This window comes from Simiaoa sp. (assembly GCF_051972595.1).
Taxonomy (GTDB): domain Bacteria; phylum Bacillota; class Clostridia; order Lachnospirales; family Lachnospiraceae; genus Acetatifactor; species Acetatifactor hominis.
In genome coordinates, this window is the sequence record NZ_JBOKRY010000001.1 from 115,343 (window position 1) to 166,821 (window position 51,479).

Below are 51,479 nucleotides of genomic sequence, written 5' to 3' on the forward strand. Positions count from 1 at the left end.
ACTCTATAAAAATACCTTCACCGCGAACATCATATCCGGGATACCAATTCGTACTATCCTCTTTTATCAAAACCTTCTTAATTTTTCCGCCATTATTCGAATTATCATCGTCCAATGGTTCCAGTCTCGAAAAACCTACTAAAGCTTGAACTTCTCTTACCTTGTGAATCAAAGATATATTTTTTACACACGGCAAACCAAATTGTTCCACATATGTAGCTTCACGTATGAATTCTCCGTTTTTATCCTCTTGTACCACTTCTCCGCTTAAAGCTTCATACTCTTCTGCTCTGTATTTAACACCTGTGGTAGTGTAGTTATCATCAGCTGTGTTACTCCATCTTCTCATCAGTATAGGTTTTATAGCATCTTCTGTTTGTCCTATATCTCGCCCTATTTTTGAGGCATATTCACTGATCTTCTGTGAAATGACTTTTTCTTTCATTTCCTGTGAAGTTTCAATCCTCATATCGGATAATGTTTTTATCGATTCGGTTATTGCCTTTTTTAAGTCGGAGAAAAAAACACTTTTCTGTATTTTCGCTGTCAATTGACTCGAGTAAGGCGGAATCACCAGCGAACTGACAATCATCGGAAAATATACCGAAGATCCACCACGCTGCAAAACATGCGGATATTCTTCACAAAATTCTTTTGTATTCTTCCAGGGATGCCGTCCTGTACACGCAAACCCATATTCATATCCTGTAGCCTTATCAAGATTCGCTAACGCATTTTTATCAAATGCTCCCTTAAGTGTTGCTCTTGCATGACAATTTTCACATGTAATTGTTAGGCCTTCCAATCCCTCTGTCGATGAAGCACTTGTTGTAAACCTAAGTCTTGGATTTTCACAGATTTTTTTTGCTCCGAAAAGATTTTTGGCATGAACCCACTTTATCCAAGGGAAATCATCAATGTGTCCGTGTCCGCAGGCAACTATGATACGTGCTACCACCAACTCTTGAAAACACGATGGACATTTTAAATTTTTAACCATATAGGGATCATTTGCATTCAACTTTTTACATTTGGGGCTGGCATTATATTCCTGTATCCAATCTTTCAGGGGTTTAAAAGATCTACAACGAGGACAAAAATACCACTCCGGAAATCTTGCATATGCAATACCGCTCTGATATCTTCCGTCATCCTTGCTTCCCGGCATCCCAAAGAAATCAACATGAAGCACTTTTTCCAATCGTTCATCATGTATCTCAACCACATTTCCTTCCCATGTTTCAGGTGCGGCAGTCATTAACGTCTGCTCCGGGAAGTCAACCATTGCGCCGACTCCGTATTGAAGAACCGCTTGGGACGCTCTTACCGAATGTGTGATTTTATTTAATTGAATTTTTTCATATTCAGAGTCCATATTCTTAATCCTTCCATATTAATACGCTGCTTCCAACCGAAATATCGACATTTCTCATGGATGTCATGGTATCAAATGCATTATCATTTTTACTGGTGTTATATGCTTTCATCAGCCTAGCATCACCGTCTTCAGGATAGTTAATCATATACTTTTCACCATAAAAGAAATGATCATCTTCGTATCCTTCTTCTAGATTCTCCCAGCCATCTAAAAATACAGCTATTTCCTCTCGAATTTCATTTTCCTCGGTATCAGTTCCGGGATTTATCTTGCTGATAATATCATTATTTCTGGTAACAATATATTCAACAATCGAATCGATCTCCTTCTTATATTTTTCACGAGTAAATTTTCCCGCAGCATTCTCTGGAGTTAATTCCGGAACCAACTGTCTCAGTAAAGCAATTATAATAGCATGTAGTGCTCTGTCTCTTGCTGGTTTTGAAAAAGGTGTAACCCCCGTCGGCTCCACATGTTTGTAAAAAGATTCATGGTATCCCACAAACTGTTCATAGTGTGATCTATCCCTACTCTTAGAGCCATCATACATAGTAAAAGCTACCCCCGGATATGATCTTCCGACACGACTCGATGCTTGAATATATTCACTTGTCAGCTTAGGTTGCCCGACAAGTAGCATTACATTCAATCGTGCCACATCTATACCAACGGAAATCATGTTTGTAGCCAACAAAATATTTGATGGCCATCTTTTGTTTTCAATGTTTTCTTTACTGTATGTAAGTTTTTCGAGTTTATCTAAAGTTTCATTTAAACGAGTAGTAGATACACGACTTGTCAATTCGTCCGCATTAGTAATAGTTCGAGCATCTTTATTTGTTCCCAAACGATACGCCATTCGTTTAATAAAATCTTTAACATCATCATCAACAAGCGTTGAACACTTTCCTAAATCTTTCAAACTATTAAAATATACAGTAAGTGTCCAATATTTATCTTTAATTTCATCCGGTAAATTCATTGTATGAATTTTCTGAAGTAATGCTGCTATAGACCTAATCTCCATCATTGCCTTTGTCTTACCTGACGGCATTAATCCAACATACTTTCTTCCATATACCCCTTTTTCGTAATCAATTACTGATTCTCTTGCAAAAAAAGAGTCTTCTGCGTCAATTCCCGGATGTGGAAATTGACAAACTTCTCTGTCATACAGCGATGAACATTGCTCTGCAGCACGTCTGATAGTAGCTGTTGACGCTATAATTTTGGTTTTGTTCCCTTTGCTGCTGCAAATAGCATCAATAGCCGCCTCATATAGCCCAACCATTGTACCTAACGGACCTGATATTAAATGCAATTCATCTTGAATAATAAGTTCGGGAGCTCTATTTTTTCTGCCAATTCCAAAAAACACACCTATTCTGGGATTCCAAGGTAGCATGGCAAACTTATCTACTGTTCCAAACAATAATGTCGGCGGATTTTGATACAATTCTTCATCAACAATCTGTATTGGCAACTTTCCTTGTATATTAAAAAAACATGCTTCCTGAGGACAGAATAATTCAAAATGAGTATTATTTTTCATTCTGTATCCCCATTCTCCTATCTTCTTATGTCCTCTCTTATCTTGAACCATCTTTGTTCCACACCATGGACATTTAAGAACTTGAAACTTATTATGTCGGTCCTTTTGATAATCCAATTCCTCTACAGTTGCTTTATACAACTGTGTTAGTTCAAACTTGGCCTTAACATTTTTGTTGGGAGTATGATCACCGCCAATCCACAAGCCAATAGTTATTGGTTCAGCCCCCAAATCATATTTTCCGTAGATCGGCTTTTTATCCGTTGCATCAACTCGGATATATTCACATGCGCAAATAAGAGTAGACGCACGTGTAAACTGTTGAGCCGCTAAAAGTCTTAACGTATACCGCATAATAACTGTAGTTCCGTCTGAGTCTTCCTTATGGGCAAGTCGTCTGTAAAAAATAGAAAAGGCAGTCAGTCCAAGATAAGCCTCCGTTTTTCCACCACCTGTCGGGAACCATATCAGATCGACCAGCTCCCTGTCATTCGAGCTATCCTCAACTATGGATTTTATACTCATCAATAGAAATGCTATCTGAAAAGGTCTCCATGAATATGGATCTTCCAGAATTTCTTCAACGTTATAATAATTTATTCTATCCAACAAATCCGTCAGTTGTTCATCATAAGGATATCTGCTTACATCAGCGGTTTTTTCTTGGAGTTTTAAATGAGCTCGTTGCATAAACATAGCTCTGTTCGCCAATTGAAATGCATTCCACGATAGTTCATCGGCTTCCAGTATTTCAATTCCTTCGTGCATTCTCTCGGAAGCAGCTTCACAACCGGAAATATTCTTTTCAGCAATATGCTGATACTTTGCATCTAAAGACTCTGTCCTTTGCTTAATGTCCTCTATCCACTTATCATAAGCTTCTACAATTAATAAAAGTTTGTCACATTTAACTTTTTTTTCATCTTTTACCAAATCCGACATGTACTTCATGGACAATACTTCTTTAGTTACTTTCGAATCTGACGGAAGATTAAAATCCATAGACGGAACTTCACTCACGGGAAAATAATTACTATATACCTCTCCCCTTCCCACTTCATCTACATTCCACGAAATCGAAGTCCCGAGACCTGTTCCGTATACTTTTTTATTTCGATATTGAAGTGCAAGTGACTGTTCTTCATCATTTAAATCAAAGATATCAACATTTTCTCCATACTCAACAAAAGTAAATTCATTATTTTCGCTGTTAATCCTTATTTCAGGCTGAAAAAGGCAAAGTTTTGCGCTCGATTTCCCAGTATCATCATTAACAAACATAATCGTTAATGACCATATATCATTACCCATATTTCTCCGTAGTGCGGTAATCTTTGCTCCCGTTTCATCCAACTTTTTATTTTGATCAATATAATCGGAATTAGTAAAATCCAATTCAACATCGCAATAATGCGGTTCTCTGACATATCCCTTTCCAAGCTGATCGGAAAGTTTGTACATCATAGTAATTATGCCGTATTCATCCCCTCCGAGCAAATCTCTTTCTTTTATCGCAATTATAGATTTTCTTTTCAATCCTCCGGATGTTAACCGTAAAGTTTTTTCTTTTCTGTCTAAATAAACACAATAATCGAGTTCCTCTGGGAGTTCATAATCTTCCGGTATATTGTCATATGGGATGCGGCAATCAATAGCCAATGCTTTTCTATATGTTGCAAAGCTTACGCTGCAATTAACCCTATTACAGTCTCCTTTAATAAAGAAAGTAATTCCCATGGAAGATGGCATATTTTGTGTGGCCAATCCAATCTCCTCATCAAGGTTTTCTTCATCAGCGTTCTCCTCTGCATGATGGTGTTTCACAAATCCTTCTTCATTATCGATTTTTATCGTTTCCTCTTCAGGCTGCACATCACTGTCTAATTCCTCTACACGCGACGCATCATTGTTATCAGCATTCATTTTGGTATTCTGAGTAAAAAGAACACCTACAGAATATCTCGTATTGGGAGCATCTGAAATAAGCTCATGTTCCTCATCGGGAATAGAAATTTCCGATCCCGGTCCCATAAGTTCTTTTTTTACTAAATCGATATATTCATCTCTGGTTTTTATCATCTTCTGTTTGTCTGTCATATATCCCCCTTAAATAGAAATCGGTCTGTTGGCCATTCCCGCGGGAACAACCATTTCGACTTGTGCAATGCGTTCTACTCTCTTTATTTCCGCTAGAGTATCTATTTTTTCAAAAATAAAATTCATACCGGATCCCTCTTTGGTAATCCTCCCGCTCAATTTATTAACGACTGCAGTTCCTACTTGGTCCAAAATTTTTCTTCTGATTGACCTTATCTCTCGACAAGCTTCGAATATCTCTTCCGGATTATCTTTAAGTTCGTCAACACCGGTAATATTTCCTATATGTCGTATTGAATCTACATTTCTCGGCCCCACTGTGTGCGAGTCCTCATCAAGCCAATTTAAAATTGTTTGCTCATGAACGGTTGCACCATCTTTCAGCAATAACTCCGCAACTTTCCTTGCTGTAAATCTTTGTGCATGCATAAAGTCAACTAATGAATTTTTCCATAAATTAGCCTTTATGTAATTTTTCTTTGAACTATCATCCAACCAGCCGTCTTGAAAGAGCTTTGTTAAAATCGAAGTAACAATATCTTTGGTATCATCATTATTTTTTGTAAAAACTATAGAATCTCCTTCGCAAATCTCTTGTACTTCTACCTCCTTTACAACACCTATTGTTTCATCCAGTACATATGCCTTATAATGCTTACTTAGGTACGCTTTTGTATCGTCATCAAAAGCAGCTACCACAGCAATGGCGGTGTTTACCATACCCTCACATCCCGTATTACTTCTATATTCCGAATTAACAGAAGTTATATCAGCATTGAAAATATACTCCTCCATTTCCTTTTCAAAATCTTCAGTCTCTTTTTCCTCAGATGTTATTGCTTCGCCTTGCTCCTGCATGGTAACAATAAGCGTCGATTTTTTCTGCAATTGATTAATTCTATTGTGCGATGACTTATTCTTAAAATAGTATCCTGCTTTTTCACTTTCATACAAAACTGAAATGATCGTTGATGCAGCATTACACGTGAATGTATTGAATGCTTTTCCCTCATAATCTCCAAGCACAATAACACATTCATACATTTGTGAATTATCAAATCTATTTGGAGTAGTAAAATATTTTTTTCTGAAAAAATAATCGGAAAACATTCCTGAGCCCTTCAACATAGTTATATAATATGCCTTTGGAACAACAATTGCTGTTTTTTCACCAACATGTGAATATAAATACCGCCGTAACCATTCGTATTTACCTGTAATCTTCTCCTCTTGCTCTAATATCTTTTCCAGTAAATGAATCGTTATCTCGGCTTTTTCTTGTAAGACTTTTGGAAATTCGGATAATAGTATTTCCATTTCTTTAATCTTTTCGTTTGGAGTGTTTACATCAATAATTCCCTTTTCTCTGGCTACGGAGAACCTATCCATTGGAAAAGGTGCTGTAACAAACAGTTTCATTAACGAATACGCCAGCAGAATAAAACGTTCTTTTTCATCAGTAGTATATTCATTACGCTTTATGGCAATAATGTGCTTTTTAAATTCGTAAACAATTTCTTTTTCAAGACCATTTTCTTCAAGTACGATTAATTTATTATCCTTTTCAATTATTGTATTGACTTGTTTCGAAAGTTTAAGAGTATAATCATTAATTTCCGCAATATCAGTAGTACTGTTTTCCAACAAGAAATCTTTTGTACATGCAAAAACCTCTGTTTCCTCAATATCCAAAGTTAATTCAAAAGCCAATTCACTGTCTATTGAAGAAGAAATATAAACATATTGAAGTGATTTACGATTTATTAACTCGTGTAATTCCGAGTACCCTCTGGAAATAGAATCTTCTCCCAATACTATTAACCCTAAATGTCTGTTTCCTCGCCTTGACAAGAGTAATTGTCTTGCAGCCGAAACTTTTGCTGTAAATTTAAGTGTGGGTTCGTTCTTTCCCGTATTCCCACCGTACCGATACTCATCTTCTTCCGTAAAATATGATGCCGTTACTAATTCCAATAAACTAATTTTCTTTTTACCAAAAGCCAAGCTAATATTTTTGACTAAATAATCAACCCTGTCACGAGGTGCAACAATAACACATGACGTATCTAAAACACTGGGAATGTTTTCTTTTGTAAAGCCCAATACTTCCACAAAAAAATCATCTCTTAGTGAAGACTTTTTTCTTATACCTCTCCCATCCATCCGAACCGAGTCGCCATTATAAGGTTCAATATTTCTCCAACTTTTTTCCGGTATATAATTTACAGAAGTACCACCTTGTGTAAGTTTAATATATTTCTTACCACTTTCAGCTCTTATCTCACTACCATCTACAAATCCGCCAAAAAAATAGCGACTCTTCTTGTTCTGGCCATATAAAACTATATCCCCCTCTGAAAATGAATTAACGACATCTCCCGTTTCCACCTTATTGGAAATAAGGTTAAAAATCATAGCATACGTCACAAGCATTGCGTCAAAACAAAACGACCCTGTATGCATGATAAGACCGATATTATGATCTCGTTTTGAAAATGTCTGTGTTAAATACTGTCCGAAAGATTTTAACAGTTTTTCTTTTGATATCGTTTGCCCTTGAATTCGTATTTCGATTTTTTTTAAAACTTCGTAAATTTTATTTTCCTCCAATTGCACTTTCCCCTTCGCAAAGTATATTTGTCGTGTTGTCCTATCGATTATGTTATATATTTCCTAAGTCCCTCAAATACAATACTTGGCGTTTTTACAAATGACGATGTTTTGATTCTAAATAACTCTCTTCCCGAATTATATATTCGAATATAAAGTTCATCGTTATAAACCGATACCGTGTCATTAATTTTTACAAACAATTCTCTTGCATTATCCTGAACTCTCAAATTATCTCGAATTCTACGGAGTTCATAAACTAATCTATAATCCGCCTCTGTCCTAATATTAAACAACTCAAAGGTAGATTTGCTGTTATGTAGCAAAAAGAAATTACTGTATCTTGGTCGATACACCCAATCTTTTTCAAATTCTATCTTTGAATTAAGCCTTACCCATTTCTTTATAGTGAACTTATAGCACATAGCGCTCGGATTAGTTCGTCCGCCAAGATCATTAATCTCTTTTCGAGGAACAACGGCAGTTTCTATCACCTCACCATAGTAACTAACTCCTGCATCTTCTCCGAATAATTTTTTTGAATGATAAATTGCAATATAATCGATCTGATGATAATTTTCGTCCATACTTCCAACCGGAACATAGTAGTGTTTTTTATTAAAACATTCCTTCCATTGTTCTCTTGATCCCAGTGATCCAACAAGAACATCTTCCCTTGTCCAATCAACTTTTTCTAATTTTTCTTCAATTCCCCTTGGCAAAATTGCTTTGTCATATGCACTGGCATCTGATTCCCCAACAAGCTTTGTCAATAATTCTTCCGCTATTTTAGTTTTTCCGGGCATAAACGGTAATCCGCCAATGTTAACCGTATCTATACTTTTACAAAACTGATGGGATCGATACTCTTCTTCGTCATTTGGGTACGGAAAAAGTACATATGCTCCAAACATCAATTTTTCACTAATATTTCCATCTTTTACAACAATTGCATCCCTATATCGATGCATAGTATTGATATCTTCCACTTTCGGTCCCGGTTTCTTTTCATTGTCCGGATAATGTTCATCCGGGTTCATTTCAACTTTATATTTTGCATCAAATACATATTGAAATTCAGCTTTTTTTCCTTCAACACCTACTCTTTTTGTAAGTTTAAGTACAGTATCGGGAATTTGTTTTACTGTATCCGACGGGTACTCACCGGGATTATAGATTAGTTCAAAAACATCCCCTGTATTTGTATCAAGAAAGCGCACCCGCGATTTGCTGTCTTTCGATATCGTAACTGTAATCCCTTTTCTACTCGTTTTTATAATATTACCGCCATCATCCAAAAGTGTATATTTTCTCTTCATAATATCAACGAGCTTAATGAAACACCAATATTCATATAATGTAGAGGTTTCTTTTACCGAAAAGCTAAATATCTCGCCACTAAAGGATATTCCCCTCTGAATTAATTCAAAATATCTGTACAATTCTCTGTATCCCGGTGCCATTTGAAATACCAATGACATAGTATTGACGTCTTTAAGTCTTGAAATATCTGAAAAAATCGGATTTTTCAATTGTACGCTAATCTTAGATACCATATCATCAATTCTTTCCACCACCATAGAATCCGCCATTTTATCAGGTTCTTTAAAACTTGCCAAATACATGCGTTTAAACTTAAGTAATTGCTTAACAGTGTTTATAAACATAAATTTAACCAGCTGATTTTCAGTTGTGTCATATGTAATAGTCTTCTGAACCCCAAGAGCTCTGTTAAACATCTTTTTCCCGTTATTACAACTTATCTGCTCCGGGTGCTTTTCTAACCACAATATGGTTTTGCTATCCGTCTGCTTTAGTTTATGACTCGGAACCACTGTGTGTTTTTTTAACAATTTATGAGTCGGAGATTGCATTATTACCTTAGTTGCTCTATAGTACTTATCAAAAAGCTGATTAATAAGCGTAAAGAAAATTGCCGGCACATTAGTTCTTGATTCACATGTTGTTCCTAATGAATAGGTGGAATTAATGAAATCAATAACCGCCCCTTCAACCATTTCATTTATATCGTTTCGAATCAATTCGTAATCATCTTTATATGAAAGTTTAGACGGAAATACCTCTATTTCAATTAACAAACGATTCCCCAAAGAATCATAAAAGATAAGATTTGAGTACCCTACGTCATTACCGAAATTAATTACTCCGGTTAAGCGATTCGGTTCATCATCATCTACCGTTGTAATCGCTTCTCTTATATGCTTATTTGCATGTTCAAAATACAATGGTTTGTTTTTCAATGACTTAGCGCTTACGATATAATCCGATTGCTCAAAAAATAAAGGTTCTGTTTCCTCAAGAGCATAATTTTCTCCGGATACACCACACTCATTTCCCGCAATATTAAGTTTTTCAATTTTACCCCATATTTCAATCTTGGACTGCTGTTGTGAAAGAGCATCAGAAGAAAGAGAAGGTTCCTTTCTTCTCTTAACAGTGACGCGTATATCCGAGGCAACCACATCAATTATTTGATTAGACCCAGAAAGAGGTAAAATCATCGTCTTCATATCTCCTAAGCATCTTACATATTTTCTCAGCACTTTTGGGGAAATCAACCGTGTTGTTCTCCATTAAATAATTTTCCATCTTTTGAGCGTCTGTCTGTCCGTTTTTCTGTGCATACGGTCCAGCACAAAGTTTGAATAATTCCCTTAAAATATTTGCTAATTTTTCCGAACTTCCTTGAATACGCGGAAGTACTTTCTGCATTATCTGGTTATCAAACGCCTCTCTGTCAGATAGCAGCCCAAACTTTTTGTTATACAGCATGTAGAAGACTATCTCATCCCGCACTCTATATCCAAAATGTGCATCTCCCTTCTGTAAAACAGAATTTATGTTAGATATCCTATCATTTATTGTTATGACATCTTCCCATTGATCGACGCAATCTATTCTTAATCTCAAATAATTTGCTCTTAAAAATTCATTGTCTACAACTACGGCTTCAGGTTTTTTCACTAAAATCTCATCAGACAAATCAAAATCAACATATGAAAATTCTATGGTATTTGCTCTGTCTAACACCTTTTTGCTAAACGGAAATGTGGTTTCATCCATATTAACGGTTCCCACTATGTACAAATTTTCAGGTATCATTAAATTCGAATATAGGTCTTCTGCGTTCTTGTCCCCGCAATAACAACTCCTTGGAATCAACTTGTCTGTAATTATCTCATGTTCATCCCAATCCCTTGTTTCCATAACAGAAAGAAAGTCACTGAAATAATATTCAACACGAGCCAAATTCATTTCATCAAGGCACAAAATATAAGGCAGTTTACGTTGATCATCTGCAGCCTTTTTTATAAATTCAATAATTGCTCCCGGGATAAAATGATTATCCAAATTTACATGTCCAAAAAGATCCGTAGAATCAGACCAATCAGGTTTCACCGCCACTTGTTTATAACGACCATCACCATATGCACCTATTGCCTCAGCAAATAATCGAACCAGTCTGGTTTTGCCGGTTCCGCTGGTTCCGGCCAAAAGGACAAACGGTTTTGCCTTCAAGCTAAGATAGAAATTGGCTAATAAATTCTCATCATATTTGAATCCTTTTGCATTAATATATTCAGATATTTTATTGATCTGATCTCTCGGCGACAACTTTTCACCTTCTTTCGTATTCTTATTTTTCCCCAATTTTACATAAACTTTGTCATAATACGTCTCGTATGCTTCAATGAATTTTAACAAGTCAGCATATAATTCATCATCTTCAGGCAATGTCTCCAAAGTATACTTTATGTAATATATGCATCCTGCATCATACGGTTTAGATCCTGTATCAATCGGGTCAAATTGTAAGCCACTCAATTGACCTATTTTACTTCGTATATTACTTGCCCGTAACCGAAGGCTTTCTGTTGTTTTGCTATTGTTTGCAGTAGCAATTCCCGTAAAGGCAAGCTTTCCGGAACCGTCTCCTCCCTGTGCTATATCCGTTGCTCCCTGGTTTAGAGTTAAAAATAATTCCTTTGTATCCTTATTAAGAAGGTATACTATGTAAACCCCTTTTTGTGCTGATGTAGTTATACGCTTATCAAAAACCGCAATCCAAGGCACATCGGTCCACCTACCTGCTCCGACACTCCCTTTCACTTTATATATCTCTTCATCACAATGTGATTGTATTTCATTCGCAATGTCTCTTCTCACAAGTTCACCAAATGGGCGCTTAAAATTATCCTTATCACGAGCAGCAGATAGTTCGTATGCATACTGATCAATGAACTTATATAACATTTCTTTTAAACTATCTCTCATCCAATACCCCTATTCTACGATTGAATCCACCCACGCATCCACATCCCTATCTGGCATGCCTGGTCTACAGGAATTTATCATGTGTGCCCACACAACATTTTCACGAAAAGGGCTGCTTAACGAAGCAACTCTATAATAATCTTTTCCGTCAGCTTCTTTTTCATCAAGTGCGATCTGACTTAATTGAAGTCGTTCTATTGATTTTAAATTCACCGTCATATAAGGTATCTTCTGTGGCAATTCTGGTAACGGGACCTTAGCATAATTATATCCTGTATTGATATATTTCTTGACATCTCTTTTTACATTATCCCTATCTGGTGTTTCAGCAGTTGTTTTGTACAATGATCCAGCATTTTCGCATTTTGCCACTAAAATATAAGTATCTAATTTTGCTCTAGCCATATCACATGATGGAGTCAATATAACATAATACTTTGCTGCCTTTGCCACTTGCGAATCATCCCCATCATTTTTCCTAATTATATCAGCCGCCATAAGTTTTTCATTCATTGGCGGATACTCATACTCAATCCACGCAGGAGGGGTGAACTCTTCCTCCACGTGAGAAAATGAATTTTGTATCCTTTTTGTTAACATATACTTAACAACATTTACATCTGTATTTCTAATATTAAAAAAATATGCCATAGCACGTGCCGAGGCTAAAAGTGATTTATTTAATTCCCTTTTTGATTCTTTCACAGCCAAAATATATGGTTCCCACTGTTCAATTTTATTAATAACTACTTGTTCATCACCCTTAGGTATTATTTCAATCATAGGATTGTTTTCAGCAATATGAGTCACAGCATCCGATATAGTTGATGCTATTGCAGAAAAAACTATAATCGGTACAAAATCTCTCTCATAAATGGCATTAAAAATAGGATCTCCTTCATCAGTGCTTTCTGCATCGTACATCCAATCCATAACAACCAAATCCGGATCATACATAGTTAAATTACCAGCTGCATCACCGAATGTGCAATTCTTATACTCCCACTCGTTTTTTTCTTTAATAAAATCAACTATTCCTTGTATTGCTTCTGTTTTATCTTCTATAAATAGTATTTTCATTTTATCTTTTGATCGGAATATCTACCACCAAAGAAGCTCCTCCTATTTTTCCTGGTTGTATTACTCCAACTTCTCCTCCGTATGCTTTTATGATCTCTGTTACTATTACCAAGCCCATCCCAATTCCTTTGGGTTTTGAAGTGACTCCTGGTACAAATATACGTTCTGAATTATTTTTATCTATGCCTTTTCCATTATCATTTACTGAGATACGGCACATTCCCTCCTTGCATTCTTCTACATTTACTGATAACTGCTTTGAACCATCGTTTTCTTGCATCCAATAACAGGCATTATCAAACAAATTAATAAAAACAGTCTGCAATTCACTAATCGGTACTAATGCCTCCAAAGTTTCGCCAACTTTATTATCGAGTAGCACCCCTTCACTCATTTTTTTGGATGAAATAAGATTAAAACTTTTATCTATTGCACTTCTTAGGTTCACAGGTGGAATTCGTTTTCTCAAATCACGTTTATATAATGGTGCAAAACTGTTAGTAACGTCTAAAATCCTTTTGTGGCTGCTTAATGCTCCTGAGTAGTATGCATGGGTCCTCTCATCTTCTGGCAGAAATCGCCCTATACGATCTAAAAAGCGCTTGATTGTAGTCATTCCCGTTAGTATTTCATGCATGATTACAATAGCAATTGATCCCAACGAGGCTGTTTGTGCATAATAAACAAGGCGTTCATTCAACTCTTGTAGCTGCAACTCATTCTTTTCATGATAGTCTTTTATATACTCTACTATTTCATTTGCATTGGCACCATTTTTAGCTGCATTTTCTACTGATTCAACTAATTCTCCAGACGACAATGGTGACAATATTTCTGACAATGCCTCGCCTTTTTTTCCTTCTTCTTTATCTATATTTCTTTCTCTTTGAAGCGCATCTACAACTTCAAGCATTATTTCAACAAACTGTTTATATTGAAAAGTGTCTGCTAATTTTTCTCTATCTGTCGTATCCTTAATATTAGGGTTTTGTTTATTACTTATCTGAACTATTCCTATAATCTGATTAGTACTTAATCTACGTCCAATTTGACTAATACGTCTTGCGTCCAATCCAAGCCAGTCTCTGCTTGTCTCTGATTTTGGCAATACAAGAACTTTGTCCCTATAAACCGATATTCCCTTATACAATTTTATACTTGCTCTAATGTCCCTTTTACCAATAGAAAAACGTTCCGAAACACTCTGTAAACTCTCTGAATCCATATCCCAAGCTCTAAGTTCAAACGAAAAAGGACCAGCTATATATTCTTTCAACTCCTTTTCAACATTCAGCAAATCAGAATTGTCCTTATAATTTTCAAATGTCCACTCTATTGTTTCAACATTTTCTCTTCTCTTAGTTTCTCCTTCAAATAAATACTTATATTTTATAGAGCCTTTGGAATCAACTTCGCCCACAATCTTATAGGTAGGCTTATCAATAAAACTCTTAGGCTTAACGCTAATACCTTCTGTATCATTCAATGTTGTAACTCGTATATCGAAATCATTTATGCCTTCAAACGGTGTAATCAATCTTGAGAGTTCATTCATTAAGTCAGCAATTTTTTCTGAATTATCCCAATTTTCGTTTAAATTTTGGATAATAATTGTTGTTCCTGTATTTTTAACATCATCCAACATTCTTAATTCCATTTGACAATCATCAATTTTATCAATTTCATTAAAAAGACTCCAGTCAAAAAATGCTTCCATCGCAGGACCATTATCCGTTTTGGTAATCATTGTCATCGTTCTTCCAAGTCGTGCTGCTGAGAAACGCCCTAATCCCTTATTTCCAGAAACAACCCTAGTATGTTCAATTCCATTAATTATTCGCTTGACCGTTGGATTATTTTTTTTGTATGGTGTCGCAATAGTAGCCCATGCATTAACAATTACATCCTTTGTCATTCCACAGCCATCATCTTTTATAACAATTCTAGGATTTCCTCTTTCGTCTTTGTCAAATCGTATATCAACCAATAATGCATATGCATCGTATGCATTTTTAACAAGTTCCAAAACCGCTACACTATCACTTGTAACCAATTCTTCACCAAATGCTGCAAACGCACGTGGATGAATCTGAATTTTTATTTTTTCAGAGCTTTCCATATATAAACACCTCTCTACGCAAACATTTTGGAAGTTAATTAACAAAATAATATTTTGTTGATCTTCCTTTCTCCGTTCGATAAATTTTTTTCCCTTTTTCCAGTTTTCTAAGTATATAAGAAGCATTCTCTGGTTTTATTTGAAGAGTTTTGGCTATAGATTTTCGGGTTATACCTCCTTCGCGTCTATCAAGATTTTTTAAAACTACTTCATAATTTTTATTTAAAACACTTAACTGTTTATATATAAACTCAGCCATTGTTTCTATTACAGGTATAGAGACAGCATTTCCAAACTGCTTATACTGTTGACTTTCTGGAACATTCTTTGGAAATGCAAATGTTTCCTTTCCCGTTTGTGAATCAATAAACCCATACCCAATAAATCCTTGCAATCTTCCCCATTCAGTAGGAGTCATCATTCTCACATTCTTTGAATTTAACCCTCCTTTTTTTCTAAGACTTGCTTCCTCTTCAACTGTGTGTTCCGGCATTGTTTGTATAATAAGATTACGTTCCCTTCCAGACCCCCCCGTTGCCATTATAGTATTAGCATAGGTTCTATGATGATCTAGACTATTCAATATATAATATCCATACCCATTTCCATTATCCTTTTGTCGTTTTTCATGTTTTTCCAACGTCTCCAGATATTTTGCTGACATGTAATAGTGCAAATCAACATCATGATCTAATATATCATTCAAGTACTTGTTTAGATTTGGATTATTCAAAAGATGAGTGTTCAATCCCCTTGGTAATTCATTTATAAATTCATCCGAATCCAATAACTCTCCATATAAATCCCTATCAAACGCAATAAAATATGCTCTTGGCCGGTTTTGTGGTAACCCAAAATCCTTAGTGTTACGCACAAATGAATCCTTGTTGTACTTTAATACTCCATCATCTTCATGAGACACCCCAATAACCTTGTAATTTAACCTCTTTTCCAAAGTATCAACAATCACCTTAATTGTCCTTTTCTTATCATGAGATACAATATTCTGTACGTTCTCCAAAAATACAACCTTAGGTCTTCTACGTTCTATAATTTGCGTTATGTGAAAAAATATAGTTCCTTTAGTTGGATCACCAAACCCTTCCAAATTTCCCTGGCTACTAAACGGTTGACACGGAAAACCCGCTAACAGAACATCATAATCACACTGTGCAACTACTTCCTTAAATTCTTCCGAAGTCAAATCATTTCTAGGATTTTCCTTAAATAAAGACTCATATGTACGCGCAGCATATTCATCAATCTCTGCTGATAATACATTTTCAAAGTGACCAGTTCTCCAGAATCCTTGCCTTATTCCACCTATCCCAGCACATAAATCTATTGTTTTATACATATATCACTACTATTCTCCATCTACTAATATTTTCTCCAGTAATATCTTCAGGAGTGACAGTGTATATAATGCGCACACTTCCACTCCAGATCACTCTTCTAACGCCTTCTGTATTACATCTGCGCATTCCTTACAATGTGTCTTTATATCTCGTCCCCAAAATCGTAATACCTTCCATCCATCATCTTCCAGGGCCTTGTTTACTTCTTTGTCTCTCTCAATATTTCTTTCAATTTTAGGTATCCAAAAATCCTTATGAGATTTGAAATCTCCTTTTCTGTTCTTCCAATCATATCCGTGCCAAAATTCACTGTCACAAAAAATGGCTACCTTCTTCGATTTAAACACAATATCGGGTTTCCCAACTATTCCATTTACATTCTTTCGGTATCTTAATCCTCGATTCCATAGTTCTTTTCGCAACATAATTTCTATGTCTGAATCTTTATTTTTTACTTGTTTCATATTAAAACTTATTTGTTCTTTTGTTTTTTTTGACATAGATATTCCTCAATCTGTTACATTTTTACCTTTCTCTTATCTTTCGGTTTTTGAGCATTTTTAGGAATAAGCCATCTATTTCCAAGCATAATAGCTCCCTCTACCCTTCCTTCTTTGCACAAAATATCAACACGTCTTTGAGAAATGCTCCACTCTTTTGCAACCTGCGCCGTAGTTAGTAAATCCATTCATATTCTCCTTTAGATTTGTCCCTATACTAGATATTATTCCTCTTTGCGAACAATTACAAGAAATATGACTGTTTAACCATTAATTTTATTCCCATCTTACTCAAATCACATTACTCTATCATCCATTCTGTATCTTCAAAACTTCTGCATGTAATGATGTAATATGAAACATCAAATGTTAATATAATCATTTATAAAGACATAATGCTATCCCTACAATAATCTACTACTTCCAAAAGTTTTAATCTCTTGCAGCAATGTACCTTCTCTCAATGCACTCTGAATTCATCAAGTATAACGGCAGCCTCTTCTATATTGAACTCAATCAACATCTCTAAAAATTCTTCAAATGCTTTCATTAACTCTTTATCTGCTTTAATATCGTCATTAAAGTCCAAAAAAGCCTTGGTAATAATTTTATTTATTACAAATTCACTATTTATTATAACTTTTTCACATTTTGAAAAATCATGTTTGCACTTTTGAAACGACTCATTTATCGGGATGATCACCTCTGGTAAGAGTTCCGTAATATGCATTTGATCTATTACATATAACAAATTTTTTAAATAAAGCCACCCATACTTCACCCAAAGGTTATTCAAAAACATTTTATCCTTATAGGAATATTTTGTTTGTAACTCATTCCAATCATGCATATGGTATTTTCCCAAAGTAAGAAACATCATAACATAAAGATTATGCTTCACATTTTCATCAGCAATTAATGCTATTTTGTTTTCAATCCTTGCCACTATTACCTCACACTTCTTTCTAACAGCTTTATTATCATATCCGTCAAAATACACCGTTAACAAATGGCATGAAATATCTTCATATAATTCATATACGTCAGAATTCATTTGTGCAAAATCAGGGAAATCAAACAGCATATCTATTATAGCTGAATAATATTCATTGCCCGTTAATTCATTATTAATAAATTCCTTTACTTCTCCAATCGCATATGCGTCTAAATATTCATAGTAATCTTTTACACTTGCAATAATCGACAAGATGTATGGAAAGATCTTTCCCATTATTCTTCTAAACTCTTCATCTTCAAAATTTAATCCGCAATTTGATATATAACATAATGTTTGAATATCACTATCCTCTATATTCCATGTGCTCAAATCCTTTTTTTCTTCATTCACAAGTAATTTTTTTATAATTTCTTCTCTGCTACTTTGGTAAAATTCAATTTCATTCTTCTCAAAAATTTCTTTTACCCAGATAGGTGGTTTTCCTCTATTCGGCTGATATTCAATATTCTTGCTCTTTTCATTGAGTTTAGATACATTATATTTATAGTATGTCATTTTGTCCTCTGACATTGCAATAATTGTATAAAATAAATTTTTGGCCAACTTTTTATTCTGTGGCAAATATCCCTTTAATTGTGAAGTAATCTTAGAAATAATTCCTTGTTGCCCTTTATATAAAAGACAATTTAGCATTTGACGTTTCATTTTCTCCTTTACTGAAAAATCTAATTCAAATTCAATTTGTCTATAAAGTACTTTAACCAAACCTATTTCAAATGCAAAAATTCCATTATTAAAAATACTCTCTATTCCATCCAGCCAAATATTGCATAATCTAGAGCGTTCCTCTAATGTTATTTCTTTTTGGGCTAATACATATGCAATTATCATTATAAGATCATTTTGTAGTTGTCCAGGAACATCCGTACTTTCTATTAAATCTTGTAATTTAGTAATCGTCTCAAAGCAATCTTGTAATCCAATTTTTCCATCTACCATCAAAGAATTACAATTACATATTATTTTTTTGAAATCGTCCTTATCTCTGTTATATTTACTTTTAGCATTTTCTTCAACAATTTTCCTAGCTGCACCCGTTATTTTAGGAATGACTGCATATGTATGCTCATCAACTTTGTTCATAACAGCGTTTCGTAAATCCATTTTCTGTATTTGTAAATGTTGTCTGGCATTATCACCTTTATTTGGAATAATTGAATACAAATAATCAAGGCGCTTCTCTGCTTTTTCCTTATATTCACCACCTAAGAGTTGCATCTTTATAGTTATATCTTGCAATGAATCATTTGATTTTACTTTAATGTCATACCTTTGTTTAATTTCCGGAATTCCTACTGACATAAGCACCAGTTTTTCATATAATTGTCTATTCGAATCAGGAGACAATATTCCGATTTTCTGACTATCTAGCATAACCAATTCAATACTTGACGCTAAAAAAGCCGAATATCCTGGAATAACTTCTTCGCAGTTTCGTCCTATTTCAGCGATGACAGAAAGCATCATAATATTGTTAGCCTCTTGTAAAATCTTAGACTTAATATAGTCTGCAAATTTTATTACTACTGTTTTATCATTATGTTCAGAGTTTATTTCACGTATAGCTTTTTGAGTAAATAAATAAATTCCGTCGCTTAATAATGCATGGACTCGATTCTCCTGAATTCCTACCAACCAAAAAATCGGATTGTATATAAAATTCCTTCCTTCATTGGGTGAATTTTCCCATACACTTATATTATATACACTCTCGGGAGATAATGCCTTTATTGAATCAGCCACATGATTTGTAAGTCTAATCAACCATTCAAGTGCAACTATCCAGTTATATTGTACAAGTACATTTAAAAATCCATTTTCATATACCTTTTTATATTCATAACTATAGTAACCAGCTTTTCTAGACAATCCACATTCTTCAGTATCCTCTATTAAATTTTGACTATAACAAAAAGCATTTTTATCATATTGGGGATTCTTTATCCAATACGTATCTGCCACTTTACACAAATCTTCAGGAAGTTGCAGTGCAAGTGCCGGTACAGTGTTTTTTAAAATATATTTTATTATCTCCTCATCTAGGTGATGTTTTCTATCCTCTATACTCAGATACCCGCTGATTCGTTCCTCCCAAAAATGTTTAATCCATCCTTTAGACTTTTTTGCCATTCTATATATTGGCATTAAACATATATTTATATCATCTGACAAATGAAACTGATTTTCCTGCAAAGAATTATGCATCTTCTCTTCAATATAAAATTCAAGTATACTGCAAGCATGTTCCAATGCGGCATCATCGTTCTCAAAATTTTGGGAATAGTCCTCGCACAATTTTAATACCTTTTTTTCTACACCATTTTCTTTATATATACCGCTGTTAAAAATTATATTAATTAAACATGGTCTGCCTATTCCAATTGGCTCTAATTTTGAATAAACGTTTTCATATTTTAAATTAATTATAGTTGTTTCAAATGCAAAATTATTAGTAAGCCTAACAAATTCCCATAGCAAATCACCGGAAATAGAATCAGCATACTCCTCAAAAAATTCACTGCAAAAATTTGATTTCACAATTCCTATCATCGTCTGTTCTTTCCAATCCATAGGAATTTTATTTGTCTCTAACAGTTTATATAAGAATTTCTCTCTGTTTCCTTTCGAAAAAAGTTTGTTTTCTACCCATATTTGATATCTGCGATATATACATCTTCCCATATTCATTAGATTTGAAAAGAAAACATCATACTCATTTTTGCAATCATCATACTTTTCATCAATAAATCTTTCAAAACAAATATCCTCAAAAATATCATATTTAAGACGTATTGTATTATCTGCACAAGAGGTAATAATATTCTCCGACTGCAAAATATTAACTATTTCTTCCCCTACTTCTTCCTTTCTTACACCCAGAAGGAATTTTTTTGCTCTATCAAACACTATTTTTTCTACAGCATTTCTAATGTCCGAAGTTTTAATTCCATATAAAAATTGCTTTCCACTCATGCATATCACTTGTGTCCAAATTAAATTTCTAAAGCTATCTACATCTTCAATTTTTTTAGAATCCTTTATTTCCTTAATAATCAAATTAAGATAAAACGGCGAACGTAAAAGTTGAATATATGATTTTGTGCTCCATAATTCCTGTATTATTTTGTATTTTTTAGCCACCCCGATAATTTGATTATCTGTAAGCAGGGAAATATCATATTTCTTTATCTTATAAATATTTTCAATTTTTACAAATGCAGTCCTATCACAAGATCTGCATGACGTTACTACATATATGTTATTATACCCCTTGACAGTTTCATAAATTTGCTGTAAAGTATCCAATTTTGTTTTTGCACCGTCAGCTATAAACTCCAATGCGTCAATATAAATAACAAGTTTTTTTTGACCTATATATTTAGCAACCTTATCAACATTCACTCCCCATATGTCTTCCAAGGATCTTGCTTCCGAAATTTTTTCTGCTCTGGCATAAAGTAATAGTTCTTCATTTTCAAGCATAATCTTACACAAGGCAGATTTACCAGAACCAGCTTCTCCTTGTATGGAAATAAAATTTAAATTATCTTCTTGTATTTGTTTTATCTCTTCCGATCTATCAATTATATATTCATCATTAATAAAGTAATCAATGTTGTTATTAATCAATGCTTTACTCAGTGTAATAGCTTTTTCAAATTTATCGCCTATTTGAATCAATAAATCATTCTCGCTCTGCAAAAAATCATATAACGCAGTTTGAAATTTAATATCTGTTTTTGCCTTTTGGATTATATCATCTGTTGTAATCAGATTGTCTTTTTTAGTGAATGCAATGCTTCCTATTTGAAATTCACCTGTATAATCTTTTACATCGTTCACACTATCATTGCTAATAACAAAGAAAAACAACTTCTTCACATCTTTAAGTTCTCTCGATTTACTATCTCGTATTTTTTCTAGAGTTGATTTCACTTTTAAAGGTATATCCTGGATTGTGCTTACTTGAACATACAATTTATTATCTTCTGAAATCAAATCAACATATGGAAAATTTGATTTTGCTACATTTAAATTTAAGAATTTCTGTCCAAACCACAGTTTGCAAATCTCCTGTGCAAAAATTTCATATAAAGTTGCTGTATCAAATAGCCCCTTTTTATTTAAAGCTTCTATTTTAGCCTTATACGCTACTATGTATTCACTTATATAATTGACTTTTTCAGCAGTCTCTATCAATATTTTGCCCTCTTTCATTTCATATAATTTTGTCTACTCTATTTTATAATACCTCTCCAAATCTTCCCTCATCTGCCCTTTCACTCTCTCCCAATCCCCCTCGCTCATCTTCGCCAGCAGCGCATGATTCAGCGAGATCACTCCCAGGTCCTTCGAGTAGTACATAAATCTCTTTCTCTCGAACTTTTCAAAAGGATTGGTCAGCATGCTGCTTTTGATCATTTTCCGGTCTTTCAGAGTCTCGGCATTATAAGGGCAGCTGGGGCGATCCACCGGCAGTCCCTTATCGATCCTGTCCTGATAAAAGGCTATGTAATCTGTCAGTACATCCTCGATCTTCGCATCGCCTATCGTGTCCATATGATCGATAAAGGACAACAGGAACGGCATTTTATAGGACAGTGAATAATCTCTTTCCTCAAGGAATACAAAAAAGTCATCCCGAACGGTTTCATCATTATGCTCCTGAATGTTCAGTTCTTTTCTGTATTTCTCCACATCCTCCGGGCTGAACAGGCTGATCTTCTTGCTGCCGAAGGGGAACTCCACCGTTGGTGTGATCTTCCCCTTACGGATCCAGCTGGTGATCGTTCCGGTGTTGACAAAGTACTCTCTCGCCAGCTGTTCCTGACTATAGTAATCCCCATACTTTTCTTCAAAGGTATGGATGTCCACTTCCACGATCCGTTCCACGCGCTCTGTGATGCCATCGATCTCGATCATTTGTCCCGGCAGGTAATCCTGTCTGGTGATATCGCCGAACGGAACATATAATGAGTTTCCGAAGATAGCATGCATACTGCAGGGTCTTACCATGGCTCCGTATTCATCTACCACATCAATGACGAACACATTTTTCTTGATAGATGTCCGGCGCAATCCTCTGCCGATCTGTTGAAGATACAGCACTTTCGACAGCGTCGGACGCGCCATAACGAGGATTCCGAGTTCCGGATAGTCCCAGCCTTCCGAGATCATATCGCAGGCACAGAGGAAACGTATCTTATGCTCCTTGAACTCCTGCATAACCTTCTCCGGGTGTTTTGTATCTCCACTGTAATCCTGCGCTGAGATACCGGCTGCGTTCAGCAGGTGTGCCATCTCTTTGGTATGCGCCTTGTTGATACAGAAGATAATTCCCTGACGTTTTCCGACATCTCCCTCTGTGAAATAGTCCTTCAGCACATTTACGATCAATTCATTTCGGGAAGTGACACGCACACTCTTCTCCAGATCCGCATTCACATAATCTTTTCCGTTAAAACGGACATGGCTCAGATCAATATTCGTCTCGATCCGGTAGACACTCGCCCTCGCCACAACTCCCTTCTCCATTGCATCCTTCAGAGAAAGCTCTGTTGTATAATTTCCGAAGATTTCTTCCAGTCTCTTTTTATCCGGGCGCTGATCCGTCGCTGTCAATCCTACGAGGAATTCCGGCGCATAGTATTGGATCACCCGCTTTAACATCGGAGCTACCGCGTGGTGCGCCTCATCCACTACAATATAGGAATAATAATCCCTTGGTTTTTCATGGTAATGTCTTACTGCATAGCTGTAAGTCTTAATATCAATCCGGTCCTGCAACGGCTGCAGGTCCTTGTCGATTCTCTCTTTCCAGTCCGCAATGATATTCGTATTCGGTGCCAGGATCAATGCCCGGAACTGCTCTTTTCCAGCTGCAAATTTCTGAATATCTTCTTCTACGATCCGGGATTTTCCCGCTGCGGTAGGTAATACAATGAGGAATGCACGAATTCCTTTTTCCCGCCGTTCCTGTATCTGTGCAAGGCTGATCTCCTGGTGCTCATACAGCTCCGTTTTACGTTCCAACAGCAATCCCGCTTCCCGGAATCCGCCGGTGTCTTTTCCCAGGTAAGACCGGATGTCATCCTCAATACGATCCTTGAATCGGCAATCTTCCGTGGAAAAACGGTATAGCTTTAATCCCCACAATGCGCAGGTATTCTGCTTGCGCAATTGTTTCCGATAGCCCTCTATTCCGATCAGCTGCGGATGGTGGTAATGAATTCCGTTTTCCTCAATCGCCACTCTGCTGTCTGCGGTATCTACGAGATAATCGAGGAAATAATTGTTGCCGTCTTCATCGGATATCCAGAATTCTTTTTGCAGGTATTTCAATGCCCGCATACCGTAGACATCCGTGAAATTCTGTTCAAACAGCAGTTCCAGCGGTGATGAATCCGCATGCTCTCCTCTTTCTGAGATCCTTTTGGTAGAGTGCAACACTTCCTGTCGGCTTCTCTGCAGGCATTTTTCTATCGTTTTCGGATCGAATCCCAGGAATCGGAACACTCTCCGGTATATTTTCATATAGTGATTTTGTTTATCTGTGATCAGTGTATAAGGAAAAATCTGCTCGCCATCCCGGCAGGAGCAGATTTCATCATCGATAATGACCATGTCCACTCCATCATCATAAAAGTGACTCACACCGCCATTCGGATAAGTCACTGTCTCCCGGAGGACATAGTTCGGATATGCAATTAAGAATTGATCTTTTTCAGGAATAGATTCAGCCATCTTTCTTCCCTGTCCGGTCGTACATCTTCTGTCAGAAAGTTCCGCAGCTGCTGTAAACTCGTATGTTTTTTCAGCAGCTGCTCCAGTTTCTCTTCTGTGAGATCCAGAAAATATCTGCCGTTCCTTTCCCCTTCAAATACACCATACTTAAATGACATGTACAAAATGCCTTGCGGCTTCAGTGCCTTCTCGATGCGATATAACACTTCATCCAGTTCCCCATAGGATAAATGTAGCAACGATGAGCACGCCCAGATACCGTCATACACTTCCGATGCATCCAGCTCTTGGAACAACTGGCATTTCACCGGAATCCCCGTGTACTCTGATGCCAACGCGCACAATTCTGCGGAGCCGTCGATCGCGTCTACCCGATAGCCATGCTCCAGGAAATATTTCGTATCCCTTCCTGAGCCGCAGCCCAGGTCCAGAATCTTCGCCCCTACAGGAAGTCCTTCTATAAATTCATTCTGCATTACATGAAAATCTACATTACGCGTGTTCTCCACAAAATCGGCGGCATTTTGATCATAATATTGAATTGTCTGATTCTTTTTACTTTTTTCGCTCATTTAAAAGTATCATAGCATATTTTCAGGCATACTGCAATCTATGTAAAATTGCTCCCTATATTATATACATGACAATATGCGACAGAATCTTACAAACTTTTTTAATCTTTCAAGCAGCCAATCGGAACGATTTTGACTCCCCTATCCGTTGTATATGCCATAGGTGCATTCGCACATATCACAATCAGTGCAGATGGCTCCCTATAGACAGCCCGTGGATGATCCACATTTTTGATGGCTCTTTGATTATATTTTTGAATCACTTCTTTAAATTTTGAGAGAGATTTTTCAGCATCAGGTATCTTATTCGCACCTGTCTTAATCTCAATAAGCGCATATCTTCCATCTTCCATTTGATATACAGCGTCAGCTTCCATCCCCGTATCATCTGTATAATGAAGTACTCGTGCATTATGATTTTCTGCATATACCAGCAGATCTCTTAAAACCAAATTTTCAAAAACATGGCCAAATAAATCTAAATCATTGTAAAAATACTCCGGATTAATACCAAGAGCCGCTAATCCGATAGACGGATCAATAAAAATATGCTTTTTCGCTGTCCTTATTGCCGTTTTTGAACGGATCTGCGGTGTCCAGGCATCAATATCTTTTATAACAAATAAACTTTCCAGCGCATCAATATATGATGCAAGTGTTATATCCGTTACATTTTGGGTTGCCTTAATATCGGCATAAATACTTGTTCTCTTTGCCGTAGTTGCCATATTTCTTGCATATGACCATAATAGTGCTCTTGTCCATTCGGGATTTCTCTTCACTCCATCAATAGCTGTAATATCCTTATGGATAATTTGCCTATAATAATCTTTTGCAATTTCCAATTTAGCGCTATCTTTTGATAATGCCAGACACCTCGGCCATCCGCCTCGGCATACTGCAAAAAATAACTGTTCCAGATTTGTCTCCGACATAATTCCATCTATATCATAGTTTGGATCTTCCAGAATTTTTGCCAAAGATATTTTTCCATTTGACTCACCTGTTTCCCATAATGTCATGGGATACATGGTAATTTCCGTTATCCTTCCTGTTCCCGTATGGGGGGTATCTATCTTTTTGCTCGCCGAACCTGTCAGAAAATATTGTCCAACATTTTCCGGATGGTCGTCGCAATCTTTTCGGATAGTTCCCCATATTTTTACAGCATCCTGCCACTCGTCAAACAAAATCGGTTTCTCATTTTTTAAAAACAGCTTGGGTGCAGTCTCTGCCACAGCAATGTATCCATCTCTTTTATCCTCATCCTGGAACTCAATAACCGTTTTGCAACGTTCCTTGGCAGTTCTTGTTTTGCCACACCCTTTCGGTCCAATAATGCTTACCGCATTAAACGCTTCTGTTTTTCTATCTATTTCATCGTCTACAACTCGCCTGATATATTCCATATGCTATACGCTCCTTTTACTGCTAGTATAGCATTTTTTTAATAATTTATTCAAGTTTATTTTGTATTTTTCGGCTGTTTTGTTTTGTATTTTTCGGCTGTTTCATTTTATGTTTTTCGGCTATTTTGTTTTGTCTTTTTCGAGTATTGTGTTTTCTACCAATACTCCTCTCCCCAGTACCTCGCCAGCACGCTCTCCATATTCGCTCTGCCCACTGGATTCGCGGTATGTATCTCCACGGGGTAAAAGGTCTCCCGCTCCACCAGCCAGTCCAGCAGTTTGATAGCATCGCCTCCCTGATTTGCAAAATCTCCCAGGTCATGGTCGAGATCCAGCACTTCGATCTCGATGCCGTTTCTCTCCGCCTCCCGGATCAGTGTCTTGGCTTCATTCACGGATCTGGCGCTCTCATATCCCCACGGTGCGGGGCGGAGATCATCTAACCATATTTTCATGTTTCACGCTCCTTTTCATTAATCCAGGCTTTTCAGATATGCTTTGATCATTCTTCCAGTGTAGATATCAATAGTTCGGTATCCGGATAATATAATTTATATTTGCTCTCATCAATGTTTCCCTTCAACGGTAATTCCGGGAAAATCAGGCAATTGCATTCCGTAATAACTCTGGTGTCGACCAGCCATTCAATGCCGTTTTTCACATTTCATGAGCCATCTTTTTGCATTTTTTCACATTTCATGAGCCATATTTTTGTGTTTTATCACATTTTATGATCTTTTACCTTCATCTCGCCGGGTGCATTCTCTTTCCCGTTAAAATACGATGCCTGCTTCTAGTTTGACGCTTACTTTCTATCCATGTCTTCCAGCAGATCTGTTAATATATTCTCCTGATACCCTGCCTTTTTCTTCTTCCTTACCTCTCCTGCCGTCTCACGAAGAATCGGATTCGCAACGGTCTCCAGCTTTTTCATTGAAATATTTCCAATCACTTCTTCTGAAAGACTTCTCTCATAATCACCGCCCGACATTCTCCACACATGGATCCGGTCACCGTATTTTCTCCAGAGTCTGTCGGCGATCCGGATTCCATCCGGATCGATGTCTCCGCTATAGTAGATTTCTGCCCCACTATCCAGTAGAAAGGGAATCAGCTTCACTGCGGCACTCCGCAGCTGTCCTGAAGTGCATAGCAATGTCACATTCTTTTGTTCCAGATGCTTCAGCAGGTAGCTGAACACCATCTCATTTTCCACAATGTAAACCTTGTCTCCTGTCGGTTGTACCGCTGTCAGTTCCTGCAGATTTTCCATGGTAACCGCACAGGGCTCCTGCCGCCTGCAAAAGGCATCGTACGCCGGGTGCCAGTCACCGCCAATCTGTAATCGCAATCCATAGATATGCACGATAGAGGAAATATTATCCGGCACAATACCGTTGGATAGTAGTAATTCTCTCCACCGATGGGCATTTTCCGGATAATCTGTCCACGCAGCATAGCACATTCCATGGACTAATAATTGCCCGGCAGTCGTTCCCTGATCAAAATAGTGGGGATTGCCGGATATCTCCGCGGAAAACACTGCCAGAGGATATTCCTCTTGCGTCTCTCGAATATCTTCCAGCAGAATAAGTGCTCTTCCTACGGTTTTCAACAGTTTTTCCGTCCGTTCTCTGTCTTTTCCGTATTCTCTGATTACTGTCTGATAGCCAAACTTTTTTTTGGAATACATTTCCCGCAGCCAGGAGACAACAACTGAATCCGGACCGGCATCCTCTGCCAGACAGCCTTCCACCGTTTCAAATAATTCCGCCCTGCTACGCTCTTCCTCCATCCGCATCTTCTGCGTGGTTATCATTTTTCTGCCAAAATATGCTTCCAGAACCTCTTCGAAATTTACAGACGCAAATTTTGTGGATTGCAGTCCTTTTTCAAATTCCGCAAAAGGAAAACGTATGGCATCTTCATAAAACGTCTTTCCGAGTATCCCGCCGATGGCTCTCCGTTCTTCTTCGGAAGTATGCTTCAGTGTAATGATTCCTTTGGCTCTTCCATAAGAATTCCATTTCTTTTCAAATTCTAAAAAGCACCTCCGGTATGCCGGATTTCCCTTAAAATATGCCGCACATGCTTCATTATTGTTCATCCAGAATCCTCTCATGTCCGTTCCATGTATACCGGATCACCGATACCACCTGGGAGTTCTCCGGGCGGTGCAGTTCCGCGATCCGAATACCTTTGACCGTCTCAAAGCATCCCCACAGAGCCTGGGAATTCATGATATAATCAAAATCCAGCTTATGGACCAGTTCAAACATACTTTTGATATTCTTGTCATCGACACCGGCAAATGCCTCATCCAGTGCAATGATCCGGGGGTGATCTTTATTATCCGCCTTTTTATACTGTGCGTTTACTGCTCCGAACAGCGGCACATACATTGCCATTGCTTTTTCACCTCCACTGAACCGGTTAAATGCAGCATTGGTCAGTGGCTTTTTTGTCTCATCCCCGCACCGGTAAAACATCTGGAATTCAAACCATTTCCGGTAATCCAGAGCATCTCTTACCAGCTCCATGTAATTAATGATCGTGCCCGTCTCTTCCAGCTTTGCCTTTTCTGCACGGATCTTGCTGCGGAAATGACCTGCTACTTTTTCAATATCATCCAGGGTAAGCAATTCTCTGTCGCGTAGAAGGATCTGCTCCAGATCCGCTGTATCCAGTTCTTTGTCATTGTCGGCTTTGCAGGGCTTCCATTCCAGGGAAAAACGAAGGCCCATAGAGGTATCGATCTCCTGCATGAGCTTCGACATGTCTTTTGCCCATTTTCTGCTCTCTGCTATGCGGTCCGTAAGCTGCTGGCTGATCGTCTGGGACAGGATATCTTCGAAAAGCTCCCGGTCCTTTTTCTGTATCAGCAGCTCTGTCTCTTCGATAGCGGTCTTCAGGATATTGTAAAATTCCTCCAGATATACTTTCTTGCCATTCCAGACAGAGAGGATACGATATCGCTTACGTATAGCTCCCACAATTTCTGTATCACCAAAGCACTCTTCTATGGACGTTCCATAGCTTGCAAGGCTTCCATTATGTTTATGATATTTATCATGCAAGGACTGAAGCATATCAACAGACTCTCTGTTCTTATCACTGTCACTTACTAATTTCACTGCCTCTTCGGCACATTCACAGACCGTGCGGCCTTCCCGGTTCAAAATCAGTCTCAGATCCAGTTCCTCTTCAAAATAGCTTCTGAGTGCCGTTTCCTCCATAATCAATCCCTGCAGTTTTGCTTTTTGTTCCGGAAGGTCTTTCAGCAAGCCCTGCAACATTCCTTCACGTTTCGCCATCTCTTTTTCCAAATCATTTATTTTTTTACTGATCTGTTCCAGTTCATCCTTCACCTGTTTCAGCCGGTTTGCCTTTTCCAGCAGTTCCGGACTCCTCAGATACTCTTCCAGCTGACGGATCTGAATCTCGCAGGCCTTTGCACGGGTACTGTAAGCTCTTTTTTCTGTAAAGGCTTCCTCCAGATCATCGTTGTATTGGTCTATCCGTCCTTTTTTATCCAGACAACTGATCTGCTCCGTCTGCATATGGAGTAGTTCACGTCTTATACTTTGCCATATTCTTCCGTATTCTTCCGCTGCGCCGCAGGCTTCCTCATAAGCCTCTGTCGTTCTTTCATAGGGTAGCATTTTACAAAGCTTCAATACTTCCTGATATTGCCGGTTCTTTTGTTCGGAAAGCCTATGCTCCTGAGCCTGCTGTTTCAGATATTCATTCTCCAACGTCTCCAGAATACGTTCCAGTTCTCTTTTCTCCGACAATGCGATCTGAATCTCCGAAAAATCAGGGATCTCCTGATATTCCGCTTGTAATCTGTCCATCCGTTCCTGTAATTGCGTAATTTCAGCATCCCATTCTGCTATGGTTTTGCTGATGCTTTCTATCTGTTCCTGCAGTTCCCGGATTTTTTGTTCTTTTCTCCGTTTTCTTGCGAGATATCCTACATATTCTGCTGCCTGCTTGTGTGCTTTACCGGCTAAGATTCCCTGCCGGAAGCTGCCGTCTGCACCGAAACAGATTCCCTGTGTCTTTCCTTCTTCTTCATAAATGTTACTGAGGATTTCCAATACCGGAATCCTCAGTTCCTGCGGCAGATCATCACTTACTGTCAATCCGGAAAAGCGGCTGTTGCCCTGTCCGTCTGTCTGCAGAACCGCATCCAGAAATTCCGGATGCTCCGCTCTTATTTTCGCAAAATCTTCCCTCGTCACCACCAGGGCATCCAGCATTCCGGACATCTGTAATTGTGCCTCTAGCCTTGCACAGGCTGCCTCATCCAGCTCCTTTGCGAACTCTACCGTTCTGTAAAACGGAATGGCTGTGATTCCCGCCTGCGCCAGGGATGCCCTGGATGTTTCGACGGCCTCATCCCGTTCCGGCTCCAGTTCCTGCTGCTCCTGCACTTTCTTCAGCTGTTCCCTGACTTCTTTCAGGATTTCCTCCTGCATCTCCCTCTGATACTGCTTCTCATTCTTTTCGTCTGTAAGCCGCTGACGCTGTCTTTCATAATCTGCGAGGAAGTTCCTCTGTATCTCCACGCCATCCGCTACGGTCTCGTATTGTCTTGCTTTCTGTTCCGCCTGTAGGAGAACCTCACGTTCCGGATGCCATTCCGCGGCTGTTTCTGCTCTGTGAAAGACTTCCGTGATCCATGCATCGATTCTGTCCGACACCTGTTCTTCTGCCATCTCCAGCCGTTGTTCTGCCTCCGCTTTTTTCTTCTTCGTCTCTTCCAGAAGACTGGCGGCTTCCTCGTACTGTCCTAAGATCAGCTCATATTGTCCGAGAGCTGTTCTTCCTGCTGTCAGCTGGTTTTTCCATATTTGCAGATGCTCTGCAATCTCATCTCCTTCTTCGTATTCTTCCAGACAGATTTTCTCTTTCGCCTTCTCATGATGTTCCCATTGCAGGATTTCCTGTTGTTCCTCCAGCTCTTCCTGCTTTTCCTTCAAGGTATCCCGGCGGAGTTCCATCTGTTCCTCCAGTTTTTTCAGAGTCATCTCTTCGTCCCGGATCCGCTCCCTGCCATCCTCGATCTTTTTCTCCCAGCGGCGTTCTCCATCCGCAGCCTCTTGATACTCTGCCTTGAATTTCTCCAGCTTGCGGTCTGCATCCTCGAGTTCCGGATCCAGAAGCGCATTGCGTTCCGTTTCTTTCAGCTTTTTCTCTGCCGTAAGTCTCTCAGTATCCTGTGCTGCCCGGCTCTGCTCTTCCTGTGCCTCACGCTGCAGCTGTTCCTTCCCCTCCAGTATTCCCTGTTCTCTCTCCACTTCCTGCTTCTTGTTCAGGTAGCCCAGAGCCTTTTTTGCCAGCATATACTGGTTGTAACGGGTATATTCATTGCGGATGATCTTCACATCATCGAAGGCACGGTTAAGCATCTCCAGACTGTCCTGGATCTCATCCATTTTTTCCATCGCATCTACCATAGGGCGCAGATCCTCATCCGTCAAAGTCTGGAGGGAATCATTCAGGATATCATATACCTTGGTGGGTTTAAACTCTTTGGAAAGCTTGGGCGCACGTACCTTCACTAACAGTTTGATGAATTGTTCATACTGTTCTTCCTTACGGAAACCGAAAATATACTGGTTGACATGCTTCTTGTATTCCGACGGGCTATCTGTGAAAAAATTATCTTCGCCCAGTTCCGCCTTCATCTCACGCTTATCCCGGGGAATTTTGTTGGATCCCACTTCCTTATACAGCCACAGATCATATCCCACTCTGCGCCCGTCCAGGATCACAAAGCCCCAGAAATCCATCGGTTTTCCGCGTTTTGCCTTTTGTCCGATTCCAATGGTGCGGTACTCTCCGGAGTCCTCTTTCCAAAATTCCAGGAACAGATAACCGGTAGACTCCTCCTTGCCCTCTTCTCCCAGAAAATAATATTCCATCCGGCGGTCACTGGAACCAAACGGATCCAGTCGGCTGGGAGTACGGTCTCCGTCCAGTACAAACGGAATAAAGCTCTGTGTCGTGATGGATTTTCCGGAGCCGTTCTGTCCGCGCAGAAGCAGTTTCCCATCCTCGAATTCAAAGTCCTCTTCGTCATATAACCAGAAATTCACAAACCCGATCCGGTTCATTTTCCAACGTTCGCTCATTGTTCTCCGTCTCCTTTGTAATCGGAAGGATACTGTCCTGCCAGCCTGCCCACCGCAGGCAATACAGTGATCCGTTCCTCCTTGCTGCGTACCATCATCCAGTCCGTCATATACTTTAAAATGGTTTCCACAAGCCTGTCCTCGTCCATTTCGCAATATTCCTTGCTCCATGCATTCTTCCACTTGTTTCTGCAGTTTGTGATGATCCGGAAAAACGCCTGCTTTGTCATTGCAATACATTCATCCTCCTGTAATTCCAATTGTCCCTCTGCCAACTGCCTCTGTATCTCTGCACATACGATCAGGACGCTTTCCGAGATCTGGGCATCTCTCGGGTGCACGTTTCCATAGCAGTCATCTGCATCCAGTGTAAGAAATGCCGCATTACGATAGATATCCAGATTACCCCCCAGATTTTCCCGCAAATATCTGCCGACCCATTGTCTCTGATTTTTCAAGTATAGTGCATCCGCATCCTCTGTACTGTCCCAGTAAAGCGCCGGACAGACTGCCAGCTGCCTGTATACCCGGTTAATACGCCGTGATCCTCTGTTTTCCTCAAATTCCTCAAAATCTGTCTTTTCAAAATCCTTCCAGGATTCATATCCGGAAATATCCATAGTAAAGCTGCTGGTAAAATATTTCGAATAGCCTGTATTTTCATATAGTACTTCCTGCCCGGCTTCCTGGCTGAAGGATTCACTTTTTCCTTCATACACCCTGAGCATCTGCAGCCGTTCCATATACTGCAATACCCGGACCAGTGATTTTCTCTGTGTAAAAGAAGTCCAGTCTACCGGCATGTAATTTTTCAGTTGTGTCTCCACATAGTCGATCAGTTCCGACAGCAAAAACTGCCTGCCCTCCTCGGCATCCTCCAGATACATCAACACCACACATAGTATGCAGTAGTCCCGAATGTCCGTAAATTCGCTGATTCCCATAAATGCTTCTGCATGCGCCGGTCTCTTCTCCAGTTTTAACAGCTTCTCTGTATGTATCAGCTTCCATCCCAGTTGTTCTCTGATAAAACGTTGAAAGTTCGGAATGTCGCGTTTTACTTTATAGAAAGTCTCCTTGTCACTGTCCCGGCAGATCCAGAATTTTTCCATTAAGGTTCTGATTTCATTCATATTTATTTAAACTCCAATGTATAATCCGGCATTTTCAGATCGCCGTCTTCGCATTTCAGTACACAGCTGCCTTCCTGTTTCCTCAGTTGATACTCCTGTCCGTATTCCGTCCGCCCCATCTTCTCCGAGCTCATATTGGCCTGTGCGATCCACTGGAGGAAAATGGCCCGTGTGTCTTCGGAAACCACTTCGCCAATCTCCGCAAACCGGATCTTCTGCTCCCTGATATACCGGAGTACCACTTCCTTCTGCTTCTGCGCCTGTCGCAGGTAGCTTTCCCGCTGTGCCATTTTTTCCAACGATTTATCGGCAAAACCTGTTCTGTCTTTTCTCTCACGATACCCTCTCGTGTGAGGCTTCAGCAAAAACATTGCCGGCTCTTCCTGATAAACACTGTTACTAATTCCATCCTCGTCTCTCGGAATATTAGTCTTATAATGCTCGATCTGCTGCACTCCGAAGACATGCGCCGACAATTTATGGGCTTCCTCCAGATCCTCACATTTCAAGAATAATTCCAGAAATTTTTTATAATCATCCTTTCGGCTGATGCCCCAGTTCTGAACCTGTACGATCAGGGCTGCATTTTGAATAATATTGCGTATAATATCACTGGTGATCTTCAATACTTTTTTAGCTTCGCATTCCTGTCCCTGTCCGTCCACGAACCAGTTTTTCAGGGAATACCATTTTCCGTATACATTTTCCCGGATGCTCGGTTCTGCGTTGCCATGTATTTCCAACAGTGCATGGGGAATATCCAGTTCACTCGCCACAACCCGCTCTAGAATCGTATTCTCCATGCGCTCCGTATTCTTTTCCAGCAGCTGTTCCATCCGTTTGGAGTGCCGCTGCAATTCCTGCACGAATTCATTCAGGTATTTGATAAATTTGTCCTTATGAACCATGAATTCCACGGATTTCATCAGTTTTTCCGTTTTCCCGGAGTAAAAGTCCCGCAGATAATCCTGATAATTCTGGTTGAGTCGTTTAAAATCCTCCTGCAGCGTCTGCCACCATTCGTTCACCGTGCGAAGCTCTGCATTCTCCATGTTCTCCGTCTCATCCAGACTTCTCTCCAGACGGACAAAAAAGTTGGTCGATAGATTTCCCGATTCCAAAAATAAATTTTCCAAACGTACCGTCAGACGCTCAATCTCCACAGCATATTCCGACATGGTATAGCGATATTGCTTATTTTTATAATCGGCTATTGTGTACACTTTGCCCGGATCCTGTATCGGTGTAAGATTTTTCCACTTAACAAGTGCTTCCAGATCCTGAACCAGCTGCTCCATGGAATACGCTTCGAATGCTTCATCCTCTTTCAAGAACCTGTAAATATCTTCTTTATACAGCTGAAAATGCATCTTTTCGTATTCCCTGTAAAAGCATCTCATAATTTTACGGTATACCGGTGCATTCTGTACCGACAAGTATGAAGTTTCATTGATCTGTTCAAAATGTTCCATCCGTTTTTCCTCTAAATAAACGCAACCATATATAGTGGTAACGTAATGATCCCCTCTTCACTCACGCCGATGTTACCATCCGCAAATTTATATCCATAAGATATATTTTTATTGTTTTTCATAAGCCATTTTAATGAAATTGCCTGAGTGTTTCCGCTCTTGACTTCAATCGGAACGACTTTTCCGTCTTTTTGGATGATAACATCGATTTCTTTTCTCGCTGTCTCATTTTTATAAAAATAGATCTGATATCCCTTCTTATATAGAGCATCTGCTATTGCGCATTCATAGATACCACCTTTGGAATTCCCGGTCAAAGTATTTTCTACAATATGCTGCTTTAAGGAAAAGTCCTTCATCGCCATCAGCAATGACAGATCGGTTGTATATGCCCGGAAAAAATCATCTCTTGCATAATCGTCCAGATCGAATCTGACATCTGTCACCAATTTGCATAATTGCACCATATCTGCCCGAAGCAGCCATTCAACACTCGAATAATATTTTTGTGCTCTTCCTCCATGCTCAATCTCTTTATATTGAAATTTATGGTTTTCCTTATCTAACAGCTGCTTTGCAAGCGACAGATAGCACTTCTCTGCTTTGACCTTTTCTTCTGCGGTTGCATAATGGGCTATATCGTACTGATATCCTTGTAAAAGACTTCTTTGAACCTTGTCAACTTCTCTGAAATCCTTTGTATTTATATACTTCTGTACTACTTCAGGCATACCGCCTGTCGCAACATACTGTCTGTAGTAATTCATCATTTGCGAATGAATCGCCTCCGGAATTACCGTTTTAGAGCGCAGATATTCACAAAGCTTCCCTATCATATCTTCGGAAATCCCCATTCCCCAGAGAAATTCCTCGAAATCCATCCCATACATTCTCAGATAATCAACATAGCCAACAGGATAGGACGATGCTCGTTTATAATCAATTCCCAGAAGTGACCCTGAAGTAATGACATCATATCTGTTATCGATCGCCCAGAATTTGAGTGATGTGATTGCTTCCTGACATTCCTGGATTTCATCCAGAAAAATCAAAGTTTTCCCGGGGATAATTTTCTTGTCCGGGAAACGGAAACGCATAGCCATAACCATATTGTCTACCGTAAGATCTCCGGCAAAAATCTCCATTGCCGAGGGCATCTGTTTGAAATTAATTTCAACCAGCTCCTCAAAATTTTCCTCTGCAAACCGCTCGATGATGTATGTCTTCCCGGTCTGTCTGGCTCCTTGGACTACCAGGCATTTTCTGTCTTTTGTATTTAACCAGTTTTTAATGTAATCTGTCGCTTTTCTTTTCAGCATAAATCACCTCAAATCAACATATTCTATTACGTTTAGTGTTTGCAATCAACATTTTACAATGCAAAAATGTACTCTCCATCAACATTTTTGTATTTTTTAATTATAATGCATTTTTTGAGCGTGAACAACATTTTTTCCAAATCTTATTTTTTTATCCGCTTCCATTCCTGCAGGCTGTCGATCTCGGTCCCGCAATATTCACACACGCCTTTGGTCACATCTATATTGGCGTCGCATTTGGGGCATTTGATCACTTGGATCCCACTGTCCAGGGTCATGACTCTGTCATTGTGACTGAGGGAGAAGGTATCCTTCTGATATACGGATGTGATCCGACCACCTCGCAGATACACCAATCTGACCTTCAGCTCCACATCCACGCACAGTATGCCGCTCTCCACATGCTCCTGCAGCCCGGTATAGTCCATAATGTCGTAATCAATGACATCCGGCAGGGAATAGTAGCGTCTGCCGGCTTCGTAGTTCAGGTTATTATAGAACCGCTTTTTGTCGATGCCGGTGGCGGTCCAGAATTCCTGCTGCCGACGGTTCTGTTTTTCCTTGTAGCGTCTGACAGGCCCCAGTACCGCATAAGCATCGCACAGGTAGAAAAAGTAATAGAGGATCATAGCCAGGATTGTGCTGTAGATCAAAATCTTGCCAACATCATAGCCATTGAAGGTCCTGGAGGTATTTATGATCCACAGGCTGCATAGCAGGAAGGATACGATGTAATCTACCACTCCTGTGATGATCCGGTAGACCGGGCTTTGCAATACCAGGTCATAATGGTGCTTGCTGCCCAGCTCCTTGTCTGCGTAGTCAATGTTGGAGGCCGCATCACAGCAGGGACAGCCGTTCACAAATTCCTTTACTTTGCCGGTAAAGCCGCAGTTCTCACAGGTATGCTGTGCCTCTTCATCCATTCCGGATACATAGGTATATTCCATGCGGGAATCGAAGATTTTCTCTGTATGGAGCAATTTTCCCTGTCGGAAATACTCTTTGCGGCAGCGGATACCACTGTGCACATCATCCTGACAGGTTCCGTCTGTGGACCGGTATCTCAGGGTGCCATCGACGATGTAAGTAGTCTTGATATTGACGCCGCTTTCTGTAAGCCTGCGCATTTGAAGTGTTTCGGATATGAATGCCATTGCTTTCGCGTCCTATCTGTTATTGTTGTTATTATTGTTGTTATTGTTATTATTGTTGGAAGAGGAACCGCCGCTGCTGCCGGAGCCTGAAGATGGCGTATAATGAGGGAACACTTTGAATTCCGTCCGTGACAACAGGATTCCGTCAATGCTGCTGTCGGTGCAGTTTGTCATGATCACCTTCTGGGTTTTTGCGGTATTCTGTCCGATGACGAGGGACAGATTCTGTCTGCCTCCCTTGATGAAAGCCTCCGGCTCCTGCTCCAGGAAATGATAGATCTCCCAAAGCTCCTCCTCTGTTACCTCATAATATTTTGTCAGTTCCACACAACGCTTCATGCGGATCAGTTCTTCATAGGTCTGCGGTTCAAAATTCATGGGAAGCCTCCTTATCATTTTTTTGATCCAGTGTCAGATAATAAAATTCAATGTTCTGAAAGGGGAGATTGATGGCCTGTATATGGTAATAGGCATTATTTTCCTGCTTCCGGTAATGGCAGTCTCTAAGCTGTGTGGTGGTAACAAGCAGATTGTTCGGGCTGTCCGTGGCATATTCCTTTGCATATTCGCGCAGGAGCCCGGAAATATCGTATACATACCATTCTTCTTCGTTGTCCCCGGAATGATCCAGCACCCCTTTATAAATCTGATGCGTGGCAATGTGCCGCTGCTTTGTTCTCCCTTCATCCCCGTAAGTCACGAGATCTCCGGACAACAGCATCAGGTACAATGCGTTGTTCTCCGGATAATCGCATTCTTCCTGCAACATATGCTTTTTCATACGCAGCTTTACCGTACTGATGGGCGTCAGATATAGGATCTGTCTGGACTTCCTAAGGATCTGGGAGATCAGCGGATATCTGGTTCCATCCACGTCCAGCTCGAACACACCGCTGTCATAGATATATTGTAACTTCGCATCTTGTGCAATGATCTGTTCCAGTGCAGGATATTCTGCGGATGTCTTGACAGGCAGATACTTTTCCGGCTCCTCGAGGCGCATCTTCGTCACATATGCATATGCCGTCTCGTCAGCAGAAGCATCCGGGGCATAGCCGCGATCCCGGTACATCTGCTGTTGCAGCAGGCAGGTGTAGCTTTTGCCGGATCCATATACATTTTTCACAAAAGGGCAGCCCGTTTTGCACAGATACAGGTAACCGCACCTCGCACATTCCTCGGGAAACGGTTGTCTGTTATGGTTTTGGAAGATCTTCCGTGCAGCGGTTTTCAAAATGGTGTCCACCGTGTCACGGTAGATATTGCCATAGTAAAAGCCTTCGTTCTTCTGACCTCTGACACAGGAATAGATGTCTCCGTTACGCTCCAGCAGGAAAAATTTCTCTCCGCAATTATCGCAGTTGATGCAGTATTCCGGTCCGAACTCATCGAACCATGCACCGTTGACCCCGGCATCCAGATTGGTCCCGTCAAAAGCCTCGTGCATCCGCCGGTAAAAGATCAGCTGTTCCTCTTCACTCATGTGATGCAGCAGGCCACAGGAATTGTAGTCAAACCCGATCATGAAATTAAAATCATTCATGTCCAGGCACGTGTTACGGTCCAGGAATCTGATATCTTCAATGATCTGATCCAGCTGTTCAAAATGCTCCTTAAAGATCGTGGCAGATACTTTTTTCTTGTTAGGAATCTCCTCCAGCAGTCTGATATTATCCAGTATCCGTTCCAGTGTGCCCTCTCCGCCCTTGGTCACCCTGTATTTTTCATGCAGGGAAAGCGGCAGATCCAGGCTGCCCGATATGGACACGTTGAACTCCCGTATGGTCTCGATATGTCTGTCCAACCCGTACAGATTCGTCTTGATGTGGGGATGCCCCACCCTGAAGCCGGCATCCGTGATGAGTTCACGCATGTCCTGATAGTAACTGCTGATATACTGGATCAGGTCATGGAATTCCAGCTCCTGCAAAGTGGTCACCTCGCCGCCGTGCAGGGAAATATTAAATGGCACCACATCCGCTTCACGGAATTTCGCGATAGCATATTGCAGGGTCTCCAGGCAATCTCCGCCCCGCAGGGTATCTACGGTGTGGTCCTCCAGATAACAATACCGGCACTGCATGTTACATGCCATGGTCGGCACATATAACAAATGAATAAATTTAGTATTCATAGTAATCGATCCTTACAGGTGTCTCTTTGAAAGCACGTTCATTGACAGATACGCCCCCGGGCAGTGTGATCTCCCGCAGAGAATCACAGCACCGGAAGGCAGAAGACCCGATCTGCTGCAGCTTGCTGTCCGGGGAGATCACCACCTCCTCCAGACTGGTATTCCCGTAAAACGCATGTCCGCCGATCCTGGTCACGTTATCCGGGATCTCTATGCGCTGCAGACTGTTGCATTCTTCAAAGGTGTTGCCGCGGATCTCCGTCAGTCCCGTCGGAAGATTTACCTCCTTAAGGTTTCTGCAACGGTAAAAAGCCTCCCCGCCCAGATACGTCAGATGCTCCGGCAATGTTACATGTTCCAGCTTTTTGCAGTTTTTAAATGCCTGTCCACGGATCTCCGTAATGCTGTCCGGCAGCGTTACTTCTGTTAAAAAGGGCATATTGGAAAAGGTGTTGCCGCGCAGGCCCACTACCTTCTCCCCCCGATAGGTATCGGGAATGGTCGCCGTAGTCATATTCGTCAGACCATAGGCATAAAATCGCACATAATATCCGTCATCCGCCTGCTCATAGAAGACCCTGGGCTTACAAAACAGCAGCAACGAGCCTGCCACAGCCACCGCCATAAGAGCCCGTTTTAACTTCTTGCTGTGATCCGGTACCAGAGATGACTTCACATTCATGACGATATTGGAGACTTTCTCCTGAGGTCTGGATTTGATTTCTTTTTTCAGATATCGCATCAGTCCATAACTGCCGGTCCACAATGCATATACCGCCAGGATCAGGAAACCGATGACATAGGTTTTCGTGGGAAAATGAAAGAAAAACAGAGAAATATAAACGAACAGCAAGACTGCAAAAATCACATTCAGGATATTTTTTCTGCGCAGCATGTCCTCCGGGATCAGGTTCTGCTCTTCCGTGATCCCGGCACGCTGCATTTCACGCTTGATAAACTCTTCGACACAGTCCTCCTCGGACATGGCAAACATTGGATCAAAATCCTCTACATGCACTATCCCGCCTGTTACCGTTTCGTCAGCTGCCGGTGCATGGATCACCGTCTCAGCTTCTGTCTGCACCTTTTCCTTCCCAGACTGTTTGCTTAGCTTTTGATTCCATACACCCTTTTTCATGGCAATGGGTGTCACAATAAATGCTCCCACGAACACCGCCATGAAATCCACGATTGCGATTCCTGTGGTAATGAAGAAATCAAAAAATAATAGTATTGCGATTCTGACCCCAAATAAGGTCCAGAAGATTTTTCTGCTGTTGTCCTTAGAGATCAGCTTCGACAGCGGCAAAAGCACAAATACAGACATATGTATTGTCACAAATGCCTCCATAAATAAAGTCATTCCCATTCCCATACCGTTATTTTCCCTTCTTTTATACTGTGCATCGCACCTTTTCGTCTCCAAAGGACTACGATACTCTTCCATTTCGCGATTCTGTCGTTTAGTATTCAGGACTTAACAGGAAGTCCGCTATGTGCATCGTCTTGATGCCCTCGTAGTTTCCTCCCGAGAACTCATCCGTTGTGAGAACATATTTGGGGTAGTTATCGTGGATTTCCAACAACCGGTCGTATTCCCGTTTTTCCGTTTTCAGAGAATGAAGCTCCTGCGTCACCTGCACATAGAGCTTTTCATTTTGCCGCACTGCGACAAAGTCGATCTCGCTGCTGCCGGATTTGCCGACATTGACGGTATACCCTCTGCGGCAAAGCTCCAAGTACACGACATTCTCTAAACTGGATGCCACACTGTCAGCGTTATAGCCGAGAACGCTGTACCGCAGGGCGGTATCGGCAAGATAGAATTTCTCCTGTGTTTTCAGGATCTCCTTGCCTTGTAAATCAAAGCGGGAGCATCGATGAAGCAGGTACGCCTTCTCCAGCTTCTCCAAATAACTGTAAACTGTTTCATTGTCCAACGCACGGTGTTCCGCTTTCAGGTAATCCGAAATGGACTTTGCCGAGAAGGTATTGCCCACATTGTTGAAGGTATACTTGACCACTCGTTCCAACTGGTCGATCTTCCGCACCTGATTGCGCTTGACAATATCCGAGAAGATCGTGGAGTTGTAAATATCACGCACGATGGTGTAGACCTCGTCCTGAGAGAACTCCTGCAAATGCGTTGCCGGGAAACCGCCCAAGCGTACATAGTCGACAAGCTCCGTCTTCGGCTCTCCCACCTCGGTATAATGGCTTTTGAACATCAAGTACTCGCCAAAGGACAAAGTGAAGATACGGAAAGATATATACCGTCCTGTCAGATAGGTTGAGATCTCAGAGGACATCATGCGAGAGTTAGAGCCTGTCACATACAGGTCAACATCAAAGTCAGATGCCAGCGAATTGACGACCTTTTCCCAGCCCTTGATTTCCTGAACCTCATCGAGAAACAGATAGGTTTTTCCATCGGGCGAAAGACGCTCTTTAAGCTGTGCGTACATCTGCTTTGCCGTCATATCCTCATATTCCATTGAGTCATAGCGGCAACTGACAATGCGCTCCTTTGGAATGTTATGCTGCGCTTTCAATCTCTCCATAATCATTTTCAGGATCGTTGATTTTCCGCAGCGACGTACTCCCGTAAGGATTTTTACAAATGGCGTATCCACATAAGCCATGATCTTCTCTACATACAAAGGTCTGTAAATCATCGTGACCACCTCCGTTTGTAAATAGTATACCGCAATTCTTGTCTAAAGGCAATTTGTTTTGCGATTATAAACCGCAAAACTTTCATCAGCTTATTTTGTTTTGACACTTACCTTCTTTCCTATCCTGCTCAAAGTATACATTATTTCGAGCAAAATATCAGTTATATTTTGGCTTTTTGCTCGAAATTGCACTATTATGCTTGAACCAGTCTCAATACCCCCTACCCTGGCTTTCAAAACTTATATCTCTTCATGATTATTCGCTTTCGCTAGTCCTAAAATGTATGAACAAAACTAAACTTCGCAAAAAATCGGCATCAAATCCATTTCTGAATTCAACACCGATTCTCTGCTTTTCCTTTTTTCTGTTGTAAGCCTTTCCACTCGGAACTGATCTTGTGACCGGATTCAGTTCTCCCCATGTTGTTCGCTGCTTAGCATAATATTCCCTCTGCGCTTTCTTACTTCTTTTATCAAGCGTTACATATTGCTTCATTTTCTCATCCTCGCTTTCGTGCCTTCTTCAATCATCTTTGCAATTTTACCGCAGGCGTCAGGATAATCTTTATGTCCCAGTAAGAGCATTTTATCTTTAAGTCGTTCTAGAGCTTCCTCAAATCTTGCGACGTCCCTCTTTAGCACCTTACAGAATACAATGCAGTACGACGAACCATCCTTGACCATCTCTCCCTTAAATTTCATAGTTATCTTATTCTGCACAAACAATTGGTCCGCCAGATAAGAGCTATGATCTACATAAGCATAAGGAACCGCAAATAACGAAAAATCACTCATTTTCCAATAATTCTTCATTCTCATCATCTCCAACATAAAGGAAGCTGCAGAAGATCCGAAGACCTCCCACAGCCTGTGCTTATAACCGAACCTCCACACGCAGTTTCCTGCAGGTTTTCTACAAGGCCGCTGTTAAGAAATCTTGCATCAGATTTTAAAACCTACAATGAACATAAACCGATAACACATAACCCATAACAGACATACCCTTACCATGAACAAAAACTTCCGGGATCACCATTAATCTCATAAAGCCTTGTACGGAAAAATTCTTAGATGTCTACTTCAAACTGTACTGTTTGATTGTACTTATCAAGAGCCATCTGCATTTCCATAATGGTCTTGGATACAGCCTCATACTCCTTCTTAATCAGCTCCAGGTCATAGTTAATATACCTATATTCTGGAACCGTATTTCTGGACATATAAGAGCGCTGCTCCTCTCTGGCTTTTGGTAACTGCTTACGCATCTGATCAAGCACTGGTTTTCTCTTGTTCAGCTGAGCCATCTTTATAAGAATTGTATCAATGCTCATTTCTGCATCGCCCACCTGAACCTTTTCATTAGAATTGGTTACATTAAGCGCATGCTTGATAATTGCAATTTTCTCATCAAGAGATGTAATAGTAGCTACAACCTCTGTATAATCATATTCTGGTACGACAGGTTCCTCATTGATAGCTGCAACATAGGTACTGGATGTTGCCTCTTTGTTTACCCAGAAGGCCTTATCTTCTTCCAGGCTCTTAAGCATTTTATTTGCATATGCTGATGTCATTGTCTGCATTTCCTTACGACCTCCTTTTTCTTTTGTTTTTTGTTCTGATATTAGCTTACTGCATGACAGATGCTTTGTCATTGTACCAACGGTTTAATACCATAGAAAATCCGCAGTCAGATTTTCTATGGTATTAAATAATTCCCCATAAACGAACAACATCCCCGCCAACGACGAGGATATCTTCAATACTGGTATGCAGTAATCTGCTTAAGATTACAAAATTGTCTAAGCTCGGCAATGATCTACCGGAAATCCATTTGTAGATTGCCTGCGGATTCTCAAATCCCATAGCATTCTGCACATCTTTCACAGTATAACCATTTTCCATGAGCAGTTTCTTAATTTGCTTCCCTGTCTCCTTTTGTTGGATTGACAAATACATTGGTTCCATCTCTTTGTACCTCCGTAATTTTCTTCCATCCCGAATCACAATCTCTATTGGTAGACTTATATTATATCGGATGTATTCACAAAATGCATTAAACTTTTAGTTTAACTCGGACACGCAAACATAAGTGGGCAGGGCCAGACTCGAACTGGCGTAGACTGGAGTCGGCGGATTTACAGTCCGCTGCAATTGCCACTATGCGACCTACCCATACGTGACCCCTGCGAGACTTGAACTCGACATTTGCAGCTTGAGAAGCTGCCGTCCTGACCATTAGACCAAGGGGCCATTTACTGATCCCCGCCGGACTTGAACCGAGCATTTTAGCCTTGAAAGGGCTATGTCCTAACCTTTAGACTAGGGGACCATAATGCTCATATCAGGATTCGAACCTGAATCAATCGGTTCTACGCTCCGCTTCGGTCCGTTCAGGGCAATCGTTCCCCGGACGATTTGAACCGTAGCCGATCATTCTATCCATTGAACTATACGAGCATATGCGGGCTAAATATATTTCAACTCAGCCCTGTTTATTCACTTTTCATGCGCTAATCTGCTTTGTTCTATTTACATCGATTACGATAATCTCATCCATCGGAACATCCATTACTGCTGCCAGTACAACCAGATTATCGATTGTAGGCATGGCAGTTCCGTGCTGCCACTTGTAGATGGCCTGAGGAGTCGCAAATCCAAAGATATCCTGCAGGTCTCTTACAGTCAAACCTGCTGCCTCTCTCAGTCTCATGATATTCCTTCCGGTAGCTACCATATCGATGGTAGGCATAGTAAACATTTCTTCCTCCGTTTCTGCTTCTGCAGGTGGAGGAAGAATGCCCTCCACCTTAATCAGAAGCCTTAAAATTGTATATAGGTTTCATCACATCGATTACATCTACAGACTCTCGGATCACATCAATGATGTCCTCCAGACTCTTGTATGCCATCGGTGCCTCGTCCAATGTATTTTCATTAATCGAAGTGGTATAAATACCCTTCATTGTCTCTCTGTATTCATCCATGCTAAGATTTGTTTTCGCCTTTGTTCTGGACATAAGTCGTCCTGCTCCGTGAGGCGCAGAATAATTCCACTCCGGATTTCCTTTTCCAACAGCAAGCACACTTCCATCTCTCATATTTATTGGAATCAGCACTTTCTCTCCACTATGGGCTGCTATTGCGCCCTTTCTCAAAATCATTTCATCTGTATCAATATAATTATGAATTGTATGGAAGGCTTCTCTGCCAGCCATCCCGGTTCTCTCCAGAATAATCTCAGCCATTTTCTCTCTGCTTCGTCTTGCAAAAGCCTGGCAGATTTCAACATCGTGAAGGTAGTCCTCAAGATATTTTCCTGATAAGTAGCACAGATCTTCAGGCATACTTGTCTCAGACTCATATACCTGCCAGTGAAGCTGTTTTAACGCATCCTGAATCTCACTTCTACGTCCCTGCTCCTTATAGGTTCTGATAATCTCATCACGTTTCTCAAGATAGTCCCCATATCCTCTGTCCAGGTTAATCGCCAGCTTCTGATAAAGCTCTGCAACCTGCTTACCCAGATTACGTGAGCCTGAATGAATCACAAGATATTTGGTTCCATCACCCGCTTCATCTATCTCTATAAAGTGGTTACCACCACCAAGGGTTCCAAGTGAACGCTCTAATCTCTTTGTGTCCTTCAGTTCTCTGTAGCAAGCAAGTTCTGTCAAATCAAATCTCTCCTGGCGACCTTCCCACACGTTCATTCCCGATGGAATAAAATGTGCAGCCTCATCAACCTTTACAAAATCAATATCAACCTTGCCTAAGTTCACGGTATACATACCGCATCCGATATCAACACCCACTACATTTGGAACAGCCTTATCAGTAATTGTCATTGTGGTTCCAATAGTGCAGCCTTTACCGGAATGAACATCAGGCATGATTCTTATTCTTGATCCTTCCGTCATCGGATAATCACACATACGTCTGATTTGTTCTATTGCTTCATCCTCTACTACTCTTGCATAGCAGATGGCTGTATTTATTTTTCCTTTGATTTCAATTAAATCCATGCTTCTCTTACCTCATTTCTGTGATATTTACATTGGACAGTGCCCCGCGGGGGACTCGAACCCCTAACCACCTGATTAAAAGTCAGGTGCTCTACCATTGAGCTAACGGAGCATAACGCAGAACTGCCTTACCAATTAGGCTTATATCTGCAAAAAAATACCGCCTACCATGTGCATCCACACAAGATAAGCGGTTCAAAATCTATGTATCCGGTTGTCCTCTCCTGTCCCTACGACAGGTCTACATCCATCACCACAGCATTCCCTTCAAGCTTATTCTTATCTGAATACACAAAGCTAAAGCCCCACTCTTTTTCATATCGAGTGCTGCATTTTTTCAAACTTTCCAGATATAAATAACTTGATCGAATAGCTGTGAACATTCTTTTTTCCTTTCCCAGACCCATCGCTTCGGATCCGCTTTTCTTTCTTTGTTATCAACAGAATACCACAGCAACATTAGTTTGTCATTATACTTGTGGTATAACTTCGACGCATCATAGTGCAATCAGCCTAGTCTGAAGTACTTTGGCTATCTCTGCCAGACCGCTGGCTCTCATCTCCTTCTTATCATTCTATTTTATCCGCAAATGCATTGCAGGCCGGGCAGCATACCTGTATTGCTTGAAAATTGTTTGCATTTTCCTTTTCTTTGGAATTTTTTACCATACTCTGCGCTCTCAGTCTTCCTTCTCCCCGTCTTCCTCCCCCATTGTAAACAAAGATTTCCCATTATAGCAGTCCGGACTGAACAGTCCCTGCTTATGGGTGACCGGGGTAAATACCTTCGTCTCCCCGGGAGCGATTTCTTCATGGTTGAAGATCAGGCTGTATCCCTTTTGATTTTTGATCACGGCCTGCTTAATATTATCGGACCAGCTGTAGGTCTCCATGACATTGCCGAATCCCTTCGGAAAATACCGGAAATCCAATGCGCAGGGATCTTCTTCGGTGGCATGTTTCATGTATAATACGCTGTCCTGAAACATTCCTATGTGAACTCCCGGATTCACAATTCCCACAGCATCCCCGAGATGATATACCAATTTGCTTCCGCTGTGAACGCTGGACACTTCAATGTAGACACAGTCCTCATATTTCCCGGCAATTTCAATCAGGCGCTGCTTCTCCTGTTCTTCCATCTGCGCAATCTCCTGCTGTCCTGTCTCCTGCAGAGCACGGATCTTTCTCACCATTTCATCCGCCGTATCCTCCGGCTCTCCCAGTGACATTTTTGCCGCCGCGGCAATGATCCGGTCCAGTGCATTTTCCGAGGTATCAAGACGGGCCAGTTCCTCCCGGTATTCCTGTACTACATTCCCATACGGCGATACCATCATATATTTCAGCGGGCAGTGATAGACCGTATTTCTGGTCTCATAGATCAGAACATCCTCTTCCAGAGAAGCCTTGACCAACGTGGATGTCGTGGCTACATAGACATTTCTTCCCAGCCGTGGATGTACATCCGCAGTCCCCGACAGATTGTACTCTCCGTCATATACATAGGGCTCCCAGTTTCTCATCGTTACTTTTGCCTTTTTCATCCCGAATACCTCCTGTTTTTACTGAAAGTATACCAGATTCGGAGAATAATGTCATTCTACCGGTGGTTGATTTTTGTATACAGAGCAATTTATTAAAAAATGCGCCAGAAGACTTATCTGCCTTCTGGCGCATTCATTATTTTTCTCTTAGTACAGCTTCGCGCCTGCCGGAATATGGTTGTCCACCATGCGCAGGTTCAGCTTCTCTTCGCCGTTCTCCTCGCATACTGCGGGCACAGCCCGTTCATTTTACCGTTGACTGGCTCGACTGGATTTGCTATTTTACTTAATATTCTCTTTTGTGATAGACATAGGCGGTTACAGGACAAGAAATAACAAATATAAGCAGTGCACACGCAAAAATAATTGCGCCGCCTAAAATTATCTGCATTGTAGTCATAGGTGCTGGAAACAAAGTGTTTAAAAGGGTCGTAAGCCCCATAACAAGTCCAATCCCACAGAACAAGCTAATTACTAAAAACACCTCATTTCGTTCTTCTCCACCTACATAGAACAGCGGGAAAAATATGCCTCCCATAAACAGGCTTAATCTCTTTTACTTTCTTGCCCTTCTATCAACGCCTCTTTGCTTATAAAACAATTGTTTTGCTTCATACATATGTTTTTCTGCCACGCTTATCAGCAAAGATATGTCCGTTTCTGAGATATTTCCTACAGAATATCCAATGGAAACATGATAAGATTCCTCCTCAACAAGAGCCTGTACACGATCAATTTTCGCCTGTATCACTTTTTCTTTTTCGTCAATGACTAAAACAACAAATTCGTCTCCACCAATTCGGAAAGAATTTTTATCTCCAAATTCTTTCTGTAATGTTTTTCCAACAAACTGAAGCATTCTATCTCCGGCTACATGTCCCTTTGTATTATTAATCTCGTGAAGTCCATTGACGTCTACATAAATGCAAGCGAACACCTGATTGCACATTGAAGAATATACTTTCAGCTTCCGCTCATAGGAATTACGATTAAAAAGACCCGTTAGTAAGTCTGTCTCACTTAATATAGTAACTTTCCGTGCATACAAAAATCTCTGGAACTTTAAGTTCATCATGTATGTGCATATTACTGCACTGATCGTACCAAACACAGTAACATCAATATTATCCGCTATACATGATTAAATTTATTGGTATTTTCTTCAAAGTATCACTCCTTAGTGAAAAAATTGTTTTTATTATATCATAGTCCGAGTGGATCTGCATCTGTGGTTTTGGAGTTTTACTAATTCATTTTTAATGCTTTTGTTTCTAGTATTTTCTCCGACGTTATATCAGAATGTCTTGCCGGCTTGCGTCACCTCTTGCTTACATATGTCATTCTACGGAACGCCACGGAATAAATCGTTCGTCAAACGGTCAACTTCTGTTGACCGGTAGTCAACTCAAAAAAGTAAAAAAGAAAAGACGTATGAAACCAAATGTCTCATACGCCTCATAGGATTTATGATTATAACTTTGTAAATTCATCAAGCTGCTTATCTACATCTCTTCCGGAATACATAACCCGAATCACTGTAACCAATTTCTTTGTCTTATCGGGGATATAGAAAATAGCATAATTATCAACAGGCACAACTCGTGTATTTCGACTCTTCCAGGGCTCTCTTTCATATTGTCGGAACTTCTCCGGATACTCTCCCAAGGAAAGAATTTTTTCTTCGATCCGGTCAAGCTGTCCGGCTGCATTCTCAGGCGAAAGAAGATCAAATGCTATATACTCAAAGATACCGCGAAGATCGTTCTCAGCCTGCTCCGTAAAGGTAACATCATATTTCATACATTATAATCCCTTCGGATATCCGCAAAAACCTGAGCTGCAGATTTGGTACGCCCTGCCTGCATATCCGCATATCCTTTCTCAAGTTCCATGTCCAAAGTCTCTACGTTCATTCTCGAAATATCAACAGGTCTCGCAGTTGGAATCTTTACCTCAAACGGAAGCCCCCTATTTAGAATGATCTGCTTATAAAACATATTGATAGCATTAGATGCCGGGATCCCCAAAGTAGCCAGAATTCCCTCAGCCTGTTCTTTAACATCCGGCTCTATTCTTGCATAAAGATTTGCTGATTTAGCTGCCATATCATCACGCCCCTTTCTTTTACCCATATTATAAGTCAATGTACGGACAAAGGCAATACATTTTTTCAAATCAGTGCCATGATCTGCTTCAAAAGAATCTCTCTTACAGACTGATCCTTCACATCTCGCAACAAACCAAGCGCTTCGTCCGCAAATCCATCATTATTATCTGCAAAACCCAGCAGATAATTCGACGTAGTCTGAAGTACTTTGGCTATCTCTGCCAGACCGCTGGCTCTCATCTCCTTCTTATCATTCTCGTAGTAGGAGATTATAGGCTTCTCTACATATAATGCTTCTGCCAGTTCCTCCTGGGTCATTCCAAGTCTGATCCTCTGTGCTCTGATCCTCTGTCCTAAAGTTTCTTCCTTATAGCGTTTGTTCATCTTCTCCTCTTTCCGGGCGAACCGGAAAAAGGGATGTACTGTTGTGTCGCTGGACAAAAACAAAACGCACGAAAATTGGCATATTCTCATCTATAGATGCCAGCATCTTACTCGCAAAGGAAGCCTCAACTTGTCCGGTTCCTTCGTACAGTTCCGTTATAATTTCTTTGTAGGAACAATTCTTCTTTTTCTTCCTTTCGAAAATCTCAAAGAATACTTTCCGCCATTCTGTATTTCGTCTAACCTTGTAAAAAAAGTCAAATTCCCGCTGAAAATCTTGATCATCGGCAACGTTAACCGTCTTTACTTTGCTCATAATATTCATATAGTGTTGAATATCCTGTGCCCTTTTTTCAAGATTATCCAATGCTTTCTCAATGTCATGATTCATTTATCATCACTCTGATCAATCCTCATTCCACATTCTTCGTTCTTCCCGGCGACGCTCTTCTTCCTCTTCTTCCTCGCGGCGATACTCACTGTCATCCCAGTTATAAACGTATTCACCACGATCTATACTGAAGCCGTCTCTTTCTATATATTCATATTCGCCGGAATCATAATTGAATGCATATTTTGCCATGGCTTATTCCTCCTCCAAAATCACCACCACCCGTCTAACGGGTGGTTTGCTCTGAGGCTATAAGCCTCTG

The 51,479-nt window shown here is 40.1% G+C and carries 40 protein-coding genes, 5 tRNA genes and 1 pseudogene (1 of these 46 cut by a window edge); all 46 read right to left on the minus strand.

Annotated elements, in window-relative coordinates; all coding sequences use genetic code 11:
- Positions 1 to 1,375, minus strand: partial view of a DrmB family protein gene (gene drmB, locus ACTRDR_RS00530; RefSeq protein WP_440525761.1) — the 5' portion only. It extends 983 nt beyond the left edge of the window; only the first 1,375 of its 2,358 coding nucleotides appear in the window; the start codon lies at positions 1,373 to 1,375; the stop codon falls past the left edge of the window.
- Between the two features lie 4 nt (positions 1,376 to 1,379).
- Positions 1,380 to 5,027 carry a helicase-related protein gene (locus ACTRDR_RS00535; RefSeq protein WP_440525762.1) on the minus strand — a complete coding sequence of 1,216 codons (3,648 nt, stop codon included), beginning with the start codon at positions 5,025 to 5,027 and terminating at the stop codon, positions 1,380 to 1,382.
- Positions 5,028 to 5,036: 9 nt separating this feature from the next.
- A complete protein-coding gene (locus ACTRDR_RS00540) occupies positions 5,037 to 7,637 on the minus strand; it encodes a DrmE family protein (protein WP_147353686.1) in 2,601 nt (866 codons plus the stop codon).
- A 47-nt stretch (positions 7,638 to 7,684) separates the two neighbouring features.
- Entirely contained in the window at positions 7,685 to 10,168 is a 2,484-nt protein-coding gene (locus ACTRDR_RS00545) for a DUF2357 domain-containing protein (protein WP_440525763.1), read from the minus strand.
- Positions 10,134 to 11,933, minus strand: coding sequence for an MrcB family domain-containing protein (locus ACTRDR_RS00550; protein ID WP_440525764.1), 1,800 nt, complete (start codon positions 11,931 to 11,933; stop codon positions 10,134 to 10,136). Before ACTRDR_RS00550 ends, ACTRDR_RS00545 begins: the two co-directional genes overlap by 35 nt.
- 9 nt (positions 11,934 to 11,942) lie before the next feature.
- On the minus strand, positions 11,943 to 13,013 hold the full coding sequence (locus ACTRDR_RS00555; protein WP_440525765.1) for a hypothetical protein: 1,071 nt from the start codon (positions 13,011 to 13,013) through the stop codon (positions 11,943 to 11,945).
- Position 13,014: 1 nt separating this feature from the next.
- The gene (locus tag ACTRDR_RS00560; protein ID WP_440525766.1) at positions 13,015 to 15,132 is read right to left on the minus strand and encodes a sensor histidine kinase; all 2,118 of its coding nucleotides are present in this window, start codon (positions 15,130 to 15,132) and stop codon (positions 13,015 to 13,017) included.
- Between the two features lie 34 nt (positions 15,133 to 15,166).
- Complete coding sequence (gene dcm / locus ACTRDR_RS00565) at positions 15,167 to 16,489, minus strand: DNA (cytosine-5-)-methyltransferase (RefSeq protein ID WP_440525767.1); 1,323 nt, start codon at positions 16,487 to 16,489, stop codon at positions 15,167 to 15,169.
- Between the two features lie 90 nt (positions 16,490 to 16,579).
- Positions 16,580 to 16,990 carry a very short patch repair endonuclease gene (locus ACTRDR_RS00570; protein WP_118730504.1) on the minus strand — a complete coding sequence of 137 codons (411 nt, stop codon included), beginning with the start codon at positions 16,988 to 16,990 and terminating at the stop codon, positions 16,580 to 16,582.
- Positions 16,991 to 17,007: 17 nt separating this feature from the next.
- Positions 17,008 to 17,178 (minus strand): DNA-binding protein, encoded by a 171-nt coding sequence (locus ACTRDR_RS00575; RefSeq protein ID WP_118730503.1) that lies wholly within the window; start codon positions 17,176 to 17,178, stop codon positions 17,008 to 17,010.
- Between the two features lie 272 nt (positions 17,179 to 17,450).
- Positions 17,451 to 22,208, minus strand: coding sequence for an SMEK domain-containing protein (locus tag ACTRDR_RS00580; protein ID WP_440525768.1), 4,758 nt, complete (start codon positions 22,206 to 22,208; stop codon positions 17,451 to 17,453).
- 33 nt (positions 22,209 to 22,241) lie between these two features.
- The gene (locus tag ACTRDR_RS00585; RefSeq protein ID WP_440525769.1) at positions 22,242 to 24,752 is read right to left on the minus strand and encodes a DEAD/DEAH box helicase; all 2,511 of its coding nucleotides are present in this window, start codon (positions 24,750 to 24,752) and stop codon (positions 22,242 to 22,244) included.
- On the minus strand, positions 24,716 to 25,324 hold the full coding sequence (locus ACTRDR_RS00590; RefSeq protein ID WP_440525770.1) for a class I SAM-dependent methyltransferase: 609 nt from the start codon (positions 25,322 to 25,324) through the stop codon (positions 24,716 to 24,718). Before ACTRDR_RS00590 ends, ACTRDR_RS00585 begins: the two co-directional genes overlap by 37 nt.
- Positions 25,325 to 25,425: 101 nt before the next feature.
- Positions 25,426 to 26,733 carry an ATP-binding protein gene (locus ACTRDR_RS00595; protein WP_440525771.1) on the minus strand — a complete coding sequence of 436 codons (1,308 nt, stop codon included), beginning with the start codon at positions 26,731 to 26,733 and terminating at the stop codon, positions 25,426 to 25,428.
- 155 nt (positions 26,734 to 26,888) lie between these two features.
- Positions 26,889 to 27,188 carry a cyclic-phosphate processing receiver domain-containing protein gene (locus ACTRDR_RS00600; RefSeq protein ID WP_022152768.1) on the minus strand — a complete coding sequence of 100 codons (300 nt, stop codon included), beginning with the start codon at positions 27,186 to 27,188 and terminating at the stop codon, positions 26,889 to 26,891.
- 47 nt (positions 27,189 to 27,235) lie between these two features.
- On the minus strand, positions 27,236 to 27,394 hold the full coding sequence (locus ACTRDR_RS00605; RefSeq protein ID WP_349211207.1) for a hypothetical protein: 159 nt from the start codon (positions 27,392 to 27,394) through the stop codon (positions 27,236 to 27,238).
- Positions 27,395 to 27,538: 144 nt separating this feature from the next.
- Positions 27,539 to 28,840 carry a TIGR02679 family protein gene (locus ACTRDR_RS00610; protein WP_440525772.1) on the minus strand — a complete coding sequence of 434 codons (1,302 nt, stop codon included), beginning with the start codon at positions 28,838 to 28,840 and terminating at the stop codon, positions 27,539 to 27,541.
- Complete coding sequence (locus ACTRDR_RS00615) at positions 28,830 to 32,873, minus strand: TIGR02680 family protein (protein ID WP_440525773.1); 4,044 nt, start codon at positions 32,871 to 32,873, stop codon at positions 28,830 to 28,832. The genes ACTRDR_RS00610 and ACTRDR_RS00615 overlap by 11 nt, the downstream gene beginning before the upstream one ends.
- Positions 32,870 to 34,006, minus strand: a complete 1,137-nt coding sequence (locus ACTRDR_RS00620; RefSeq protein ID WP_440525774.1) for a TIGR02678 family protein — start codon at positions 34,004 to 34,006, stop codon at positions 32,870 to 32,872. Before ACTRDR_RS00620 ends, ACTRDR_RS00615 begins: the two co-directional genes overlap by 4 nt.
- A 2-nt stretch (positions 34,007 to 34,008) precedes the next feature.
- On the minus strand, positions 34,009 to 35,478 hold the full coding sequence (locus ACTRDR_RS00625) for a TIGR02677 family protein (protein ID WP_440525775.1): 1,470 nt from the start codon (positions 35,476 to 35,478) through the stop codon (positions 34,009 to 34,011).
- Positions 35,479 to 35,489: 11 nt separating this feature from the next.
- A complete protein-coding gene (locus ACTRDR_RS00630) occupies positions 35,490 to 36,797 on the minus strand; it encodes an ATP-binding protein (protein ID WP_440525776.1) in 1,308 nt (435 codons plus the stop codon).
- A gap of 143 nt (positions 36,798 to 36,940) precedes the next feature.
- Positions 36,941 to 37,954, minus strand: a complete 1,014-nt coding sequence (locus ACTRDR_RS00635; protein WP_440525777.1) for a hypothetical protein — start codon at positions 37,952 to 37,954, stop codon at positions 36,941 to 36,943.
- 12 nt (positions 37,955 to 37,966) lie between these two features.
- A complete protein-coding gene (locus tag ACTRDR_RS00640; RefSeq protein ID WP_440525778.1) occupies positions 37,967 to 38,332 on the minus strand; it encodes a hypothetical protein in 366 nt (121 codons plus the stop codon).
- A complete protein-coding gene (locus tag ACTRDR_RS00645; RefSeq protein ID WP_440525779.1) occupies positions 38,322 to 40,088 on the minus strand; it encodes a radical SAM protein in 1,767 nt (588 codons plus the stop codon). Before ACTRDR_RS00645 ends, ACTRDR_RS00640 begins: the two co-directional genes overlap by 11 nt.
- Positions 40,078 to 41,535: a leucine-rich repeat domain-containing protein gene (locus ACTRDR_RS00650; RefSeq protein WP_440525780.1), complete on the minus strand. Its 1,458-nt coding sequence runs from the start codon at positions 41,533 to 41,535 to the stop codon at positions 40,078 to 40,080. The genes ACTRDR_RS00645 and ACTRDR_RS00650 overlap by 11 nt, the downstream gene beginning before the upstream one ends.
- A 16-nt stretch (positions 41,536 to 41,551) precedes the next feature.
- Positions 41,552 to 42,763 (minus strand): ATP-binding protein, encoded by a 1,212-nt coding sequence (locus ACTRDR_RS00655; protein ID WP_440525781.1) that lies wholly within the window; start codon positions 42,761 to 42,763, stop codon positions 41,552 to 41,554.
- A gap of 256 nt (positions 42,764 to 43,019) precedes the next feature.
- Entirely contained in the window at positions 43,020 to 43,259 is a 240-nt protein-coding gene (locus tag ACTRDR_RS00660) for a hypothetical protein (RefSeq protein ID WP_022152774.1), read from the minus strand.
- Entirely contained in the window at positions 43,256 to 43,576 is a 321-nt protein-coding gene (locus ACTRDR_RS00665) for a hypothetical protein (RefSeq protein WP_349211200.1), read from the minus strand. Before ACTRDR_RS00665 ends, ACTRDR_RS00660 begins: the two co-directional genes overlap by 4 nt.
- 254 nt (positions 43,577 to 43,830) lie before the next feature.
- Positions 43,831 to 44,346, minus strand: coding sequence for a hypothetical protein (locus ACTRDR_RS00670; protein ID WP_440525782.1), 516 nt, complete (start codon positions 44,344 to 44,346; stop codon positions 43,831 to 43,833).
- Between the two features lie 124 nt (positions 44,347 to 44,470).
- Entirely contained in the window at positions 44,471 to 44,731 is a 261-nt protein-coding gene (locus ACTRDR_RS00675) for a helix-turn-helix domain-containing protein (RefSeq protein WP_440525783.1), read from the minus strand.
- Positions 44,732 to 44,856: 125 nt separating this feature from the next.
- Positions 44,857 to 44,938, minus strand: a tRNA-Tyr gene (locus tag ACTRDR_RS00680).
- Between the two features lie 5 nt (positions 44,939 to 44,943).
- Positions 44,944 to 45,016, minus strand: a tRNA-Glu gene (locus tag ACTRDR_RS00685).
- A gap of 6 nt (positions 45,017 to 45,022) precedes the next feature.
- Positions 45,023 to 45,095, minus strand: a tRNA-Glu gene (locus tag ACTRDR_RS00690).
- A gap of 4 nt (positions 45,096 to 45,099) precedes the next feature.
- Positions 45,100 to 45,223 (minus strand) — tRNA-OTHER (locus tag ACTRDR_RS00695).
- Between the two features lie 46 nt (positions 45,224 to 45,269).
- Positions 45,270 to 45,524 carry a helix-turn-helix domain-containing protein gene (locus ACTRDR_RS00700; protein ID WP_440525784.1) on the minus strand — a complete coding sequence of 85 codons (255 nt, stop codon included), beginning with the start codon at positions 45,522 to 45,524 and terminating at the stop codon, positions 45,270 to 45,272.
- A 49-nt stretch (positions 45,525 to 45,573) separates the two neighbouring features.
- Complete coding sequence (locus tag ACTRDR_RS00705; RefSeq protein ID WP_440525785.1) at positions 45,574 to 46,788, minus strand: RtcB family protein; 1,215 nt, start codon at positions 46,786 to 46,788, stop codon at positions 45,574 to 45,576.
- A 40-nt stretch (positions 46,789 to 46,828) separates the two neighbouring features.
- A tRNA-Lys gene (locus tag ACTRDR_RS00710) sits at positions 46,829 to 46,900 on the minus strand.
- Positions 46,901 to 47,468: 568 nt separating this feature from the next.
- A complete protein-coding gene (locus tag ACTRDR_RS00715) occupies positions 47,469 to 48,335 on the minus strand; it encodes a hypothetical protein (RefSeq protein ID WP_440525786.1) in 867 nt (288 codons plus the stop codon).
- Positions 48,336 to 48,482: 147 nt separating this feature from the next.
- A pseudogene (locus tag ACTRDR_RS00720) lies at positions 48,483 to 48,566 on the minus strand (methionine--tRNA ligase subunit beta); the annotation flags it as partial.
- Positions 48,567 to 48,621: 55 nt separating this feature from the next.
- On the minus strand, positions 48,622 to 48,873 hold the full coding sequence (locus ACTRDR_RS00725) for a hypothetical protein (RefSeq protein ID WP_440525787.1): 252 nt from the start codon (positions 48,871 to 48,873) through the stop codon (positions 48,622 to 48,624).
- Between the two features lie 18 nt (positions 48,874 to 48,891).
- Positions 48,892 to 49,410 carry a GGDEF domain-containing protein gene (locus ACTRDR_RS00730; RefSeq protein ID WP_440525788.1) on the minus strand — a complete coding sequence of 173 codons (519 nt, stop codon included), beginning with the start codon at positions 49,408 to 49,410 and terminating at the stop codon, positions 48,892 to 48,894.
- Between the two features lie 395 nt (positions 49,411 to 49,805).
- Positions 49,806 to 50,135, minus strand: a complete 330-nt coding sequence (locus ACTRDR_RS00735) for a type II toxin-antitoxin system RelE/ParE family toxin (protein WP_118537498.1) — start codon at positions 50,133 to 50,135, stop codon at positions 49,806 to 49,808.
- Positions 50,132 to 50,440, minus strand: coding sequence for a type II toxin-antitoxin system RelB/DinJ family antitoxin (locus ACTRDR_RS00740; RefSeq protein WP_118537499.1), 309 nt, complete (start codon positions 50,438 to 50,440; stop codon positions 50,132 to 50,134). Before ACTRDR_RS00740 ends, ACTRDR_RS00735 begins: the two co-directional genes overlap by 4 nt.
- Before the next feature lie 65 nt (positions 50,441 to 50,505).
- Entirely contained in the window at positions 50,506 to 50,826 is a 321-nt protein-coding gene (locus tag ACTRDR_RS00745; RefSeq protein ID WP_440525789.1) for a helix-turn-helix domain-containing protein, read from the minus strand.
- Positions 50,810 to 51,217 (minus strand): hypothetical protein, encoded by a 408-nt coding sequence (locus tag ACTRDR_RS00750; RefSeq protein WP_440525790.1) that lies wholly within the window; start codon positions 51,215 to 51,217, stop codon positions 50,810 to 50,812. Before ACTRDR_RS00750 ends, ACTRDR_RS00745 begins: the two co-directional genes overlap by 17 nt.
- Before the next feature lie 15 nt (positions 51,218 to 51,232).
- Complete coding sequence (locus ACTRDR_RS00755) at positions 51,233 to 51,409, minus strand: hypothetical protein (protein ID WP_014081093.1); 177 nt, start codon at positions 51,407 to 51,409, stop codon at positions 51,233 to 51,235.
- Positions 51,410 to 51,479 lie beyond the last annotated feature (70 nt).

What these genes read in the sequence shown, in the direction of transcription:
- ACTRDR_RS00730 (WP_440525788.1), bottom strand. Translation starts at nt 49,410, where the DNA reads ATGATGAACTTAAAGTTCCAGAGATTTTTGTATGCACGGAAAGTTACT.
- ACTRDR_RS00700 (WP_440525784.1), bottom strand. Translation starts at nt 45,524, where the DNA reads ATGTTTACTATGCCTACCATCGATATGGTAGCTACCGGAAGGAATATC.
- ACTRDR_RS00600 (WP_022152768.1), bottom strand. Translation starts at nt 27,188, where the DNA reads ATGAAAATATGGTTAGATGATCTCCGCCCCGCACCGTGGGGATATGAG.
- ACTRDR_RS00590 (WP_440525770.1), bottom strand. Translation starts at nt 25,324, where the DNA reads ATGAGCGAAAAAAGTAAAAAGAATCAGACAATTCAATATTATGATCAA.
- ACTRDR_RS00740 (WP_118537499.1), bottom strand. Translation starts at nt 50,440, where the DNA reads ATGGCAGCTAAATCAGCAAATCTTTATGCAAGAATAGAGCCGGATGTT.
- ACTRDR_RS00650 (WP_440525780.1), bottom strand. Translation starts at nt 41,535, where the DNA reads ATGGAAGAGTATCGTAGTCCTTTGGAGACGAAAAGGTGCGATGCACAG.
- ACTRDR_RS00550 (WP_440525764.1), bottom strand. Translation starts at nt 11,933, where the DNA reads ATGAGAGATAGTTTAAAAGAAATGTTATATAAGTTCATTGATCAGTAT.
- ACTRDR_RS00660 (WP_022152774.1), bottom strand. Translation starts at nt 43,259, where the DNA reads ATGAAGCAATATGTAACGCTTGATAAAAGAAGTAAGAAAGCGCAGAGG.
- ACTRDR_RS00575 (WP_118730503.1), bottom strand. Translation starts at nt 17,178, where the DNA reads ATGGATTTACTAACTACGGCGCAGGTTGCAAAAGAGTGGAGCATTTCT.
- ACTRDR_RS00750 (WP_440525790.1), bottom strand. Translation starts at nt 51,217, where the DNA reads ATGAATCATGACATTGAGAAAGCATTGGATAATCTTGAAAAAAGGGCA.
- ACTRDR_RS00705 (WP_440525785.1), bottom strand. Translation starts at nt 46,788, where the DNA reads ATGGATTTAATTGAAATCAAAGGAAAAATAAATACAGCCATCTGCTAT.
- ACTRDR_RS00755 (WP_014081093.1), bottom strand. Translation starts at nt 51,409, where the DNA reads ATGGCAAAATATGCATTCAATTATGATTCCGGCGAATATGAATATATA.
- ACTRDR_RS00715 (WP_440525786.1), bottom strand. Translation starts at nt 48,335, where the DNA reads ATGAAAAAGGCAAAAGTAACGATGAGAAACTGGGAGCCCTATGTATAT.
- dcm (WP_440525767.1), bottom strand. Translation starts at nt 16,489, where the DNA reads ATGTATAAAACAATAGATTTATGTGCTGGGATAGGTGGAATAAGGCAA.
- ACTRDR_RS00620 (WP_440525774.1), bottom strand. Translation starts at nt 34,006, where the DNA reads ATGAATGAAATCAGAACCTTAATGGAAAAATTCTGGATCTGCCGGGAC.
- ACTRDR_RS00665 (WP_349211200.1), bottom strand. Translation starts at nt 43,576, where the DNA reads ATGAAGAATTATTGGAAAATGAGTGATTTTTCGTTATTTGCGGTTCCT.
- ACTRDR_RS00655 (WP_440525781.1), bottom strand. Translation starts at nt 42,763, where the DNA reads ATGATTTACAGACCTTTGTATGTAGAGAAGATCATGGCTTATGTGGAT.
- ACTRDR_RS00630 (WP_440525776.1), bottom strand. Translation starts at nt 36,797, where the DNA reads ATGCTGAAAAGAAAAGCGACAGATTACATTAAAAACTGGTTAAATACA.
- ACTRDR_RS00560 (WP_440525766.1), bottom strand. Translation starts at nt 15,132, where the DNA reads ATGGAAAGCTCTGAAAAAATAAAAATTCAGATTCATCCACGTGCGTTT.
- ACTRDR_RS00635 (WP_440525777.1), bottom strand. Translation starts at nt 37,954, where the DNA reads ATGGCATTCATATCCGAAACACTTCAAATGCGCAGGCTTACAGAAAGC.
- ACTRDR_RS00735 (WP_118537498.1), bottom strand. Translation starts at nt 50,135, where the DNA reads ATGAAATATGATGTTACCTTTACGGAGCAGGCTGAGAACGATCTTCGC.
- ACTRDR_RS00535 (WP_440525762.1), bottom strand. Translation starts at nt 5,027, where the DNA reads ATGACAGACAAACAGAAGATGATAAAAACCAGAGATGAATATATCGAT.
- ACTRDR_RS00645 (WP_440525779.1), bottom strand. Translation starts at nt 40,088, where the DNA reads ATGAATACTAAATTTATTCATTTGTTATATGTGCCGACCATGGCATGT.
- ACTRDR_RS00595 (WP_440525771.1), bottom strand. Translation starts at nt 26,733, where the DNA reads ATGGAATATATCAGGCGAGTTGTAGACGATGAAATAGATAGAAAAACA.
- ACTRDR_RS00555 (WP_440525765.1), bottom strand. Translation starts at nt 13,013, where the DNA reads ATGAAAATACTATTTATAGAAGATAAAACAGAAGCAATACAAGGAATA.
- ACTRDR_RS00675 (WP_440525783.1), bottom strand. Translation starts at nt 44,731, where the DNA reads ATGGAACCAATGTATTTGTCAATCCAACAAAAGGAGACAGGGAAGCAA.
- ACTRDR_RS00725 (WP_440525787.1), bottom strand. Translation starts at nt 48,873, where the DNA reads ATGGGAGGCATATTTTTCCCGCTGTTCTATGTAGGTGGAGAAGAACGA.
- ACTRDR_RS00640 (WP_440525778.1), bottom strand. Translation starts at nt 38,332, where the DNA reads ATGAATTTTGAACCGCAGACCTATGAAGAACTGATCCGCATGAAGCGT.
- ACTRDR_RS00585 (WP_440525769.1), bottom strand. Translation starts at nt 24,752, where the DNA reads ATGGCTGAATCTATTCCTGAAAAAGATCAATTCTTAATTGCATATCCG.
- ACTRDR_RS00625 (WP_440525775.1), bottom strand. Translation starts at nt 35,478, where the DNA reads ATGGAACATTTTGAACAGATCAATGAAACTTCATACTTGTCGGTACAG.
- ACTRDR_RS00670 (WP_440525782.1), bottom strand. Translation starts at nt 44,346, where the DNA reads ATGCAGACAATGACATCAGCATATGCAAATAAAATGCTTAAGAGCCTG.
- ACTRDR_RS00610 (WP_440525772.1), bottom strand. Translation starts at nt 28,840, where the DNA reads ATGAACAATAATGAAGCATGTGCGGCATATTTTAAGGGAAATCCGGCA.
- ACTRDR_RS00615 (WP_440525773.1), bottom strand. Translation starts at nt 32,873, where the DNA reads ATGAGCGAACGTTGGAAAATGAACCGGATCGGGTTTGTGAATTTCTGG.
- ACTRDR_RS00545 (WP_440525763.1), bottom strand. Translation starts at nt 10,168, where the DNA reads ATGAAGACGATGATTTTACCTCTTTCTGGGTCTAATCAAATAATTGAT.
- ACTRDR_RS00570 (WP_118730504.1), bottom strand. Translation starts at nt 16,990, where the DNA reads ATGTCAAAAAAAACAAAAGAACAAATAAGTTTTAATATGAAACAAGTA.
- ACTRDR_RS00745 (WP_440525789.1), bottom strand. Translation starts at nt 50,826, where the DNA reads ATGAACAAACGCTATAAGGAAGAAACTTTAGGACAGAGGATCAGAGCA.